A 56,039-nucleotide genomic window follows, 5' to 3' on the forward strand; every position below is an offset into this window, starting at 1 on the left:
TGGCAACTTTGAGGTTCTAACTCAGGTCCGTTATCCGGATCGAGGACAGTGTATGGTGGGTAGTTTGACTGGGGCGGTCTCCTCCTAAAGAGTAACGGAGGAGTACGAAGGTGCGCTCAGACCGGTCGGAAATCGGTCGTAGAGTATAAAGGCAAAAGCGCGCTTGACTGCGAGACAGACACGTCGAGCAGGTACGAAAGTAGGTCTTAGTGATCCGGTGGTTCTGTATGGAAGGGCCATCGCTCAACGGATAAAAGGTACTCCGGGGATAACAGGCTGATACCGCCCAAGAGTTCATATCGACGGCGGTGTTTGGCACCTCGATGTCGGCTCATCACATCCTGGGGCTGAAGCCGGTCCCAAGGGTATGGCTGTTCGCCATTTAAAGTGGTACGCGAGCTGGGTTTAGAACGTCGTGAGACAGTTCGGTCCCTATCTGCCGTGGACGTTTGAGATTTGAGAGGGGCTGCTCCTAGTACGAGAGGACCGGAGTGGACGAACCTCTGGTGTTCCGGTTGTCACGCCAGTGGCATTGCCGGGTAGCTATGTTCGGAATAGATAACCGCTGAAAGCATCTAAGCGGGAAACTAGCCTCAAGATGAGATCTCACTGGGACCTTGAGTCCCCTGAAGGGCCGTCGAAGACTACGACGTTGATAGGTTGGGTGTGTAAGCGCTGTGAGGCGTTGAGCTAACCAATACTAATTGCCCGTGAGGCTTGACCATATAACACCCAAGCAATTTGCTGACCCTTCTTTATAAATAAAAAGGGACGCCAGATTGCGGTGTGTGAAGACGAAACGAACCGAAAGTTTGTGACACTCACGAAACACCAGATCTATCACATACCCATTCGCTGGAGCGTGAGCCGTAAGGCAAACGAGCTGGCTACCGAATTTCTTGACGACCATAGAGCATTGGAACCACCTGATCCCATCCCGAACTCAGCAGTGAAACGATGCATCGCCGATGGTAGTGTGGGGTTTCCCCATGTGAGAGTAGGTCATCGTCAAGATTAAATTCCGAAACCCCTATCTGCGTATGCAGGTAGGGGTTTTTTTTTGTCCGCAGGAAAAGAGCACTCCAGCGACAACACAAAATTGCACAGTTATTTTTGAGTCAGGACACTAGAATAGGTCCAACTTTTTTGGAGCCAGAGCCTTTATGCCAGATCCAGTTGACGCCCCAGGGCTGTCAGATTTACCGCTGGACGACTTGGTAGCGTGTCATGAGTGCGACTTGCTGATGCGCAAGCCTGAGCTTGCTCATGGTGAGAAAGCCATCTGCGTACGCTGCGGTTATGAACTGTATGCCCATCGACACAATGTCGTGCAGCGCAGTCTCGCCTTGGTCATTGCCGCACTGTTGCTGTATGTCCCTGCGAACTTTTTACCCATCATGCAGCTCCATCTACTCGGACAGTCGTCGCACGATACTGTCTGGAGTGGCGTTGTCGGTCTGTTCGATACCGGTATGCGAGGCGTAGCGGCAGTGGTATTTCTTTGCAGCATGGGGATTCCACTGCTCAAGTTGCTTTGCCAGCTAGTCGTGTTGCTGAGTATTCGCTTCGATATCGGACGCAGCTACGGTTTGCTGCTCTACCGCATTTATCACCATCTACGGGACTGGGGGATGCTCGAGGTTTACCTCATGGGCGTACTGGTTGCGATCGTCAAATTGGCCGATATGGCGGCGGTCACCGTAGGTCTTGGTCTGGCGTGCTTTATCAGTTTGTTGTTGGTTCAGGTCTGGCTGGAAGTAGTGATGTCACCGCACCAGATCTGGCAGGCTTTATCAGGAGAAGATGCCCATGCGGGCGATTGATGCAGGCATTCTGATTTGTGCCGAATGCCACGAGTTGAATAAACAGGAAGCCGATACCGACGAGCAGATTTGCACCCGCTGCGGCGCGCTGGTTCACGCCCGCCGCCCAAATAGCCTGATGCGTACCTGGGCGTTGTTAATCACGGGTGCGATTCTCTACATCCCGGCCAATGTGCTACCGATCATGACCGTCAATTCCCTGGGGCAGGGCGATCCGAGCACCATTATGTCCGGCGTGATCCAACTGGTTCAGCACGGCATGATTCCGATCGCCGCCGTGGTTTTTATCGCGAGCATCCTGGTACCCACGTTCAAGCTGGTGGGCATCGCATTGCTGCTGTTTTCGGTGCAGCGCCGCCAGCCGCTCTCGGCACGCCAGCGCATTCTGATGTACCGCTTTATCGAGTTCATCGGCCGCTGGTCGATGCTGGATATCTTTGTGATCGCTATCCTGGTGGCGGTTGTGAATTTTGGACGGCTTGCCAGCATCGAAGCCAATCTTGGCGCCATCGCCTTCGCCAGTGTGGTGATTCTGACGATGCTTGCCGCAGTAACTTTCGATCCCCGACTGATTTGGGATAACACGGAGTCGGACGACGACCATGACTGATTTGCCTAAAGCGAAAACCCGACCGGCCTCGAACTGGTCAGCCATTTGGGTATTGCCCCTGATCGCCTTGATCATCGGCGGCTGGCTCGGCTGGCGTGCCTACAGCGAGACGGGCATCGAGATTCAGGTGCGCTTCGAAAGCGGTGAAGGCATTCAGGCCAACAAGACCGAAGTCGTCTACAAAGGCATGTCGGTCGGTAAGGTGAAAGCCCTCAAGCTCGATGACGAAGGCAGCTCCAAAGGAGTGATCGCTACCATCGAGATGAACAAGGACGTGGAGCAATACCTCAAGACCAGCACGCGTTTCTGGCTGGTCAAACCAAGCGTGAGCCTGGCCGGTATCACGGGCCTGGAGACGCTGGTCTCGGGTAACTATGTGGCCGTCAGCCCAGGTGAAGGCGAGCCGACCCGCAAGTTCAAGGCCCTGGCCCAAGAGCCTCCGCTATCGGACGCCCAACCCGGTTTGCACCTGACCATCAAGGCAGATCGCCTAGGTTCGCTGAATCGCGGCAGCCCGGTGTTCTACAAACAGATTCAAGTCGGTCAGATCAAAAGCTACGTGCTGTCCGCAGATCAGAGCACTGTCGAACTCAAAGTCTTCATCGAGCCGACCTACGCCAGCCTGGTGCGTAAACATACGCGTTTCTGGAATGCCAGCGGCATCAGTATCGACGCCAACCTCTCTGGTGTGAAAGTGCGCAGCGAGTCCCTCGCCAGCATCGTCGCCGGTGGTATTGCGTTCGCCACTCCGGAGAATCGCAAGGACAGCCCGCCCACCGATCCAAGCCTGCCGTTCCGTCTTTATGAGGATTTCGATGCAGCCGCAGCGGGTATTCGGGTCAAGGTCAAACTCAGCGATTTCGAAGGCCTGCAGGCCGGTCGTACACCGGTGATGTACAAAGGCATCCAGGTCGGTAATCTGAAAACGCTCAAAATTGACCCGGACCTGTCCAGTGCTAGTGCTGAGTTGACTCTCGACCCACTGGCGGAGGATTACCTGGTCACTGGCACCCAGTTCTGGGTGGTAAAACCATCGATTTCGCTCGCCGGTATTACCGGCCTGGAAGCGCTGGTCAAGGGTAACTACATCGCCGTGCGCCCTGGCGACAAGGGCGGGGCACCGCAGCGCGAGTTCGAAGCCCGGGCCAAGGCGCCGCCGCTGGACCTGCGTTCGCCGGGCCTGCACTTGGTGCTGTTCACCGAAAACCTCGGTTCACTGGAAGTCGGTAGCCCGATTCTCTACAAGCAGGTCAAGGTCGGTTCGGTTCAGAGCTATCAATTCTCCCGCACCAAAAAGCAGCTGGTGATCGGTGTGCATATCGAGAAGGAATACGAAGGGCTGGTCAACGCCTCGACGCGTTTCTGGAATGCCAGCGGCATTACGCTCACCGGTGGGTTGACCGGCGGCATTCAGGTCAAAAGTGAGTCGTTGCAAAGCCTGATGGCCGGTGGCATCGCCTTCGAAACCCCGGAAGCCAAAGCGCCGCTGCAAAAGCGTATTCCGCGCTTCCGCCTGCATGCCAACCATGATGAGGCAACGCAGAAAGGCACTATGGTGATAATCAAGGTCAATCGCGCCGATGGCCTGCGCAGTGGCACGCCGGTTCGATTCAAAGGCCTGGACGTTGGCAAGATTGAGGACGTCGACCTCAGTGATGACCTGCAATCAGTACTGCTGACCGCGCGGATCACAGAAGTGCCGGAGCGTATCGCTCGGGTCGGCAGTCAGTTCTGGGTGGTCAAACCTGAGCTAGGTCTGATTAAAACTTCGAACCTCGAAACTTTGGTCACCGGGCAATACATTGAAGTGCAACCCGCGCCGAAGAACCTCGGCCCGCAGAAAACCTTCGAAGCCTTGACCAATCCTCCGGAAACCGCCAAGGAAGAGGCTGGTTTAAGCCTGGTGTTGAGCGCTGCTCGTCGAGGTTCGCTGAAGACTGGCGTCCCCGTCACCTATCGCGAAATCACGGTAGGCAAGGTGACCGGCTATGAACTGGGCCAGACGGCTGATCGAGTGTTGGTACACATACTGATCGAGCCGAAGTACGCGCCGCTGGTGCGCAGTGGCACGCGGTTCTGGAACACCAGTGGTTTTGGTTTTGACTATGGCTTGTTCAAAGGCGCGACAATACGCACTGAATCGCTGGAGACGCTGGTTCAGGGCGGTATTGCTTTTGCCACGCCGGATGGCGACCGCATGGGTGTCCCGGCGCGGCCTGAACAAACGTTCCCGCTGTTCGATCAGTTCGAAGATGAGTGGCTGACCTGGGCGCCGAAGATTTCGATCGGCAAGTAGTCTGTCGGCGCCTGTGATACCGCCTTCGCGGGCAAGCCCGCTCCCACAAGGATCGGCGTCGTACACAAATATTGTGTACACCACCAAATACTGTGGGAGCGGGCTTGCCCGCGAAGGGGCCGTCAAGTTCACTGAAAGCTTCAGAATGTACCCATAAATAAAAAAGGCCGCGATCCATTGGATCGTGGCCTTTTTTATTACCTTCGATTCAAGCGTCAGACCGCATCCAGCTCCGGTTCGTCCGCCTGCACGTTAACAGTTGCCTTCACTTCATCATGGCGACGGATGTACTTCCAGTCCGCCTCGTCGATGTAAATGCCGTTCGGGCCGCTGCCGCCTTCCAGGTCGATGGCGACACTGGCGCAAACTTGCGGCTTCACACTCGCCAGAATCGGCACGAAGCCCAGTTGCAGGCTGGTTTCCAGCAGTGCTGCCTGGTTCTTCTCGTCGATGTCCGCCGCCTCGTCGAGGTAGTACGGCAGGCGCACGCGACCGGCCTGGTCGCGGTCCATCAAGTGCAGCAACAAGTACATGTTGGTCAGCGCCTTGATGGTCATGGTGGTGCCGTTGGACGCCGCACCGTCGATGTCGGTGTGGATCACCGGTTGGCCGTTGACCTTGGTGATCTCGAACGCCAGCTCGAACAGATCCTTGAGACCGAGTTGGTTGTGGTTCGCCGCCACCAGCCGCGCCAGGTATTCCTTGGCTTCTTCGTTCTTGTTGTCCTGATCGGCGCTTTGACTCAGATCGAAGACGGAAAGGGTTTCGCCTTCTTCGTACTGACCGGCGCTGTGGATGATCTGGTCAATGTGCTTGAGCGCTTCCTTGTTCGGCGCGAGCACGATACGGAAGCTTTGCAGGTTGGAGACCTGACGCTTGTTGATCTCGCGGTTGAACAGGGCCAGTTGATGTTCGAGGCTGTCATAGTCGCTGCGGATGTTACGCAGGGTCCGGGCAATGTCGGTGACCGCGGCACGGCGCGCCTTGCCGAGGGTCAGGGCTTCGTCGGTACGGTGCGCGTAAGCGTTGATCAGCAGTTGCAGGCGACGCTCCATATCGTCTTCGCTGTCGAACTTGGCCACACCCTTCAGGCGCACCTGCGCATACAGCGCTTCGATCTGACCATCGCTGCGCTGCAAACCCTGCCAGCTGTCCTGATAGTCATTGAGCAATGGCAGCAGGTTGTCCATGGAATCGTCGATCGGGTCCATGAACGGCGTGCCGAATGGCAGGTCCGCCGGCAATAGCTGACGGCGGCGCAGGGCGTCATCGAGGGTGCGTTGCTTGGCTTCCATGTCGCCGATCTGCCGGCCGACCAGTTGCAGCTTGGCCGACAGTTGCTGGACGCGCTCGGTGAAGGCATCGCTGGAACGCTTCAATTCGTCCTGAGCGGCTTCCATCTGCGCCAGTTGTTCCAGCTTGTCGCCTTCTTCGGCGCTCAGGGTTTGCGCGCGGCGGAAGTCTTCCAGGGCTTTCTGCGCATCCAGCACTTGCTGGTACAGCGCTTCAGTCTGGGTCTTGCTGGCCGCACGGTCGGCTGCCACGGCTTGTTGGGTTTTCAGTTGCTTGAGTTCTTTGTCCAGACGCTCTTTCTGATCGCGCAACGCCGCGCGGTCAGCCAGGGCTTGCAGCGCCGGCGGCTCGATGTGCGAGATGTCGATGGACAGGCCCGGCACTTCGAAGCGCTCGCCTTTGAAGCCATCAAGGATCAGTTCCATGGATTTGACCCACTGACCGTCCTCGTCCAGCGTAATGCCATGCTCGCCCAGCGGAAGGCTGAACAATGCGCTGTTGAACAGGCGCATCAGGCGCTCGACGTCCTGCTGCGAAAACTCTTCGCGCAAACGGGCGTAGCTGTTGTTGTCGGCGTGATCGAGTTGTTGCTTGACCGACTTCAGGCGTTTTTCCAGATCCCGCAGACGCTCTTCCAGATCCTCGGCCGAGAACTGGCGCGACTGGGCCAGTGCACCGGCCAGTTCGTCGTGCGCGTCCTTGGCCGCGAGCAGTTGCTGCTCAAGGACTTTGACGTCATCGACCAGGGCGAAGCGATGCTTGAGCACCGACAACTCGCCGAGCCAGCGCTGGATGCCGGTGATTTCCCGCTCCAGACGCATCAGCTCCTGAGTGCCACCACGCTGATCGTTTTGCAGCGCGTCCTGCTCGTTGCGATAGTGCTCGGCCTGAATCGTCAGTTCTTCCTTGCGCGCACTGGCGTAGTCCGACCAGGTGCCGAGCAAGGAATCGAGCAGCGGCGAGATCCGGTGCAGTTTGCCGCGCAGGATATTGCGCTGGGCCACGCCAGCGGCCAGTGCTTCAACCAGCGGGCCAGCGGTGACCAGCGAGTTGTAATCCTGCTCCATACGACGTACATCGCGGAAGGCTTCTTCGCACGCGGCGATGTAATCGACGCTACCGGAACGCAGGCTGTGTTCGAAAGCATCGAGGAACAACTGCTTGAGTTTGGCCGCGGTGATTTCGCGCATGTGCAGCAAGTTGATGAACAGGGCGCGGAAGGTCTTCAGGCTCTGCTCGCTGGTGGAGCGCAGCGGGATGAGCGTCAGGTCCAGCGGAATCGAAGTGTGGCCGCCCACCAGCAAGCGACGCAGTTCATCCGGCTTGAGTTCGTAGGCTTTCAGGCCTTCGCGCTCAAGGTTGGTAAACAGTTCTTTCTGGCGCAGGCAGGTGTCGTTTTTCTGGTAATGCGCCAGATCCAGTTTGCCGGCGTAGGCAAAGAACTGGTGACCGAAACCGCCGCCCGGGCCGCGGCCGACCACGCCGATTACGTGCGGGCCGTGGGGCAGGGAGACTTCCACCAGGATGTAACTGGTGTCCGAGGCGAAGTAGAACCGCCGGGATTGCTCCAGGCTGTACTTGCCGAAGCTCATGTCCGACATGCGCGCCAGAATCGGGAACTGCAAGGCGTTGATCGAAGCGGATTTACCGAGGTTGTTCGCGCCGTAAACCGACAGCGGCTCTTCCAGCGGGAACAGGCCGAGGCTGTAACCGGCGGTGTTCAAAAGGGCAAAGCGGCGAATGCCGTAGCGTTCCTTGCTCATGCGTCGGTCTCCTGTTCTTCGGCAATGGCGCGGGCCATGGCGTCTTCTTCGCTTTCTTCTTCGAAGTCACTGAGGTCCAGCGGATCATCGGTTTGCAGCAGTTTTTCGTCGCTGTCGTCGTCGATCAACACTGGCACCGGCAATGGCAGCACGCTGTGCAGACTGGCTGCCAGATCGCGGTCTTGCTGGACCGACAAGCAAACATCGAGGAAACGGTGCATCGGCGGCAGGAAACGGTAGATGCCGTTTTCTTCACCGGCAAAACCAAGCTGCGTCATCCGGCGCATGATTTTTTCTTCGAGTTCTTCCACGGTCTGCACTTCAGCCTGGATGAACAAGTCGCGGTACTTTTCCAGCAACGAAGGCAGTTCATCGCGACCAAGGCTGCCGCCGTCGAGTACGGCGACCGGGTCACGGCCCTGATCGGCCAGATGCTCGACGAGGATGAAGGTGAAAAGCGCCAGACGCTGGGCAGTCTTGTTCACCGCCGCAGCGGCGAGGTCCGGCACGAAGTAGTAGAAACCACGGGTGTCGCAGACCAGCTCAAAGCCCAGAGCCTTGAATAGCGTGCGGTACTGGTCCTGGAAGTTTGACAGTTGCGCGTACAGCTCCGGATCGCGGCGGCTGACGTGGTAGCCCTTGAACAGCTCGCGAAAGATCGGCGCCAGCTGGGACAGTTCATTTAGATCAAGATGCATGTGGGGTGCTCGCAGAATCCTCGGCGGTGTCGCGGGCCGAGAGCAGGGCGAAGGAGCGCAGGCTGACCTGGTGCTCATGAGTGTGGTAATCGCGGCGTTCCAGACGCTCGCGTTTGAAGCGTTTTTCCCGCGACAGGCGCGAGAACCAGTAAAGCAATTCGTCAGTAGCGCCGTCCGGCTCCTGCTCAAGCAGCCAGGTCATCAGGTCCGGCATCGGCAGGGCGTCTTCGCAGCGTTCGAGCATTTCCCGAACCGTGCGTGGCGCGCGTGGGGCTTCGCCTTTCTGGGTCTTGTGAGCCTTGGGGAAACGCGCAGGTTTTGGCTCGAAACGGGCCAAGGCGTACACGTAGGCTTCGACCTGACTGGCGCTGCCGAGGAAGGTGCTTTGCGGCCGGGTGAACATCGGCATTGCCGCTTGTGGCACCGCATCGATACCTTTACGACGAATGGCCGACAAAGCCAGCGCCGCGCCACGGGTCACGGCGTTGTGCCGGCGCGCTTCTTCACGCAGCGGCAGCAGCAGTTCACGGGCATGACGCAAGGTCAGTTGGGCGCTGGTCTGCATTTCGAGGATGCGCGCGTGGGTGCGCAGCAGCATGTCGTCATCTACCAGATGGCCGAGGCGCTGCTGTTCAGTGAGCATCTTCAGCAGGACGTTTTCGACCTTGCGCACGCCTTGTTCGAAGGCGCCGTCGGCGTTCACCAACTGAATCATCGGTTCGACGTATTCATCCCAGGTCGCCAGTACTTCAGCGTAGCGCTGACGCAGCGGGATCTGCCGGTCGCTGGTCTTGGCCCGCTCGGCGACAGCCACCAGGGCCTGTTCGTCGTTGGCGAGTTTTTTCAGAACGTCCCGCACGCGCATGTCGAGCAGACGCAACTGGCGCGCCAGGTCGTGGCCGTCGCGAATGTCGAAGGCGTCCTGAATGTAACCGGCCAGGCGCTCGAGATGGCGCAAATAGGCTTCGATTTCCAGGCACAGGCCCAGACGGTGCTCGCGGCGCAGGTAAGCGAGGAAGTCGTGGATTTGCGCGTTGAGCTCGAAACGGTTCGGGCTTTTCGCCACGGGAACCAGAATGTCGAGGCGGATCCACACGTCCAGCAGGCTGGTGATGTCCTGCGGTGTACTGTCGAGTTGCTGGGCGGCCAGTTGCGTGCGCAGTTCGTTGAGGCTCAGGGTGCCTTGGTCGAAGTGCTCGCACAGTGGCTCCAGAAGTGCCCAGTGTTCAGCGAGGGCGCGCAAGACGCGCTTGGGTTCGATCATCGGAATGGCCGGCTGGTTGGCGATTAAAAGCCGCGATTGTACTGCATCACAGCCGTGTCGATTCACTCTCGGGATGGGCTGTCGCCATTTTTCGTAGGTGGAAAGACTATCGGTGAAGTCTATCGATCAACAGCGCGGGCGATCTTGAGCGAAGGGCGGTAGAATCACCGCACTTTAGTTATCCACAAGTGGCCGACCTTTGCTTATCGAGTCCCGTCGCCGCGCTTATTTGACCGCCATGCAGGTGGTCAACTGGCTGCCGCGCACCGAATTGCCCTTTGCTGCGCCCTCGCGCCCCGAACTGCTGGAGATGCCCGAGCCATTGGTCGTCGCCCCGGTTGCGCCGGCTCCCATGGCCGAGGCACCGATGGAGCCCGTGGTCAAACCGGCCGAACGGGTGAAGATCGAGGTGCCACGGCCATCGCTGGCCAGCACCCGCACGAACGCCAAGGTCGAAGAAGAGGAGGCTCCGGTCGCGGTCAAGGCGCCGGTCGTTCCTCCACCGCGTTTCGCCCTGCAATTGCTGCGCGCAGGTCGTTGCCTGTTGCTGGTGGAGTTACCCACAGGCGAAAGCTTCCAGACCCGCGATCCGGCCTATCTGTTGCTCAAGGACATGCTGCGCGCCGCCGGCCTGCCAGACAGCCCGCAGATCATCGGCGAGCCGGTGCGCTGGCCGCTGCTGGCTCGCGGCACCATGGATCAAGGGCCGGAAGCGGCTCGGGATTTCGTACAAGGCTTTCTGTCGGCCCGTCTGGAAGATGCTCCATGCGTCTGTCTGTGGCTGATCGGCTTGCCGGCGGTGCGTTTTGCTGGTGAGGCGAACGCCGAATCCTTCAATCGTGAACTTCAGGTCGAAGGCCTGGGTTCGGTCTGGGCCCTGCCGGGTCTGGAATTATTAATGGAAGAGCCACAGCGTAAGGCTGATGTCTGGCAAGCCATGCGTCGGCTGATGGCGCGCTGGAAAGAATCGAATGAGTGACGCTGTATCGTTCCGCCCGATGACCGAGGCGGACCTGGACACTGTACTGAAAATTGAATATGCGGCTTATAGCCATCCCTGGACCCGCGGGATTTTTCTCGATGGCCTGGGCAAGTACCAGATCTGGCTGATGTTCGAAGGGCAGCAGCAGGTCGGTCATGGCGTGGTGCAGATCATTCTCGACGAGGCGCATCTGCTGAACATCACCGTCAAACCGGAAAATCAGGGCCGAGGCCTGGGTTTGACGCTGCTGGAGCATCTGATGTCGATTGCCTACAAGGCAGAGGCGCGGGAATGTTTTCTGGAAGTGCGCGACAGCAACCGGGCGGCGTTTCGGTTGTATGAGCGGTATGGGTTCAACGAAATCGGACGTCGACGGGATTACTACCCGGCCGTTGGCGGGCGCGAAGATGCCGTGGTCATGGCCTGCACGTTAGTGGATTGAGCCTTAAAAGCTTCGCGGGCAAGCCTCGCTCCTACAGGATTTGTGTCGAACACAAAATGTGAACGACTCAGAACCTGTAGGAGCGAGGCTTGCCCGCGAAGGCGCCCTCACTGACGAAAACGATCAACGCTTGCCATCCATTGGATCGCGCCGCGCCATCTCTGCTTCGTCCAGCCCATTGCCTCCGCCGATGTCGTCTTCATCGACAATGCTCAAATCCCAATCCGCCTGGTCGCCTTCACCTTCTTCTCGGGCGTCCCGTGCGCCGTCTTCACGGATCAAGGTTTCCGGGCTCATGTCATCGTCGGTGGATTCATGGTCATCGGTCGAGGCCCCTGTCATGCCTGCTTCACGGACGCGTTCGTCGGGGATCTTCTGCGCACGCTCGCGTTCGGGGATCAAGTCGCCGATTCTGGCGCTCGGTTCTTCTTCGTCGAAATCCAGCTCATGCACTGAGCCCATGCGGTCTTCGTTGTCATCGATGGGCTCGGGTTGTGCCTCATCGAACGGACGTCGTGAATCAGTCATGGCATTCCCTCATACTGTAGGCCTTACTACAGTTGACCCACTGGGCTTGCGAGAATTCCACCGGCAGGGAGCGACGGCTAGCCGTTATACGTATCAGGGCATCAGGGGGTATCTGCATCGCGCGCGTGACCCGGACAGACGGTTGTCTGTCAAAGCAGCGCATCATTATCGAGGCTTCTGCATGAACGACTTACAAGATCTGATTGATAACAACGAGCGCTGGGCCGACGCGATCACTAAAGAAGATCCTGATTTCTTCGCCAAGCTAGCCCGCCAGCAAACCCCGGAATACCTGTGGATCGGCTGTTCCGATGCCCGCGTGCCGGCCAATGAAATTGTCGGCATGCTGCCGGGCGATCTGTTTGTGCATCGCAACGTGGCCAACGTTGTATTGCACACCGACCTCAACTGCCTGTCGGTGATTCAGTACGCGGTCGACGTACTCAAAGTCAAACACATCCTGGTCACTGGCCACTATGGCTGCGGCGGTGTACGCGCCTCGATGCAGGACCGTCAGTTGGGCCTGATCGACGGCTGGCTGCGCTCGATTCGCGATCTCTATTATGAAAAGCGCGACGAACTGGCCAAGTTACCCACTGAAGAAGAACGGGTCGACCGCCTCTGCGAGCTCAACGTGATCCAGCAAGTGGCCAATGTCGGTCATACCAGCATTGTGCAAAACGCCTGGCACCGTGGGCAGAGTCTGTCGATTCACGGCTGCATCTACGGCATCAAGGATGGTCGCTGGAAAAGCCTGAACGCCACGATCAGCGGTTTCGAACAGTTGCCGCCGCAGTACCGTTTGCGTCCGGTCGAGGCGTTGTAAAAGCTTTTCAGCTGGGACTTCGTCGACGCCAGTGTTGAAAAAACTGTTCTCCATTGGCATTCGGCGACTCGTCATAGCCGATGACCCAGCCACGGCAGCAGGGACAACCGCAGCGGCAGGCGAACTGCCGCAGCAGCTTGTCTTCTGTCGCGGCGAAATCCATCGTCAGTCGGTCACCCTTTTTGATGTCTTTGAGCGCCCATAGCCACAGCTCGCTCATGTCGAGAAAGACGTTGGGGTCGCAGGAGTGGCTCAGTAAACCGCAGAAGCGCGGATCGTAGACGTGGATTCCTGGCGCCAGCTGCCGGGTGTGTCGGCAGCGATAGGGCAACAGATGTCCAGAAACCCTGCAGACTCGACTGATGCGGGGGAACTCGCGCAGCGCCGTGACAGCTATTGCCGATCCCTCAGCGTTGCAGATGATTCCAAAATCGTCTTTGGAGGGGAATCCAAGGCGAAGGGGCAACTCTACAAATGGATAGATGCCATTGGATGAGGGCGGGGTTATTCCTTGCTCGGCATGAGCTCTCATAACAATCCTTGTCAGCTGGGTGCTACGACCTCTGTCTGCTGACATCCTGTCAGCTCTGCAGCACATGGGTATGCCCCAAGCCTCTCGCAAATGAAACAATTGATCTACTGTCAGATATGACAGGCGAAAAAAGCTCTTCCCCGCGTCAGCCATGGCTCACGCGGGAAAGACTTTCATCGTTTACAAGTGTGGGGCAGGAGCAGAAGTCGCAAGAGACGGGCTCTTCAGCTGTTTCAGCTGGGATTTGACCGTCGTTGTTGCGCATTTGGCCACGGCCTGTTCGGGCGTCAGGCTGCGGATCGAGGTGTAGAACAGTTCGCAGGTTTTTTCTTTCTGGGTCACTTGCCAGGTCTGAGTACAGCTTTTCAGCTGAACGGTAGGGTCAGTGCCCGGTTTGCTGCCCATCCCGGCCTGCCAGCACGCGGCGCTCAAATCCTGCCCCATGACTTTCAGCCCCGCGGCGTCAGCCTTGGCCTGGGCATCGCTGCCGCTGTAGGCTTCGGGATCTGCGGCGTACCAGATGTAGCTCGGATGGTTGGAACCCAGTACCGGCACCTTCACACCCTCGCTCGGGGTGATGGTTGCCAGGCCCAACACGTCTACGGTCGGCCCGTATTGTTGCTTGATCCAGTTACGCACTGGCGCGCCGAAGGCAACCATTGGCAACGCAGCGCCGCTGGCGTTCTGGCTGACTTCCTTGACCATGGTGGTCTGGTAATCCTTGAAGTAGTCATAGACGCCTTCGAGGTCCTTGCCGGCGCTGGATGGTGCGGCAATCGGTGCGATGTCGATGATGGTCTGATAACCCGGTGTCTGGTCGTCAGGGATGCCGTTGGCGGTCAGCAGCGTGGCCCAACGGTCGGTGGTTTTGGACTCCAGATAGTCCTGGGCCTGGGTCAGCGAATAATCCGGCGGGAAATGCAGCAGTTCGACGCTTTTGCGATTTTCCAACGCCATGCCCAGCGGCAGGAACAGATACCAGCTATAGGTCCATTTACCATCGGCACTCAGCTTGCTGGCGCCGTTGTAAGCCAAATCCCCAGCGTTGAGCAATGCGGTCAATGGCTTGTCATAGCCTTTGGGCACACCGCTGATATTGGCGTAGAGCTGCTTATTGTCGGTTTTGACCACCACTTTTGCGGTTTTGTAGCCATCGCGTTGTACGCTTTGGGTCAGGTAGTGCTCGACTGTCTGTTCCAGCGTCCAGTTGCGATAGCAGATGACGTTGCAGTTGTTGGGGTAGGCGAACAGCCGGGTGACACGTTCGGTACTGCCCAGGTTCAGATCGACATCGGCGTGAGCGGCGGCACTCAGGGTGAGGGCTGCGAGGGTGAGTCCTGTGAGTTTTAACATGCTCAGATCCTTTTCAGCGTGGTCCCGATGATGGGATGCATGCCATATTGGATCAGAGGCGTTACATATAAAAGTGGATTCTCATGGTTTTTTTTACAGGACTGCCCCTGCCTATTTACGGGCCTGACGGGGGAGAGTCCGGCCCCCCAAGTAATTTGTCCGGGACCGGGTGAATATAAAGTATTACAACAAGTGCAATGCCAAATGACTGCCAGCGCGCAGGTATTCTATTTGTGCAACAACAGCATCCTTTACGATGGCTTCGCCTGTATCGGTACTAAAGACATCTGACTTGTTCATCCTTGGGTGGTGTTATTTTTACTTTGAAAAAGTAGGTTGTGAGACGCCGAAGTTTAACCCGCTGATTTATATATTTGAGATAGGAAGTGACTGGGTTTAATGTCAGGCGCAATCGAGTCTGTATGTCGGACCAGTCTTGATCGTTGCCGATTAGGCAGATGACGAGCCCCGTCCGGTTGGTGTCAACAGTCAACCAATCGGTCCGTTGCGGTGACGCTGTTTGTGCGTTTGGGACGATGGTCTAACGGGTTGTCCACAAGCGCATTTGCGTAGACCATGGACGCCTTGGTTTTTTGCCTGCCAGAGTTTTTTCCGTGACTACCAATAACGATGCGCGTCCGGCGCCCTTCACCCGCTCGGACTACAAGACACTGGGGCTTGCAGCCCTTGGCGGCGCGCTGGAAATCTACGACTTCATCATTTTCGTATTTTTCGCGCTGACCCTCAGCCAACTGTTCTTTCCGCCAGAAATGCCCGAGTGGCTGCGTCTGCTGCAAAGCTTCGGGATCTTCGTCACCGGCTACCTTGCGCGGCCTCTGGGCGGGATCCTGATGGCGCATTTCGCCGATAAATTGGGACGCAAGAAGGTTTTCAGCCTGAGCATCCTGATGATGGCGTTGCCATGCCTGCTGATCGGGATCATGCCAACCTACGCCCAGATCGGTTATTTCGCTCCAATGCTGTTGTTGGCCCTGAGGGTCCTGCAAGGCGCGGCGGTGGGCGGTGAAGTGCCAAGTGCCTGGGTGTTCGTCGCCGAGCACGCGCCGGTAGGACATCGCGGTTATGCCCTCGGTTTCTTGCAGGCCGGGCTGACCTTCGGTTACCTCATCGGCGCCTTGATCGCGACTTTTCTGGCGCAGGTGTTCACTCCGGCGGAAATCCTTGATTACGCCTGGCGCTACCCGTTTCTCCTGGGCGGTGTGTTTGGCGTCATCGGTGTCTGGCTGCGTCGCTGGCTCAGTGAAACCCCGGTATTCATGGCCATGCAGGCCCAGCGCGAGGCTACTGTCGAACTGCCGCTGTGCACGGTCCTGCGCGAGCACCGCCTGGCTATGCTGCCGGCGATGATTCTCACCTGCGTGCTGACCTCGGCCGTGGTGGTATTCGTGGTCATTACCCCGACCATGATGCAAAAAACCTTCGGCATGACCGCCAGTCATACCTTCGCCCTGAGTGCCTTGGGCATCGTGTTTCTGAACATCGGTTGTGTACTCGCGGGGCTGCTTGTCGATCGCATCGGCGCCTGGCGCACGGTGATGCTGTATAGCCTGCTGCTACCTTTGGGTATCGGCGTGCTCTACACCTGCCTGATCATTGAAGGCCAGTGGATCGGGTTGGCCTATGCAGTGGCAGGCCTCTCTTGCGGGGTAGTCGGCGCGGTGCCGTCGGTGATGGTCAGCCTGTTTCCGGCGCGAATTCGTGTCTCGGGGATTTCCTTTACCTACAACATTGCCTACGCCGCCTGGGCCAGTATCACGCCGCTGTTGTTGATCGGTCTGATGCCGTGGAGTCCATGGATTTGTGTGATTTTCTGCGCAGTGATGGGGGCGGTAGGCGTCAGCAGCGCAGCGTATTTCGGTGCGCGAGTACCGCGAATTGGGCGCCGTTCGGTAGCTGGCGCGGTATAAAGGTGATCGTGTTGCCACTATTTTTGTAGGACAACCCCGAAACACTCTTCAGAAAATATCCCCAAGGCCGATGGTTAGGCGGTATGCAGCTTTTTATCCCTGTCCATCGGTGCTTTCCATGTTCAACAAACGCTTGAAGCAGGAGCTGTCGGCTCTTCGCGAAGAACTCTCCAGCCTTCAGCAAGTCAAGGAGAGCCTGGACAGCGAGATGCTGGCCCTGACTCTTGATTCCGATGGCAAGATTCAATCGGCCAACCAGAACTTCATGAGTGAAATGCTCTACAAGAGCAACGATCTGGTCGGCCGAAACATCGAAGACATCGTCGCGGTTCATGTGAAGTCGGACGAATTTCACCGCCGCTTCAAGACTGCATTGACCCGTGGCGAGCACTTTGCAGGCACGGTTCGTTTACTGCGGGGCAACGGTGCCGAAGCCTGGCTGCGGTCGATCATGCAGCCGGTGCGGTCCTCGGATGGCCGGATCAAAAACTTCTCGATTTACTCCAGCGACCTGACACGCACCATCGAGGCGTCCCGTGAACATGAGAACCTGATCGGCGCACTGGTGCGTTCGACCGCGGTCATCGAGTTCGACCTCAATGGCAATGTGCTGGCGGCTAACGAGCGGTTTCTCAATGGCATGGGTTACAGCCTGGCGCAGATCCAGGGCAAACATCACCGCACCTTCTGTGCGCCAGAGGATTACAACAGCGCCGAGTATCAGAACTTCTGGCGCCGCCTGAACGCTGGCGAGTTCGTGGCTGGTCGCTTCAAGCGCATCGACAGCCACGGTCGCGTGGTCTGGCTGGAGGCTTCCTACAATCCGGTGGTCGATGCCAACAACAAGCTCTACAAAGTGGTGAAATTCGCCACGGTGATTACCGATCAGGTAAATCAGGAGCAGGCCGTCGCCGAAGCGGCCAACATCGCCTACAGCACCTCGTTGCAAACCGACAACAGCGCCCAGCGCGGTACCACGGTTGTGACTCAAGCGGTGGACGTCATGCGAGACTTGGCCAAACACATGCAGACCGCTGGCGAAGGTATCGAAGCGCTGAACGAGCAATCGCTGGTGATCGGCACCATCGTCAAAACCATCAGTGGCATCGCCGAACAAACTAACCTGTTGGCGCTCAACGCGGCCATCGAAGCTGCTCGCGCGGGTGAACAAGGTCGAGGTTTTGCCGTGGTGGCTGATGAAGTCCGGCAACTGGCCTCGCGCACCAGCCAGGCGACCGACGAAATTGTCGGCGTCGTACGCCAGAACCAGGATATGGCGCGCAATGCCGTGGCCCTGATGACCGATGGCAAACTCCAGGCCGAACAGGGGCTGGCGCTGGCGGCGGAGGCGGGCACGGTGATCGTCGAGATCCAGGACGGGGCGCAGAAAGTGGTGAACGCGGTCGGGCAGTTTGCCAATCAGTTATCGACTTGATGCTATCTGTGCGGCATGAATACCCCTAAAAAGGTCAGGCCTGCTTTTGTGGCTTGATCAGACTAGGATTCTTCGCTAACAAAAAAAGGCCTACCTCCCGGTAAGCCTTTTCTTATGCCTGCGTACGACTCAATCCCCCAACGCTTCCCCCTCGCGCCGCGGATCAGCCCCGCCGGCCAACGCCGCTTTGCCCTGCGCATCCTTTACCCGAACAATCGCCTGAGTCCCGCTGGTCATGTCGATCTCGTTCACGTTGTGCCCTTTGTCCTTCAGTGCCTGAATCAGCGCCGGGCTGAATTGCCCCTGTTCCAGTTCGGTCGGGCCGTTGCGGCTGCCGAAGTTGGGCAGGTTGATGGCCGCTTGCGGGTCGAGGTTCCAGTCGAGCAGGCCGATGGTGGATTTGGCCACGTATTCGATGATCTGCGAGCCGCCGGGGGAGCCGACGGTGGCCAGGAACTCGCCGTTCTGACGGTCGAAGATCAGCGTTGGCGCCATGGACGAACGCGGGCGTTTACCCGGTTCAACGCGGTTGGCGACTTTCTGTCCATTCTCTTCGGGGATGAACGAGAAGTCGGTCATCTGGTTGTTGAGCAGAAAACCCTGGACCATCAGGTGCGAGCCAAACGCTGCTTCCACGGTGGTGGTCATGGACACGGCGCCCCCTTCGTCATCGACCGCCACCACTTGCGAGGTAGAGATGCGCAGTGGCGAGCGGTCCGGCGCATAGGCAACCTGAATCCCCGGCGGGGTGCCGGGTTTGGCCAGCCCCATGCTGCGGTCGCCAATCAAGGTGGCGCGGCGGGCCAGATAAGTCGGGTCGATCAGACCTTTTACCGGCACGGGTACGAAGTCGGTGTCAGCGACATACTGCGCTCGGTCGGCGTAAGCCAGGCGCTCGGCTTCGGCGATCAGGTGCACAGCTTCTGGGGCTGGTTCCATGCCCGCCGGTTTGCTGGTCTTGACCGGTTTGAGTGGTGCCAGGGCAAAACGCGGGTCGCGGGATTCCAGCGCCTGCAAGGTGCCGAGAATTTGCGCCACGGCGATCCCGCCCGACGACGGTGGCGGCATGCCGCAGACCTGCCAGCGTTTGTAGTCGGTGCACAGCGGCCCGCGCTCCTTGGCCTTGTAGCCTTGGAGATCGTTCAGCGACAGGCTGCCGGGGTTGGTGTGGCCCTGAACCTTGGCGACGATTTCTTTCGCGATCGCACCTTTGTACAGCGCGTCGGGACCTTCCTTGGCGATGCGCTTGAACACTGCGGCGAGTGCCGGGTTTTTCAGTTGTGTGCCGATGGCTTTCGGGCTGCCATCGGCGTTCAGGAAGTAGGCGGCCATGTCGGGTGAGCGCGGTATGAACGTGTCTGCCGTGATCAATTGATGCAGTCGTGGCGAGATGGCGAAGCCTTGTTCCGCCAGTTTGATGGCGGGCTCGAACAACTTCGCCCACGGCAGGCGACCATGCTTTTGATGGGCCAGCTCCAGTGCCCGCAACACACCCGGCGTCCCCACTGAGCGTCCGCCGATCTGTGCCTGGGTGAACGGCATCGGTTTGCCGTCGGCTTGCAGGAACAGTTTCTCGGTAGCACCGGCCGGAGCGGTTTCGCGACCATCATAGGTGCGCACAGCCTTGCCATCCCACAGGACAATCAACGCTCCACCGCCGATACCCGACGATTGTGGCTCGACCAGTGTCAACACCGCTTGCATGGCAATGGCCGCATCAATCGCCGAGCCGCCCTCGCGCAGCATCTCCCGTCCGGCTTCGGCTGCCAGCGGGTTGGCGGCTGCAGCCATGTGTTTGGAGGCGTGTCGGGTCTGCAGTTCGGTGCGATAACCAGAGGCGATTTCTGGCGCGACCGGCTGGGTTGAGACGGGTGGCGAAGAGGGCGGGGTATTACACGCGACGAGGGTTAAAGCGGTGGCGATCAGCGAAAAGGCTGACAGGCGATAGCGACTCAAGTGGAAGGCTGAGAACACGCGGAGCACTCCGTCCATGGGATAAAAGGTCCGGGGACTTTATCGAGCGAGGGCATGGTGTGCAAATCAGGGTTCTCTCGCCACATTTCTCATGGCATAAAAAAACGGCCTACCTTTAGGTAAGCCGTTTCAAGCATTGGGTGGTACACCGTCATTTGAGCTCGACCGTTAATCTAAAGACTTGCAAGCGCTTTATTTTTTTGAACAATCCAAGTCATACACGTGGGCATTGAGATCATCCAAATGTATCTGGGGGATAATGTCGGCTGGAATTCTTGAGGAATTGGAAAGGTTGTAGACGTGGAATTGATCACTGATTACTTTTCTCGCCACTATTTTGAATGACGGTAAAATCCTGGTGTGAAAATGTTGATCCAGTCCGCAAGGCGAAACTACGGTGTTTTTCTCCTCATAAAATCGACTGACAGCCTGATTCAGGTCAACCCCCACCATCACCACCTTATTGAAACCAGCGTGATAAGCGATTTGCAGAGCCACATAGGCGACAGTGCGTGCGTCGAAAAAACCGCGTTTCAGATTTTTGCTGAAGCCGATACGCCGATTGCGACGCTTAAGAAAATTACGATTTCTTATCAGGTCTTTATCTACACCAATAAGTTCGCCCCAAGAAAGCTTCGGCGCCTTGCTCAGCAAAAACACTTCCCCTTTTGGCGCAACTGATAGTTGCTGAACCTGGTCCTCCCATAAGGCAACTCGCTCACTAAGAAGCAAGGCTTGGGAGAACAGTTCCGGCTGCTGCTCGGAAAAGTTTTTATCGGTACAGGCATAGAAAAAAGGCTTAACGCCAGTTCCGATAAACTTTGAGATTGCCCCATTCATTGTGATCATGGGGACATCTGCGAATTGTTCAGGATGAAAGTCTTTGGCAGACGCTCCCGAGGCTACAATAAAAACAGCGCCTTTATGAATATTGCGACACTCGTCAAAGTCACGAATATTAATCCTAGCGCTCATTCTTGATTAGTCCTGTTGGATCATTTGATGCGATATCGGCACCAAACAATATTTCTGAAACGTGATTTGTGAAGCGTTAAATTGTATCAAGTTATGTCTTGGGCATTTTGCGAATGAGGTTTCATGCTACCGGTGCAAGGTTCAGTGTGCCATTACGGCTTTTCATATGGCAAAAAATCATCCTGATACCGTCGAAACTCCGCGGTGGGAGGATGGTGGTGGATGTCCTGAATTTCGCCTGAAAAAAAACGACATATCTGCGACGAATCTTCATGCGTTCGGGCCATGGGGGGGGGAAGCAAAACGAATGCCCCAGACACAAGAAAGCCCGCACTAGGCGGGCTTCTTGTGTGGTTTATAGACTTCAGTAGATGTCTGTAAACCGGTACTTGGTGGCTACACAGGGACTTGAACCCCGGACCCCAGCATTATGAATGCTATGCTCTAACCAACTGAGCTATGTAGCCAAGTGGCGCGCATTATTCACCTGGAACGAAGATGCGTCAAGCGTAAATTTAAAATATTTCTCCACACTTTCAACCGCTTATCCCGCTGACCCGAAAAATCGGGTCAGGAGAGGGCGTCAACCGAGCTGAAATCTCCCGGTATTCTCACTCAAGGCCTTGCTGCCTTGGCTCAAGGTGTCTGCGGCCAGGTTCACCGCCCGTGCGCCTTCAAGTAAGCGTACCGCGGCCTGATCGACTTGCTGGATGTTGCCGCTGACTTCATCAGCGGTGCTCGCTTGCTCTTCGACAGCGGTGGCGATCTGCGCCAGGGTGTCGGTGACACTCTGTACCGCGCTGGCGATTTCCCCCAGGCGCTCGCCAAGACCGGTGACGGCTTGCGCATCCGATTGGGCCTGGCCGCAGGCGGCTTCCATCAGGCTTACCGCTTCATTCACGGTGCTGCGCAAGCTGTCGACGGTGCCGGCGATTTGCGCGGTGGAGGACTGCGTGCGTTGCGACAGACTGCGCACTTCATCGGCCACCACGGCAAAGCCACGACCTTGCTCGCCGGCCCGTGCGGCCTCGATGGCGGCGTTGAGGGCCAGCAGGTTGGTCTGCTCGGCGACGCCGCGAATGGTATCGACCACCAATTGAATCTGCTGCCCCTGCTCGCTGACCCGTCCCAGTGCCGCCGCAGTGTCGTTCAAACGCTGATTGAGCTGCTGAATACTCGCTGTTGTGCGTTGGCTGTCACGGCTGCTGTCGGCGGCGATGCGCTGGGTGTGCTGCGCGCTGCCTGAGGCCTGTTCGCAACTCTGGGCGACCCCTTGAGAGGTCGCGGCTAATTGCGTGGCCGCAGCGGCGATCTGGCTGATTTGCAACTGCTGAGCTTCGACTTCCCCAAGGGCGCCACTCGAGTGATGGTTGAGGGTGCGCACCGCGTTGCTCAGCTGCAAGGTCTCATGATCGACCCCCAGCAGGCTGTTACGCAGTTGCACCACTGCGACATTCAAGGCGGTGCTGATAGCAGCCAGTTCGTCGCGGCCCTGCACCGGTACTTGCAGGCTCAGGTTGCCGTCACGCAACGCTTCGGCCAGTAGCGTGATGCCGCTGGCGCTGCGACGGATCGAGGCCTGCAAGCAGATGAACAGGTACAACGCAGCCAGTAGCAGGCAGCCAAAAACTGTCGCCACCAGGATGAATTGGCGGATGGCCGAGCCGTGGTAATAATCCAGCCGCTGATCCAGCGAAACCAACGATTGCTGGCGCAGCGAGGCGAGGTCGCCGAGGAGGGCGTCGAGACTGCGTTCAAAGTCTTGCGGCTTGAGGTTGATGCTGCCGCCGAAGACACCCTCGTCCAGCACTTTCAAACCGGCGTCCAGGTGCTTGAGACTGTCGTGGTATTGCCCGGCCCAGGTTTTCAGGGCGCTGGGCAGGCGTGCTTCCAGCAGGCCTGCCGTTTTAACAAGCTGCTCCCGGGCATCGCCGATGCGACTGCGCAAGTCCCGCAGTTGCAGGCGGCTTTGCAGGGTGAACTGCCCGGATACTACTGAGGCCTGACCGACGGCGGCGAGACGCCCGACCCGTTCGATCAGATCTGGCGCGTGTTGAGTGGAGATTTGCGTCAGCAGCCAGGTTTCCAGCCACGGGGCGAGGGTCAGGCGACTGTCCATGGCGATTTGTTCGCGCAAGGCTTGCAGAGCACTCAAGGCATTGGTGAAGCGATCGTAACCGTCCGGCCACCAACCGACGCTGCTCAGGCTTTTCGAGTCCAGGCCGGTGAGGGCGCTTTGCAGGGCTTGATAGCGGGTGAGGGTTTGACCCTCGGCGCCTTCGGTTTTCAGGGAATTGCCCAGGTCCGTGGTGGCTTGGGCGACAGCCGGCTGAACTGCGTCGAACGCTGCCATCGCCGCGATGGTTGCGGGTGTCGGCTGGCGATTGGTTTCGGTGGCGCGCCAACGAGCGGCGCGGTCACGTTGGGCGGTGAGCAGATTGTCGAGCGCATCCAGGGCGAGCAATTGACGAACCCCGGCGCGTTCGCCGGAGATCAGGTTCAACTTGTCACGATAATCCTGACCGGTCATCCACAGACTGCCCGCCAGTGGCAGGATAAACAGCAGAAACAGCAGCTGAAATTTGCGCGCGAAGCCGAAGCGCCCCAGTAGCCCGATCCCCGGTGATAAAAAAGCCTGCATGCCCCATGACTCCTCTGGACACCACGCACCATTGGCGTGCGTCGAAGTCATTGCGACCGCGACTCGTGCCCTTCTAAAAGGCCTCGAAAGTTCACCCTTGGTCCGCTCTGTAGGCCGACTCTGTAGCGAAACTTCCCATTCTCGGTTCCCTTTGTAAGGGGCCGCGTTGAAGCGGATAAACAAGGCAAGATTCAGACCATGGCTTTGCGCTATCACCTTATTTTTTGAAGTCGTTAGCAGGCTAAGGGGATGGCGCACCTGCACCGAAAAATGGCACATTGACCGGCCTGCCAGTGCGCACCCATCCGCAGTACGGAAACTCTCATGGCTATCAGCAACGCTCAGTCCGCCGCCACGTCGGCGCCCGCCACTTCACAAAGCAGCCCGCTGGTCATGCGCATCATCGGCGCGGTGGCGCTGGCGCATTTGATCAACGACCTGATTCAGGCGGTATTGCCGTCGATCTATCCGATGCTCAAGGCCAGCTATGGCCTGACCTTCACCCAGATCGGTCTGATCACCCTGACCTTTCAACTGACGGCCTCGCTGTTGCAGCCATGGGTCGGTTATCACACTGATCGTCACCCCAAACCCTGGCTGTTGCCGGCCGGTACCGTCTGTACATTGATCGGCATTCTGATGATGTCTGTGGTCGGAAGTTTTCCGATGATTCTGCTGGCGGCGGGGTTGATCGGTGTCGGCTCATCGACCTTTCACCCGGAAGCTTCTCGTGTGGCGCGACTGGCCTCGGGGGGGCGTTTCGGCTTGGCACAGTCGACGTTTCAGGTCGGCGGTAATGCGGGTTCGGCTTTCGGGCCGTTGCTGGCGGCGGCGATCATCATTCCCTACGGTCAGGGTCATGTGGCCTGGTTCGGATTGTTCGCGCTGTTTGCGCTGTTCGTGCTGTACCGGATCAGTCGTTGGTACGCCAACCACCTGAACCTGTTCAAGCTCAAACAAGGTCAGGCAGCGACTCACGGCTTGTCGAAACGACGGGTGATCAGCGCACTGGTGGTACTCGGGTTGCTGGTGTTCTCCAAGTATTTCTACATGGCCAGCCTCACCAGTTACTTCACGTTCTACCTGATTGAAAAATTCGACCTGTCGGTGGCCAGTTCGCAGTTGCACCTGTTCCTGTTTCTAGGTGCGGTAGCGGCGGGGACCTTCTTCGGCGGGCCGATCGGCGACAAGATCGGGCGCAAGGCGGTGATCTGGTTCTCGATCCTGGGCGTCGCACCGTTCACCCTGATGCTGCCCCACGTCGATCTGTTCTGGACCAGTGTGTTGAGCGTAGTGATCGGTTTCATCCTCGCCTCGGCGTTCTCGGCCATCGTGGTATATGCGCAAGAGCTGGTGCCGGGGAATGTCGGGATGATTGCTGGCGTGTTCTTCGGCCTGATGTTCGGCTTCGGCGGGATTGGCGCGGCGTTGCTCGGGTATCTGGCGGATGTCCACGGCATTGAGTACGTGTACTTCCTGTGTTCGTTCCTGCCGTTGCTTGGTGTGCTGGCGATCTTCCTGCCGCGAACCAAAAAAGTCTGACCCGTACCGAACGGTATAGAGATTTGTAGTATTAAAGCGCGCCTGCAGCCGTGATTGCCGTTTGCGCAAATCACTATCCTGATGGAAACTTCGCGCCTTTCTGGACTCGATAAGGATGCGAGCAGTGGAGTTTGACAGGAATCAATTTATCGCCAATCACGGCATTGTCTTCAGCGTCACCCGTTTCAGCGTCACCCCCAGTGACCGGGGTGGCCTCAGGACGCTCCATTTCGGGGAAGCGAAATCGGCCCATTTTGAGGTCAGCAGTTTGCTGGTCGAGCTGTATGACAAGATGCTCGCCAAAGATCTGCCCTGCGTGATGATGGTAGGTATCTCCAACCCGCTGACCCGCAAGCAGGGTGACCTGCTCAACGACCAGCGCATGAGTATTGCCAACATGACCGCCGGGATCTTTACGGCGGCTGGCTCTAAAGTGCCGGTTATTGGTCTCGCTGCCGGACCGGCGGCAGGCTATTTTGGCCGAGAGTTGGTGAAGAGCAAGTTACCGGCCTATCACGCTGGCGATGTCATCGTCAGTCTGGACGCTCAAGTCAGCGGCGGTATCGGACCGCAGCGCTCGGTGTCTTCCATGATCATCAAGTCCCAAGGGGCATAGGCCCATGAGTCTCTACAGTCAGTATGCGTTGGCCGGTCTGGGGATTGTGCTGCTGTACACTTGCATAAGGAGCTACGTACTCAGGAAATGGCTGGGTGTTGCTCTGGTCGGTTTGGGCTTTGGTGTGATATTTGTGCTGCCGCCCTACATTGGCAGCATCGATGTCGGGATCTTTGCAATCGCGATAGTGGGGGCGGGGGCTTCGATGTTCTTCAATCGGAGTAAGTACCGAGTGTGAACATAACGGTGGCAGCGCCTGAAAAAGGAGCCGCCGTAGCCTTTGTTGTGCTGGTTTTATACGCGAAAAAAGAGGCACAAAAAAGCCGCGTCTAAACGCGGCTTTTTCTTGAGCGGGTGTTTTACACGTTGAAACGGAAGTGCATCACGTCACCGTCTTTAACGATGTAGTCCTTGCCTTCCAGGCGCCATTTACCAGCTTCTTTGGCGCCGGCTTCGCCCTTGTACTGAATGAAGTCTTCGTAGGCGATGACTTCGGCGCGGATGAAGCCTTTTTCGAAGTCGGTGTGGATCACGCCGGCGGCTTGTGGCGCGGTAGCACCGACGCGGACGGTCCAGGCGCGGACTTCTTCGACACCGGCGGTGAAGTAGGTCTGCAGATGCAGCATTTCGTAGCCGGCGCGGATTACGCGGTTCAGGCCAGGTTCTTCGAGGCCCAGGGCTTCGAGGAACATGTCTTTCTCTTCACCGTCTTCCAGTTCGGCGATTTCGGCTTCGATCTTGTTGCAGACCGGAACCACCATGGCGCCTTCTTCTTCGGCGATGGCTTTGACGATGTCCAGCAGCGGGTTGTTCTCGAAACCGTCTTCAGCGACGTTGGCGATGTACATGACCGGCTTGGTGGTCAACAGGTGGAAGCCCTTGATCACCGCTTTGTCGTCGGCGCCCATGTTCTTCATCAGCGTGCGCGCAGGCTTGCCGAGGGTGAAGTGGGCGATCAGTTGCTCAAGCAGGGCTTTCTGGACGACGGCGTCCTTGTCACCACCCTTGGCGTTACGAGCGACTTTCTGCAGTTGCTTCTCGCAGCTGTCGAGGTCGGCGAAGATCAGTTCCAGGTCGATGATCTCGATGTCGCGTTTCGGGTCAACGCTGTTGGAGACGTGAATCACGTTCTCGTCTTCGAAGCAGCGGACCACGTGAGCGATGGCATCGGTCTCGCGGATGTTGGCGAGGAATTTGTTGCCCAGGCCTTCACCTTTCGAGGCGCCGGCAACCAGGCCAGCGATGTCGACGAATTCCATGGTGGTCGGCAGGATGCGCTTTGGATTGACGATGGCTGCCAGGGCTTCCAGACGCGGATCCGGCATCGGCACGATACCGGTGTTCGGCTCGATGGTGCAGAAGGGGAAGTTCTCGGCCGCGATCCCGGATTTGGTCAGGGCGTTGAACAGGGTGGACTTGCCGACGTTAGGCAGGCCGACGATGCCGCAATTGAATCCCATGGTGTTTTCCCCGAGGAGTAGAGTCAGGCCTTCTGGCTGTGCAGGTTTTTCATCGCGCGGTTCCATTCACCGGCGAGGATATCCGGCAGCACGCCGAGGGCAAAGTCGATGCTGGCATCGAGTTTTTCCTGTTCGGCGCGTGGCGCACGACCCAGGACGAAATTTGAAACCATACTGGCAACGCCCGGGTGGCCAATGCCAAGCCGCAAGCGGTGAAAGGTATTCTGATTGCCCAGTTGCGCGATGATGTCGCGCAACCCGTTGTGACCGCCATGGCCGCCGCCCTGTTTGAGCTTGGCAACGCCCGGAGGCAGATCGAGTTCGTCATGCGCCACCAGGATTTCTTCAGGCTTGATGCGGAAGAAGCCGGCAAGTGCCGCGACGGCTTGGCCGCTGCGGTTCATGTAGGTGGTGGGAATCAGCAGACGGACATCCTGACCCTGATGCGAATAGCGCCCGGTCAGGCCGAAATACTTGCGATCGGCCACAAGGTTGACACCTTGCGCGTGCGCGATGCGCTCAACAAAAAGGGCCCCTGCGTTATGCCGGGTCTGTTCGTATTCAGCGCCTGGATTTCCCAGGCCAACGATCAGTTTGATGGCGGTCACGATAGGGGCCCTTCCTTGGAGTGGTGGATAACATCGCCGCAATCAGGGTGTGCGGCGAAAGTGGACGACAAGTGCTCATTTACCATTATGTAAACTCCGCGTTCTCGCCCGCTTTCTCGCTACGCTCTAGTCCGCGATGTTTCCGGTCACTCCGGCGAACAGAGTGAAATTACTCTGCTGCGCCTTCAGTAGCTTCTGGAGCAACACGTGGAGCGTGAACGTTGGCAACAGCCAGGTCGTTACCGTGAGCCAGAGCAACAAACTCAACGCCTTTAGGGGCTTTGAGGTCGGACAGGTGAATGATCGAGCCGACTTCGGCGTTAGCCAGGTCAACTTCGATGAATTCAGGCAGGTCTTTCGGCAGGCACGAAACTTCGATTTCAGAAACAACGTGCGAGATTTCGCCGCCTTTCTTGATCGGAGCAGCTTCGCCAACGAAGTGTACAGGCACGATAGCGGTCAGTTTCTGGCCAGCTACTACGCGTACGAAGTCAGCGTGCAGCACGTGGCCTTTGGCCGGGTGACGCTGCAGAGCCTTGATGATTACGTTTTGCTTGGTGCCGCCAACGTTCAGCTCGATGATGTGGCTGTAAGCCGCTTCGTTTTCGAGCAGTTTGGCAACTTCTTTAGCCAGCATGCTGATGGATTCAGGGGCTTTTTCGCCACCGTAAACTACAGCTGGAACCAAGCTTGCGAGACGACGCAGGCGGCGGCTCGCACCTTTCCCCAGGTCGGAACGCACTTCAGCATTCAGAGTAAAATCGTTCATGTTGTATCTCCAAAATAACCACATTCGCCCCAGCGTTTGCGACCAGCGCTAAAGGCGATATGGGCAAAAAAGCCCCGCCCCGACAGGAATGCCGGGGCGGGGCGCTTTTCGTCAACGAGATGTAATGAAAAGGGCAGGGCCCTTAACGGAACATCGCGCTGATCGATTCTTCATTGCTGATGCGGCGAACCGCCTCGGCAACTACCGGTGCGATATCCAGTTGGCGGATGCGCGCACAGGCTTGTGCTGCAGCGGACAGCGGGATGGTATTTGTTACCACCAGCTCGTCCAGCACGGAATTTTCAATGTTTTCGATCGCCCGACCCGACAGCACAGGGTGCGTGCAGTAGGCGAAAACCTTGGCAGCGCCATGCTCTTTCAGGGCCTTGGCCGCGTGGCACAGAGTGCCGGCGGTATCGACCATGTCATCGACCAGAATACAGGTACGCCCTTCGACATCACCGATGATATGCATCACTTCAGAGTGATTGGCTTTCTCACGGCGTTTGTCGATGATCCCGAGATCCACGCCCAAGGATTTGGCAACAGCCCGTGCACGCACGACGCCACCAATGTCCGGGGACACGATCATCAGGTTTTCGAAGCGCTGATCTTCAATATCATCCACCAGTACCGGGGAGCCGTAGATGTTATCTACCGGAATATCGAAGAAACCCTGAATCTGGTCAGCATGCAGATCAACCGTGAGAACACGGTCGATGCCGACTACGGTAAGCATGTCAGCAACGACTTTCGCGCTGATAGCCACACGTGCGGAACGCGGACGGCGATCCTGACGGGCATAACCAAAGTAAGGAATAACAGCAGTGATACGAGTAGCCGAGGAGCGGCGGAAGGCATCAGCCATCACTACCAGTTCCATCAGGTTATCGTTGGTCGGAGCGCAAGTCGGCTGAATAATGAAGACGTCTTTACCGCGAACGTTTTCATTGATCTCGGCGGTAATTTCGCCGTCGGAGAACTTACCGACAGAGATGTCACCGAGAGGGATATGCAGCTGACGTACAACACGCCGAGCCAGATCGGGGTTAGCGTTCCCCGTAAAGACCATCATCTTGGACACGCGCAGTACCTGAAGGCTGAGGGTAACCTGGATGAGTATAGGAAAATGGCAGGGGCGGCTGGATTCGAACCAACGCATGGCAGGATCAAAACCTGCTGCCTTACCGCTTGGCGACGCCCCTGTATCTGTTGCAACGAGTACCCAGTACTCGATTCCTTTTAGAGCAGACTTTGCAGCTTGCGATGCAACATCGAAACGTTGCTTCCTTTTGCTACAAACCCTGTAAGGGTCTCTGTCAGAAGGGCCGAGACTTTATCAGCTTCAGCTTTGCTTGGGAAGCCCCCAAACACACAACTTCCAGTTCCGGTGAGTTTTGCTTCGGTAAATTTACCTAACAAATTCAATGCGTTACGTACATCTGGATAACGCCTTGCTACCACCGGCAAGCAGTCATTTCGACTGTTTCCCTTGGGAACGGGGCGCACTTTAATGGGAGGAGTGTTACGTGTCAACAGTGGATCTGAAAAAATTTCTGCTGTACTTACAGATACTTGCGGCACCAGCACGAGATACCACGGTTCTTCGGGCTCTACAGGGGTGAGTTTCTCCCCTACGCCCTCGGCGAAAGCCGCGTGGCCACGAACGAAAACCGGGACGTCGGCGCCAAGCGTAAGGCCCAGTGCGGCCAGCCGATCTTCATCCCAACCCAGTTGCCAAAGATGATTGAGGCCCAGCAATGTGGTCGCCGCATTCGAACTGCCGCCACCGATTCCACCGCCCATGGGCAGGATTTTTTCGATCCAGATGTCGACACCCAGCGAACAGCCGGATTGCTCCTGAAGTTTTTTTGCGGCTTTGACGATCAGGTTACTGTCGTGAGGGACGTCGGCGAATTCGGTGTGCAACCGAATCACGCCATCGTCGCGAACGGCGAAGGTGATTTCATCGCCGTAATCGAGGAACTGAAAAATCGTCTGCAACTCGTGGTAGCCGTCTTCACGGCGACCGAGGATGTGCAGCATCAGGTTGAGCTTGGCGGGCGAGGGCAATGTCAGGCGCGGTGCAGTCATGTTCACTGCCCCAGTTTGCGTGGTTGCCATTCCTTGATCACCAGCGTGACATCAAGGTCGGTGCCGTGCAGTTTGATCCGCTCGGGCAGCCAGTAGCCGTTTTGCTCGGCATAACTGAGGTATTCGACCTGCCAGCCATCCTGTTCGAGATTGGCCAGGCGGCTGTCGACGTCGAGGGTCAGGCGACTTTTGCTGTCCGGGGCCGGGAGCCCGCGAACCCACCAAGCCAGATGGGATACCGGCAATTTCCAGCCCAGTTGTTCTTCAACCAGGGCTTCCGGTGTCTGTGCGTCATAGCGGCCCTGATTGGCCACTTCCAGCGAGACTTTGCCCGGGCGACCGGTCAAGCGTGCTGCACCACGACCCAGCGGGCCGGAGAGACGGATGTCGTAGTAATCCTGGCGTTGCAGCCAGAACAGCGTGCCGCTACCCGAATCTTTTGGCGCGCGGATGCCGATTTTGCCGTTGATCTGCCAGCCGTCGAGGCCGGTCAGTTGCTGTTTGTGCTCGCGCCATTGGGCCTTGTTGCCTTGACCCTGGACCGATTCGCGGGCAACGAAGCCCGCGCAACCGGCGAGCAGGGCGATGAAGCTGAAAACGATGATGTGGCGCAAAAACATAACTTAAAGAGTCTCTGATCCGGTCAGGCGCTTGATGGTGCCGCGCAGGGTAGGGCTGTCGGGCTGTTCCTTGAGGAACTTGCTCCAGATTTGCTTGGCTTCGCGTTGTTTACCGTTGGCCCACAGCACTTCGCCCAGGTGAGCGGCGACTTCCTGATCGGGGAAGCGCTCCAGCGCCTGGCGCAAATACCGCTCGGCTTCATCGAGGTTACCCAGGCGGAAATTGACCCATCCGAGGCTGTCGAGGACTGCCGGGTCTTCCGGGTTGATCTGGTGCGCCTGTTCGATCAAGGCCTTGGCTTCGGCGTAGCGTGTGGTGCGGTCGGACAGGGTGTAGCCGAGGGCGTTCAACGCCATCGCATTGTTCGGGTCGCGCTTGATGATCAGTCGCAGATCTTTTTCCATCTGCGCCAGGTCATTGCGTTTTTCTGCCAGCATGGCCCGGGTATACAGCAGATTCAGATCATCGGGGTATTGCTGCAGCGCCTGCTGCAAGACTTTCCAGGCCTTGTCGCCCTGTTTGTTGGCAGACAAGGTTTCGGCTTCGATCAGGTACAACTGGATCGCGTAATCGGGTTGCTCGCCGCGTTCGGCTGCCAGACGGCTTTGGGCTTCGGCGGTCTTGCCGTTGCTCATCAGAATATCGGCCTGACGCAATTGCGCCGGCAGGTAATCGTTGCCCGCCCCGACCTGAGCGTATTCGATCAATGCGCCCTGCGGGTCGTTACGCTCTTCAGCAATGCGCCCCAGGTTCAGGTGTGCCGAGTCGACATGGCTTTCCCGAGCGATCAAATCTTCCAGGTAGCCTTTGGCCTCGTTCCACGCCTTGGCTTCCAGGCAGACCAGGGCCAGGGAATAACGCAGTTCGTCGTCTTCGGGGTATTGCTGCACCAGGCTCGAAAACTCGGCCTTGGCATCTTCCATGCGGTCCTGCTCAACCAGCATGCGCGCGTAAGTCAGGCGCAGGCGTTTGTCGTCCGGGTATTTCTTGATGCTTTTTTGCAGCAGTGGCAGGGCTTCATCGCCACGGTTGAGCCCTTGCAGCAGGCGCGCGCGCAGGAGGATCGGGGCTATTTCGCCCTCGTCCGGCGGGTTGTCTTCGAGCAGGGTCAGGGCGCCCTTGGTATCGCCGTCCTGTTGCAGCAGCAAGGCCTTGCCGAAAATCAGCTGGTTATTGTGCGGATGGCGCTGCAACAGGCGATCAAAACCCTTCATCAGACCGTTGCGGGTTTCCTGGTCGGTATCGGCCGCGGACAGGGCGAGGAAGTCGAAATGTGTGTCGCCTTTGCCTTGCAGGACCTTCTCCATATAGACCATGGAGTCGTCGTAACGCCCGGCGCGGGCAAGTTGCACGGCAGCCGCCCGTTGCGCTTCGAGATCGTCCGGGGCGTTTTTGGCCCAGACCAGTGCGGTGTCGAGGGCGGCCTGATCGGCACCCAGATACTCGGCAATGCGAAATGCCCGCTCGGAGATGCCCGGATCCTGGGTGTTGATGGCTTGGGTCACGTAGTTGTCCAGGGCAATGTCGTAACGATTGCGCTGGCCAGCCAGTTCGGCGCTCAACAGGCTGAAGACGGTTTCTTCACTGAACGAGCTGTAAACCTTGGGCTTTTCAGGAGCCGGAGTGCTGTCTTCGACCGGCGGCGTACCGTCCGACGAAACGGGTGCCAAGGCCTGGCAGCCGCTGAGGAAGACAAAAGCGAGGAGCAACGCGGAAGATCTATTCATATAGGAAAAGGACGACTAACCTGCGGTCGGATCATCATGACACAAGCCTTCAGCCAAACATAACCGCCCGGCCAATTTACCCGCGCGGGCAATCCCCGTCGGCCCGGCGCCCTTGTAAACGAGAACGGATCGCAGCCTTCGGCACCTCTTGCATGAGCGATAGATATCGAGTGGTTGTTCTGGCTCTGTCGAAGTAGGACAATTGTCGGCTTCACGTCACCATCAGCGACCTTGAATGGCCTTCCTTGCACTCGGTATTAACCACAAGACTGCTTCAGTAGACGTCCGCGAGCGCGTGGCCTTTACCCCTGAGCAGCTGGTTGAGGCCTTGCAGCAGCTCTGCCGACTCACCGACAGCCGCGAAGCTGCGATCCTCTCCACCTGCAATCGCAGTGAACTGTATATAGAACAGGATCACCTTTCGGCTGACGTCATATTGCGCTGGCTGGCCGATTATCATCATTTGAGCCTCGATGAGCTGCGCGCGAGCGCTTATGTGCATGAGGATGATGCGGCAGTTCGTCACATGATGCGGGTTGCCTCCGGGCTCGATTCGCTGGTGTTGGGTGAACCGCAGATTCTTGGTCAGATGAAGTCGGCCTACGCTGTGGCTCGCGAGGCTGGCACCATCGGTCCGCTGCTCGGGCGGCTGTTCCAGGCCACGTTCAATGCGGCCAAACAGGTGCGAACCGACACCGCCATCGGCGAAAACCCGGTATCCGTGGCGTTTGCCGCGGTCAGCCTGGCGAAACAGATTTTCAGTGATTTGCAACGCAGCCAAGCTTTGTTGATTGGCGCCGGCGAGACCATCACCCTGGTCGCCCGCCATCTGCATGAGCTGGGTGTGAAGCGAATCGTGGTCGCCAACCGCACCCTGGAGCGTGCGAGCATTCTGGCTGAACAGTTCGGCGCCCACGCCGTGCTGCTCTCGGACATCCCGGCAGAACTGGTGCGCAGCGACATCGTCATCAGTTCCACCGCCAGCCAGTTGCCGATTCTCGGTAAAGGCGCGGTGGAAAGTGCCTTGAAATTGCGCAAGCACAAGCCGATTTTCATGGTGGATATCGCCGTTCCTCGGGATATCGAACCGGAAGTCGGCGAGTTGGACGACGTATACCTATATAGCGTCGACGATCTCCACGAAGTGGTCGCCGAAAACCTCAAGAGCCGTCAGGGCGCAGCTCAAGCCGCCGAAGAGATGGTGTCGATCGGTGCCGAAGATTTCATGGTTCGCCTGCGCGAACTGGCGGCGGTGGATGTGCTCAAGGCCTATCGTCAACAAAGCGAGCGCATGCGCGACGAAGAATTGCAGAAAGCCCAGCGCATGCTCGCCAATGGCAGCAGCGCCGAAGACGTGCTGGTGCAACTGGCCCGCGGGCTGACCAACAAACTCTTGCATGCCCCAAGCGTGCAATTGAAAAAGCTCTCTGCCGAAGGCCGCCTCGATGCGCTGGCCATGGCCCAGGAACTCTTTGCCCTCGGTGAGGGCTCATCGGATAGCTTTTCGGATAAGAAACCGCAATGAAAGCGTCACTGCTCAATAAGCTGGACATCCTCCAGGACCGTTTCGAGGAATTGACCGCCCTGCTTGGCGACGGCGAGGTCATTTCCGATCAAAACAAGTTCCGCACCTATTCCAAGGAATACGCGGAAGTCGAGCCGATCGTGGGCACCTATAAACAGCTGCTTAAAGTGCAGGGTGACCTCGAAGGCGCTCAGGCGCTGCTCAAGGACAGCGACCCGGACATGCGCGAAATGGCCGTGGAAGAGGTCCGCGAAGCCAAAGAGCAGCTGATCGAAATCGAAGCCCAACTGCAACGTATGCTGCTGCCCAAAGATCCCAACGACGGGCGCAACGTATTCCTCGAAATCCGTGCCGGCACTGGCGGTGACGAAGCAGCGATTTTCTCCGGCGATCTATTCCGCATGTATTCGCGTTACGCCGAGCGGCGTGGCTGGCGGGTAGAGATTCTCTCGGAGAACGAAGGTGAACACGGCGGCTATAAAGAAGTCATTGCCCGGGTCGAAGGCGAGAACGTTTACGGCAAGCTGAAGTTCGAGTCCGGTGCGCACCGCGTACAGCGGGTTCCGGCCACTGAATCCCAGGGCCGCATCCACACGTCAGCCTGCACCGTGGCCGTGTTGCCCGAGCCGGACGAGCAGGAAGCGATCGAGATCAACCCGGCGGATCTGCGGGTCGACACCTATCGCTCCTCCGGTGCCGGTGGTCAGCACGTCAACAAGACCGATTCGGCGATTCGTATCACACACTTGCCGTCCGGTATTGTCGTCGAGTGCCAGGAAGAACGTTCCCAGCACAAGAACCGTGCCCGGGCGATGTCCTGGCTGTCGGCCAAGCTTAACGATCAGCAGACCAGCGCCGCCGCGAACGCAATCGCTAGCGAGCGTAAATTGCTGGTAGGTTCCGGTGACCGTTCCGAGCGTATTCGCACCTATAACTTTGCCCAGGGCCGGGTCACCGACCACCGGGTCAACCTGACGCTGTATTCGCTCGACGAAATCCTCGCCGGTGGCGTGGATGCGGTGATCGAACCGCTGCTGGCCGAGTACCAGGCCGACCAATTGGCAGCGATAGGTGAGTAAATGACGATCATTGCCAGTTTGTTGCGCGCCGCTGATTTGCCCGACTCGCCCACCGCGCGTCTGGATGCCGAATTGCTGCTGGCGGCTGCCTTGGGCAAGTCCCGCAGTTTTCTGCACACCTGGCCTGAACGTATCGTCCCGAGCGAAGCAGCACTGAAGTTTGCCGAGTATCTGCAGCGCCGCCGTAGCGGTGAGCCGGTGGCCTACATTCTGGGGCAGCAAGGCTTCTGGAAACTCGACCTGGAAGTCGCGCCCCACACGCTGATTCCGCGTCCCGACACCGAATTGCTGGTAGAGACCGCGCTGGAACTGTTGCCGGCCACACAGGCCTTGGTGCTCGATTTGGGCACCGGCAGTGGCGCCATCGCCCTGGCCTTGGCCAGCGAACGTCCGGCCTGGAAAGTCACCGCCGTGGATCGCGTGCTGGAAGCCGTGGCCCTGGCCGAGCGCAATCGCCAGCGGCTGCACCTGAACAACGCCACAGTGCTGAGTAGCCATTGGTTCAGCGCTTTGGAAGGCCAACGTTTTCAATTGATCATCAGCAATCCGCCCTACATTGCTTCGACCGATCCGCATCTGGCGGAGGGCGACGTGCGCTTCGAACCGGCCAGTGCCCTGGTGGCCGGCGTCGATGGGCTCGACGATTTGCGTCTGATCGTCGATCAGGCACCGGATCATCTTGAGGCGGGTGGCTGGTTGATGCTCGAACATGGTTATGATCAAGCCGAGGCCGTGCGCGATTTGCTGCTGACCCGCGGCTTTGAAGAGGTCCATAGCCGCACCGATCTGGGCGGTCACGAACGCATCAGTCTGGGGCGCTTGCCGTGCTGAATGATCAGGAATTACTACGCTATAGCCGGCAGATTCTGCTGCAACACGTCGACATCGACGGCCAGTTACGGCTCAAAGAAAGCCGCGTGCTGATTGTCGGCCTCGGCGGTCTCGGCTCACCGGTTGCGCTGTACCTGGCGGCGGCCGGTGTCGGTGAGTTGCATCTGGCGGACTTCGACACGGTTGACCTGACCAATCTGCAACGCCAGATCGTTCACGACACCGACAGCGTAGGCCTGAGCAAGGTCGATTCGACGATCCGTCGCCTGACCGCAATCAATCCTGAGATTCAGCTGATTGCCCATCGTACAGCCCTGGATGAAGATTCCCTGGCGGCGGCCGTTGCGGCGGTGGATCTGGTGCTGGACTGTTCCGATAATTTTTCCACCCGCGAAGCGGTCAACGCCGCGTGTGTGGCTGCGCGTAAACCGCTGGTCAGCGGTGCGGCGATTCGGCTGGAAGGGCAATTGTCGGTCTTCGACTCCCGTCGTCTGGAAAGCCCGTGCTACCACTGTTTGTACGGGCACGGCAGCGAAGCCGAGCTGACCTGCAGCGAGGCCGGCGTACTCGGTCCGCTGGTGGGCCTGGTCGGCAGTCTGCAAGCCCTCGAAGCGCTGAAATTGCTGGTGGGGTTCGGCGAACCGCTGGTGGGGCGCCTGTTATTGATCGATGCCTTGGGCACGCGCTTCCGTGAATTGCGGGTCAAGCGTGATCCGGGCTGCAGCGTCTGCGGGTCAAGCCATGCGTGAAGCGCCGATTGCTGTATTCGATTCCGGCGTCGGTGGACTCTCCGTTCTGGCCGAGATCCAGCAGTTGCTGCCCAACGAGTCTCTTTTGTACCTCGGCGATTGCGGGAATATTCCCTACGGTGAGAAATCACCGGCATTCATCAGTCAGCGTTGCAGTGTCATGGCGCAGTTCTTTCAGCAGCAGGGCGCCAAGGCGCTGGTGCTCGCTTGCAACACCGCGACCGTTGCAGGTGTTGCGGATTTGCGGCGCGATTTCCCCGAGTGGCCCATCGTCGGCATGGAGCCGGCGGTCAAACCGGCTGCAGCGGCGACGCGCAGCGGTGTGGTTGGCGTACTCGCCACCACCGGCACTTTACAGAGTGCCAAGTTCGCCGCCTTGCTCGACCGTTTCGCCGCCGATGTGCGAGTCATCACTCAGCCATGCCCCGGGTTGGTGGAGCTGATTGAAAATGGCGATTTGCACAGCGAGACATTGCGTCAGTTGCTGCAAGGGTATGTCGATCCGCTGCTGGCTGAAGGTGCAGACACGATCATTCTTGGCTGCACGCATTATCCCTTTCTAAAGCCGCTGCTTAAACAGATGATCCCCCAGAACATCAGCCTGATCGATACCGGTGCCGCTGTGGCACGGCAGCTTCAACGATTGTTGGCCGAGCGTGAGTTGCTGGCCGAGGGACCTGCTGGTGCAACCCGGTTTTGGACAAGTGCGGACCCTGAGCATTTCAGAAATATCTTGCCGGTTTTGTGGCATTCGACCGGTGTTGTGCAAAGCTTCGACTTGTAGATAAAAAATGTGAAGAAACGAATAATTGGGCTGAACTTCTGATCAAGCGTCTACTTCTATAGCTTTGTCTGTTGGGCAGTATAAAAACCATACGAAATTGTTCGGAAAAGGATGTTTCTAATGAAGCGACTATTCTGCTTGGCCGCGATTGCGACCGCATTGATGGGGCACAGTTTTACCGCACAGGCGGCAGGTGTGGAGTTCGGGGTCGGCCAGACCAGCGATTCGACCATGACCTACCGATTGGGGATGCAATTCGACTGGGACAAGAGCTGGTTGCAGAGTGACATCGGTCGCTTGACCGGCTACTGGAGCGGTGCTTACACCTATTGGGATGGCGATGAAACGTCGAGCAATCACAGTTTGTCGTTCTCGCCGGTGCTGGTGTACGAGTTTGCCGGTCAGACCATCAAACCCTACATTGAAGCGGGTATCGGTATCGCGGTGTTTGCCAACACCGAAGTCGAAGACAACAAACTGGGCAGTGCCTTTCAGTTCGAAGACCGTTTCGGGTTTGGTCTGCGCTTTACCGGCGGACATGAAGTAGGGATTCGCGCCACGCACTATTCCAATGCCGGGATCAGCAGCCCGAACGATGGCGTAGAGAGTTACTCGCTGCATTACACGATGCCGTTGTAACTTCAAAAGCTTCGCGGGCAAGCCACGCTCCTACAGGTTAGTGACTTCCTGTGGGAGCGTGGCTTGCCCGCGATGGCGTCAGTTCTGATGATACATCTCTAAATTACCGATACGCCGTCGCAATCCCCTGGCGTTCGGTGATGCATTCCGGTGCGCCCATTTCGAACTCCCGGCAGATCAGCGGACGTTTTTCGTAGATGGTGCACATCATGCTGTTGCGATCCAGCGCGGCGCACCAGCCGTCATCCAGTCGCAGCATGACTTCCCCGCCCCAATCATCGGTATCGATAAAACGCTCGGGCACACCGGTGTCGGTGATCAACATGACTTCAAGCTGGCAGCAGCAGGCCGCGCAGGTCGAGCAGGTGACCGCAGGTTCGGCGATTTGCGTGTGGGGAATGGTTTTCATGGCGCGCAGTGTAAGGCAGTGGGCCCACGCTGTGTGAAAGGCCTGACGGACGCTCAGGCTTCACGGCAGATCCTCGACCGGCGGATTGTTTCGCTCCATGCGCTTGTCGATTTCCAGTCCCGTCTGGCCGGGCTTTTGCGGCAGAGGCCAAAGGACAGGCATGAGCAGTTCCGGTAAGGAGAGCTCCAGTGGGCGATGCTTGAGCATGTCGAAAAGGTATCGCGCAGCGTTGTCCGCCGACCAGTCGAGGTGTTGTGGAACGTCATTGCTCAGGGGGATATCGATAAGTCCTGGGCTGACTATGGTCATTTCGATGTTTTCCGGCTCCACGTCGGTGCGCAAGGACTCGAAAAGATGACGCAATCCGGGCTTTGAATCGCCAAAGGCTTCGGCCCGTGGCAGGGGCAACCAGGTCACCGAGCTGGCCATGCCCACCAGATGCGGCGCAGTGCCCGCCTGCAGCAGGGGCCGGGCTGCTTCGATGCAATAGCTGCTGGCCAGCAGGTTGGTACGCACGATGTGCTCGATGATTGACGAGTCGAACTGGCTGACATCGACATATTCGCAGGTACCTGCGTTGAGGATCATGGTGTCCAGAGAACCCCATTCATTGGCAATCTGCTCGCCGATTTCACGCACCCGTTGGCCATTGGTCAAATCACCCTCGACCACCAGCACTTGTCCGGGATAACGCTGAGACAGGGCTTCCAATGGCGCCAATGAGCGGGAGCTGACAGCCAGGTGGGCACCGGCTTTCAGTATTTCTTCGGCCAAAGCGGCACCAATACCGTTGCTGGCGCCGGTCAACCAGTATCGTCTTGGAGGTGTGCGACTCATCCCAATTCCTTTTTTTTAAACCAGATAATTTCCCGGCTGTGTTCATCACGCAATGCTGCGGCTTCAAATTAATTCCGGTGGTGATAACCCCTGTCGCGACGGCAGGTTCTTGAACGCGGCCAGGGCCCGTTCGCGGGAAGTGCTCAGGTTAACGATCGGCGATGGGTAATCTGTCACACCGAATAATCCGTCGAGTCTCGCGCGATTATGCAGGTCTTTTTTGTTCATTTCATTGATCTGCGGCAACCAATGCTTGATGAAAACCCCTTCGGCATCGAACTTTTCCGACTGGCTCAGGGGGTTGAAAATCCGGAAGTAGGGTGCCGAATCGGTGCCGGTGGACGAACTCCACTGCCAGCCACCGTTGTTCGCCGCCAGATCGCCGTCAATCAGATGCCGCATGAAGAAACGCTCGCCTTCACGCCAGTCGATCAGCAGGTTTTTGGTCAGGAACATTGCCACGACCATGCGCAAACGGTTGTGCATCCAGCCGGTCTCCAGCAATTGGCGCATGGCAGCATCAATGATCGGCAGGCCGGTACGGCCTTGTTGCCAGGCCTTGAGATCTTCCGGGGCGTCACGCCAGGCCAGGGCTTCGGTTTCCGGGCGAAAGGCGCGGTGCCGAGAGACCCGTGGGTAGCCCACCAGAATGTGTTTGTAGAATTCGCGCCACAACAACTCGTTGATCCAGGTGACCGCGCCGACCTTGCCGCTTTCAAACTCCCCCTGATTGCTTCGCAACGCAGCGTGCAGACACTGACGAGGGGAGATGACCCCAGCGGTGAGATAGGCCGAGAGCCGGCTGGTGCCGGGTTTTGCCGGGAAATCGCGCTCGCTGTGGTAATAGTCGATCTGCGCGTCGGTAAAGGTCTCGAGGCGGCGTCGGGCCTCGGCTTCACCGGCCGGCCAGAGAGCACGCAAACTGTCGCTGGGCGTGTCGAAACCCTCGACACGAGAGGGCGGTTCGTCGCTGGCGATACCCAGCGGCGCCTGAATGGCGGGGGCGCTAACCAATCTCGGCAATGATGCATGCAAGCGTTCGTAGCAGACTTTGCGGAACTGGCTGAAGACCTGGAAATAGGTGCCGGTTCTGGTCAGCACGGTGCCAGGCTTGAACAACAGTTGATCGAGGTAGCGGTAAAAGTCGATGCCTTGGGCTTTCAGGGCTTGGGCCACCGCGGCATCACGACGGGTTTCATGAATGCCGTATTCCTCGTTGACGTGCACTGCGTCGATCCTCAATTGCTGGCACAACTCGAGCAGGACCTTCGGTGCCTCATCCCATCGGGACGCCGTGCGAATCAGCAGCGGGATGTTCAGGGCGTCCAGTGCGTGGCGTAATTCGTTCAGGTTGCGCAGCCAGAAATCCACTTTGCACGGCGCATCGTCATGCGCCAGCCATTGCTGCGGACTCAGCAAATACACCGCCACACTCGGACCGCGGGCTGCGGCGGCCGAGAGGGCGGTGTTGTCATGTAGACGCAAGTCGCTGCGCAGCCAGATCAATTGCATGGTGGTATCCGCACGATCCATTAAAAAAGCGTCATTAAATGAGCCCACGCTGAATCAGGCCCTGATGGGCCGACAACGGGTCTTCGGCCAGGGACAAATCAGCAATGGCGGTGGTTTTTGCGGATAACTCGGTGTGGTGAATGCGCACCGTTGATCCGGCAATCATTTTTGGGCAGCTGACGCCACTCAATAGTTTCATCAAATGCGAAAGATTCATGGCTTTGCTGGAATACAGCAGTACGCCGCGGGCTTGCAGGTGATCGACCGCCAGCGCAAGTTCGCCAGCGGGGAGCGGCCAGTCGAAGACTTCCACCGGGCAATCGACGCTGCTGATCAGCCAGGCCGTGAGCCACAGATAAGGCTCCAGTGGCAGGTCCGAATGATTGATCAGCAGCAGCGGCGCGGTGCGTAACTGACGGTTGTTATGGTAGATCCTTGCGCCGAATTTGCTGCGCAACCAGGAATAAACAAATACCCGCTCCATCTGCGCGCCGAACTGGCCTTGCCAGCGTTGTTCCAGTTCCGCCAGCAACGGCATCAACAATCTTTCACACAAGGTGCGTGGCGGATACAGCGCCATCGCCTGATTCACCGTGTCATCGAGGGTACGTTCGGCTAGCTGAGTGACCGCTTGCAGCAATGTCTGGCGCAGCACCAGCCAATCGTTCCCGATGGGGTCGGTAAGCCCTTGAGGCGTGTCGAGCAGTTGTTTGACCTGGCTGACAGCCACGCCGCGATTGAGCCAGGTGAGGATCGTCAGGATCCGTTGAACGTGTTCGGCACAGAACAGCCGATGCCCCTTGGGCGTACGCTGGGGCACGATCAGCCCATAGCGCCGTTCCCAGGCGCGTAAGGTGACGGCATTGACCCCGGTTTGCCGGGCCACTTCACGAATGGGCAGCCAACCAGCGTCCAGGGCCTTCTTGAAGTCACTGCCAAGGTCTTCGCTGGCGCGGGTGTCCGGTGGATTTTTCATTAAATCGCGTTTCGCAGGCTGAGGTTTTCCGGGTGCGGTTGCAGGTAAACCTGTTGCGCAATGTATGGATTCGGGTGTTGGCGAAAGTAGTGTTTGAGCAGCGTCAATGGCACCACCAACGGCACGATTCCCTGGCGATACTGGCTGATGACGTGCCGCACTTTCTGTTTGTCTTCAGGGCTGATGGCTTGTTTGAGATAGCCGCTGAGATGCTGCAGCACGTTGGTGTGGGTGCGGCGTGTGGCGCATTTTTTCAGGGCCGCCATCAGCTCGCTGAAATAGCGCGGGCCGAGTACTTCGAGATCAGTCTGGCCCATGTTGCCCAACAAGTTGCCCAGGGTTTTGTATTGCACCGGGTTGTGGGCCATCAGCAGGTATTTGTAGCGCGAGTGGAAGTCAGTGAGGCCGCGTCGGGTCAGGCCTGTTTGCAGTAACTGCTGCCAGGCGTTGTAGGCGAACACGCGGGTGAGGAAGTTGTCCCGCAGCACCGGGTCGTTGAGGCGGCCTTCTTCTTCCACCGGTAAATCAGGATGCAATGCACAGAAGGCTTGGGTGTAGATACCACGGCCGTTGTAGCGCACCTCGGCCCCCATCAGGCAGGCGCTGATGGTGATTTTCGGTTTCATGGTTGTAGGGGGCATAGGAACGCCTCGAATCCAGATCTGTACAGATTATTAGGTCTGTACAACATGACTTCATCATAGATTCAAAGGTGTACAAGTCAAATTTTTTGTATAAGTTTTTGCGGGGCTGCTGTCCATGTTGACAGCAGCGATGGGCTGGGCTTGATTCAATTCACTGCAGGTGTTCGTGCAGCCTGCGGGCTGCTTCCTGACCACTGAGCCAGGCACCTTCGACACGGCCAGACAGGCACCAGTCGCCGCATACATACAGACCCAGATCGGCATCGGCCAGAACACCCCATTCATGACTGCTGGCCGGCCGGGCATACAGCCAGCGGTGAGCGAGGCTGAAGGTTGGAGCAGGCATGGCGTCGTGCAGCAGTTCGGCAAAGGCACCGTGCAATTGCTCGATCACGGCTTCCTTGGGCAGATCGATATGCTGCCGGCTCCAGGCACTGGTGGCGTGCAGCACCCAGGTATCGAGGGTGGTGTCGCGTCCCGGTTTGCTGCGGTTGCGTGCCAGCCAGTCGAGAGGACTGTCCTGCACGAAGCAACCTTCGATGGCGGTATCCAGTGGCGTGTCGAACGCCAGGGCGACGGCCCAGGTGGGTTCCATTTTTACCCCGGCAGCGGCCCCGGCGAGCTTCGGTGCGGCCGCCAGCAGCGCGGTAGCCTGAGGGGCTGGCGTGGCAATAACCACATGGCTGAACGGGCCGTGAGTGAAGCCGTCGGCGTCTTGCAGATGCCAATGTTCTTCACCGCGATAGACCTCGGTGATGCGGCAGGCGAAATGCACTTCCAGATCCCCGAGCAGGCCGCGTGTGATCGCGCTCATGCGTGGTGTGCCGACCCAGCGTGTCTGTTCATCCGGCGAGGGGCTGAGCTGGCCGCCATGGAAGGTATAGAGCTGTGGCGTCCACACGGCGACCCAGCCGTTGGCTTGCCAGCGCTGGACTTCGGTGACAAAGCGACGGTCGCGGGCAGTGAAATATTGCGCGCCCATGTCCAGAGCACCCGCATCGCTGCGCTTGCTCGACATGCGTCCGCCACTGCCGCGGCTTTTATCGAAAAGTTGAACGACATGCCCGGCCTCCGTAAGGGCCTGGGCGGCTGAGAGTCCGGCGATGCCGGTGCCGATGATTGCGATAGGTACAGTCATAGGGGCCTCGTTTACCTTTCTGTACAGACTACGCCGTGGTTCAAACCTGTACAATATTGTTTTTTGGTATAACTTTTAGCGTCCTCGTTCTGACAGCTTGGCCTATTGTTAAGCTCAGAGCCTGCCCAATACCAAAGATCCCTGCTTATAAAAATAGACTAGTGATCAGGGTTAAACGCCACGCGAGGAAGATGTCATGCACATATTGCTGACCGGCGGTACTGGTTTGATAGGACGTCAGCTCTGCCAGCACTGGTTGAGCCAGGGACATCGCCTGACGGTCTGGAGTCGCACGCCTGCAAAAGTCGCCAAAGTCTGTGGCACTCAGGTTCGTGGAATCGCACGCCTTGAGGACCTGGGTCAAGAACCGGTGGATGCCATTATCAACCTCGCGGGCGCACCGATTGCCGATCGGCTCTGGACGCACAAACGCAAGGCGTTGTTGTGGAGCAGCCGGATCACCCTGACCGAAACCCTGCTGGCCTGGCTCGAAAGCCGCGAGCAGAAACCGCAGGTGCTGATCTCCGGCTCGGCAATCGGTTGGTACGGCGACGGTGGCGAACGGGAGTTGACTGAAGAATCGCCACCGGTCATCGATGATTTCGCCAGCCAGTTGTGCGTCGCCTGGGAGGAAACCGCGCAGCGCGCCGAAGCCTTGGGCATTCGCGTGATCCTCATTCGCACCGGGTTGGTGCTGTCCGCCGAGGGCGGCTTTTTGTCGCGGCTGTTGTTGCCGTTCAAACTGGGGCTGGGCGGGCCGATCGGCAGTGGTCGGCAGTGGATGTCGTGGATTCATATCAAGGATCAAATCGCCCTGATTGATTTTCTTCTGAACCGCAATGAGGCCAGCGGTCCATATAATGCCTGCGCGCCCAAGCCGGTACGCAATCGTGAATTCGCCCAAACGTTGGGTAGCGTGTTGCATCGTCCGGCGTTCATGCCGATGCCAACTCTCGTGTTGAAGGTGGGCCTGGGCGAGTTGTCATTGTTGTTGCTGGGTGGCCAGAAGGCCATGCCGGCTCGCTTGCTGGAAGCGGGCTTCACTTTCCAGTTCACCGATTTGCGCGCGGCGTTGGACGATCTGTCCAGCCGCCTTAAGAAATAGGACGTTGCATGACCGATCACGCGTTGCTTCTGGTCAACCTGGGTTCACCTGCTTCCACCTCGGTGGCGGATGTGCGCAGCTACCTCAATCAATTTCTGATGGACCCGTATGTGATCGACCTGCCGTGGCCGGTGCGGCGTTTGCTGGTGTCGTTGATTCTGATCAAGCGCCCAGAGCAATCGGCCCACGCTTATGCGTCGATCTGGTGGGCGGACGGCTCGCCACTGGTGGTGCTCAGCCGTCGTCTGCAACGGGCCATGACCGCGCAGTGGACCCACGGGCCGGTGGAACTGGCGATGCGCTACGGCGAGCCATCCATTGAGTCGACGCTGGTTCGTCTGGCGGCTCAGGGTCACAAAAAAATCACCCTGGCGCCGCTCTATCCGCAGTTCGCCGACAGCACCGTGACCACGGTGATCGAAGAAGCCAAGCGAGTGGTGCGGGAGAAGAAACTCGACGTGCAGTTCTCGATTCTCCAGCCGTTCTACGATCAGCCGGAATACCTCGATGCCCTGGTGGCCAGCGCTACGCCATATTTGCAGCAGGATTACGATCACCTGCTACTGAGCTTTCATGGTTTGCCGGAGCGGCATCTGACCAAGATCGACCCCACCGGTCACCATTGCTTTAAAAGCGAAAATTGCTGTCAGAACGCTTCACCGGAAGTATTAGCCACTTGCTACCGCGCTCAGTGCCTGCGCACTGCGTCAGAGTTTGCCAAGCGCATGGGCCTGCCGGACGGCAAGTGGTCGGTGTCGTTCCAGTCGCGTCTGGGCCGGGCCAAGTGGATCGAACCCTACACCGAAGCGCGCCTCGATGAGTTGGCCAAAAGCGGCGTGAAGAAAGTCCTGGTGATGTGCCCGGCGTTCGTCGCCGATTGCATCGAAACCCTGGAAGAGATCGGTGATCGCGGCAATGAGCAATTCCGCGAAGCGGGCGGGGAGGAGTTGGTGTTGGTGCCGTGTCTCAACGATGATCCGCAGTGGGCCAGGGCGTTGAACGCATTGTGTGAACGGGCGCCGTTGGCGCTTTAAAAGCATCGCGGGCAAGCCCGCTCCCACAAGGTCAGCGCAATACCTGTGGGAGCGGGCTTGCCCGCGATGGCGTTCTTGAGACCTGCTTAGATCAGCGGCTCTTCCGCCTGCTTGTGCTTCCAGCTGTCATGGCCCGGCAGCAACAGGTTCAGCGCAATCGCCACCACCGCGCACAGCGCGATGCCTTTGAGGCCGAAATCGTCCGGGCCGGTGCCGGTGCCGACCAGCACACCGCCAATCCCGAACACCAGCGTCACCGAGACAATCACCAGATTGCGTGCTTCACCCAGGTCGATCTTGTGGCGAATCATTGTGTTCATCCCCACCGCAGCGATCGAACCGAACAACAGGCAGAGAATCCCGCCCATCACTGGCACAGGGATGCTTTGCAGCAGGGCACCGAACTTGCCGATGAACGCCAGGCTGATCGCAAAGATCGCCGCCCAGGTCATGATTTTCGGGTTGTAGTTTTTGGTCAGCATCACCGCGCCAGTCACTTCAGCGTAGGTGGTGTTGGGTGGGCCGCCGAACAGACCGGCCGCGGTGGTGGCAATGCCATCGCCGAGCAAGGTGCGATGCAGGCCGGGCTTCTTCAAATAATCGCGACCAGTCACGCTACCCACTGCAATCACGCCGCCGATGTGCTCAATGGCCGGGGCCAGGGCTACCGGAACGATGAACAGAATCGCCTGCCAGTTGAATTCCGGCGCCGTGAACTGTGGAATCGCGAACCACGGTGCAGCAGCAATCTTCGCGGTGTCGACCACCCCGAAATAGAACGCCATGGCGAAACCCACCAACACGCCGGAGATGATCGGCACCAGGCGGAAAATACCTTTGCCGAACACCGCGACAATCAAAGTGGTCAGCAGCGCCGGCATCGAGATCAACATCGCCGTCTGGTAAGGAATCAGCTCGGTACCGTCGCCGGCCTTGCCCATCGCCATGTTGGCGGCGATCGGCGCCATGGCCAGGCCGATGGAGATGATCACCGGACCAATCACCACTGGTGGCAACAGGCGATCGATGAACCCGGTGCCTTTGATCTTCACGGCAAGGCCGAGGAAGGTGTAGACGAAACCCGCCGCCATCACACCGCCCATGGTCGCCGCGAGGCCAAACTGGCCCTTGGCGAGAATGATCGGCGTGATGAAGGCAAAGCTCGAGGCGAGGAACACCGGCACCTGACGCCCGGTGACGATCTGGAACAGAATCGTCCCCAAACCCGCGGTGAACAGCGCCACGTTCGGGTCGAGGCCGGTAATCAACGGCATCAACACCAGGGCACCAAAGGCCACGAACAGCATCTGTGCACCCGACAGCACTGTGCGCCAGAGCGGATCGTTGAACTCTTGCTGCATGCTCAAGCGTCCTTCTGCTTGGTGCCGAAGATCTTGTCACCGGCATCGCCCAAGCCTGGGATGATGTAACCGTGTTCGTTGAGTTTTTCGTCAATGGAAGCGGTGTAGATCATCACGTCCGGGTGAGCTTTTCCTACAGCGGCAATACCTTCAGGAGCAGCCACCAGGACCATCGCACGGATGTCCTTGCAGCCGGCCTTTTTCAGCAAATCAATGGTGGCGACCATGGAACTGCCGGTGGCGAGCATCGGGTCGATGATCATCGCCAGGCGTTCGTCGATTTCCGGTACCAGTTTTTCCAGGTAGGTGTGGGCCTGCAGGGTTTGTTCGTTGCGGGCCACGCCCACGGCGCTGACTTTGGCGCCCGGGATCAGGCTCAGCACGCCTTCGAGCATGCCGATACCGGCACGCAGGATCGGCACCACGGTAATTTTCTTGCCGGCGATTTTCTCCACCGATACCGTGCCGCACCAGCCTTCGATGTCGTAGCTTTCCAGCGGCAGGTCTTTGGTGGCTTCATAGGTCAGCAAGGCACCGACTTCCTGAGCGAGCTCACGGAAATTCTTCGTGCTAATGTCGGCGCGGCGCATAAGGCCAAGTTTATGGCGGATCAGCGGATGGCGGATCTCGAGGATGGGCATGGGAAAGGCTCCGGGGGCGGGCAAAAAAAACCGGCCCAGATTAATCTATCCGAGGGTGTTGTCCTATAGACATATAGAACGTTAGTCCACAAACGCTTGATCTGGCCGTGCGGGATGCGTACCTTTGCCCGCTTTTCCTTTGTCCGTCCCCCCTTGGAGAGCGCCATGTCCGCTGATCTCGAGCATATCCGTCAAATCATGCGAGAGGCTGACTGCCTGTACACCGAAGCTGAAGTCGAGGCGGCCATCGCCCGCGTCGGTGCACACATCAACGATCAGCTGGCTGAAAGCAATCCGGTAGTGTTTTGCGTGATGAACGGTGGGCTGATTTTCTCCGGCAAGCTGCTGACCCATCTGAGCTTTCCGCTGGAAGCGTCCTACCTGCACGCCACCCGCTATCGCAACGAAACCAGCGGCGGCGACCTGTTCTGGAAAGCCAAGCCGGAAGTCTCGTTCATCGACCGTGACGTGCTGATCATCGACGACATCCTCGATGAAGGTCACACCCTGGGCGCGATCATCGACTTCTGCAAACACGCTGGCGCCCGCGCCGTGCACACCGCCGTGCTGATCGACAAGGACCACGACCGCAAGGCTCGCCCGGACCTGAAAGCCGATTTCGTCGGTCTGCCGTGCATCGACCGTTACATCTTCGGTTATGGCATGGACTACAAAGGCTACTGGCGTAACGCTAACGGGATTTTTGCTGTTAAAGGCATGTAACTCCCGACGCGAATTCCTGTTGGAGCGGGCTTGCCCGCGATGGCGTCAGTGCATTAAGCATTAATGTGTCAGACAGATCGCTATCGCGGGCAAGCCACGCTCCCACAGGGATCTGTGTCCATAGAAATATCTTCGTACACCCATGCTAGAGTGCTCGGCCCCGCCCCCGGAGCCTGTCATGAGCCTTTTGATCCGCAGCTGCGCCACCCTGTTGCTGACCCTCAGCCTGCCCTTGGCCGCCGCCCCGTCGCCGATGCATGCGCAGTTTTTACCCCCGGACGACCTGACCCTGCGTGACGCTGAACCCGAGCAGCAGCAACTGTTGCAGGTCACCGAGTATTCGGTGGTGATCGGCAGCCAGCGACAGTCCAACCAACAGCCGATCCCGGTCACATCGCCATTGCTGATCCGCCTCAAGGGCAAATCCTTGAACAAGGGCGCGACCATCAGCCAGGTGCTAGTCAACTTCGATGGCGAAAGCAAAAGCCTGAAAAAGCCGATCTACGACGAGAAGCGCAAGACTCTGACGCTGTTCTACCCAATGGCCCAATACCGGGTGGTGATCGATTTGTTGCGCAATGACACGGTGTATTGCCAGTTCCTCAGCTACGCCAACGGCCATGTCTGGGCCGATTTGCACACAGGCAGCGTTCGTCCGCGTTGAGCCCGGCGCTAAGGCAGGGGTAAACTGCCCGCCCCGTGAAATGTCTGCGAGCTGGAGTCGGCAATGCGTAAAGATAAGAAGCAAGTGATTGGTGACGAGATCGGCGATGAGCAGATCAAGCTGTTCCTCGATTTTGAGCCGGTCGATGCCACTTCACCGTCGCTGCACAAACTGATCAAGGCGTACCGTGGCCTGCGCATCGATGACTTCGAGCGTTTTCTGACGTTCTTTGTTGAAGCCGGCCTGGACCTGGATGGCAAGGATGAGCACGGCAATGACTTCGTCGCCCTGATCAAGGATCAGCGCAACGCCGCCGAGTACATCGAGCTGATCAGCAAGGCTCGCGGTTAACCTCAGGCACACTGGTTGTTGCCCTGAATTGGTTAGTGCTTGTGCTGGCCCCTTCGCGAGCAAGCCCGCTCCCACATTTGATTTGTGTACGCCGATCATTGTGGGAGCGGGCTTGCTCGCGAAGGCGGTGTAACTAACACCGAGGATCTTAAGGCCATCTGTTGCACAGCCCATAAAAAAACGCCCCGCCCTCAATGAGGACGGGGCGTTTTTTATGCGGCCGAATCAAGCGTAGCTTTCGGTCTCGTTACTGGCTTCAACCAGTTCCAGCGCGACATTGTTGTGCGCATTGATCTTGCGATACAGCGTAGCGTCGGTTTCCAGAACCTTTTCCCGAGCCGGGAAAATTTCCGCCAGTTTGGCAGCCCATTCGCCTTTGGCTTTGTTCGGGAAGCATTTCTCGATCAGTTCCAGCATGATCGAAACAGTCACCGAAGCGCCTGGCGAAGCGCCAAGCAGGGCGGCAAGGGAACCGTCCTTGGCCGCGACCAGTTCGGTACCGAACTGCAGAACGCCGCCTTTCTTCGGGTCTTTCTTGATGATCTGTACCCGTTGGCCGGCCACTTCCAGGCGCCAGTCTTCGGCTTTCGCTTCAGGGTAGAAACGACGCAGGGATTCCAGGCGCTGTTCCATCGACTGCATCACTTCACTGACCAGGTACTTGGTCAGGTCCATGTTGTTTTTGGCCACCGCCAGCATCGGGCCGATGTTGCCGGCGCGAACCGACATCGGCAGGTCCATGAACGAACCGTGCTTGAGGAACTTGGTGGTGAAACCGGCGTAAGGTCCGAACAGCAGGGACTTCTTGCCATCGACCACGCGGGTGTCCAGATGCGGCACGGACATCGGTGGCGAACCTACCGCAGCCTGGCTGTAAACCTTGGCCTGGTGGTGCTTGACCACTTCCGGGTTGTCGCAACGCAGCCATTGGCCGCTGATCGGGAAACCGCCGAAGCCTTTGCTTTCTTCGATGCCCGAAGCTTGCAACAGTGGCAGTGCCGCACCGCCGGCGCCAAGGAACACGAACTTCGCATCGACCTCACGGGTATTGCCGCTGTTGACGTCCTTGATGCTGACAGTCCAGCCACCGTTGTTGCGCTTCAGGCCAGTCACACGCTTGCAGTACTTGACCTGGGCATCGGGTGCGCTGGTCAGGTGCTGGAGCAGTTGGTTGGTCAGGGCGCCGAAGTTGACGTCGGTGCCGTTCATCACGCGGGTGGCGGCGACAACTTCGTCAGCCGGGCGGCCCGGCATCATCAACGGCATCCACTCGGCCATGGTGGCCTTGTCTTCGGTGTATTCCATGTCCGAGAAGGCGTGGTGTTTGCTCAGTGTCTTGAAACGTTCCTTGAGGAAGGAGACGCCGTCGTCGCCTTGCACGAAGCTCAGGTGCGGCACCGGGCTGATGAACGACTTGCACGAGCCGAACGTGCCTTTCTTGGTCAGGTAGGACCAGAACTGCTTCGACACCTCGAACTGGGTGTTGATGTGCACGGCTTTCTTGATGTCGACGGTGCCGTCGGCGGCCTGTGGCGTGTAGTTCAGCTCACACAGCCCGGCGTGACCGGTACCGGCGTTGTTCCACGGATTGGAACTCTCCGCGGCACCGGAATCCATCAGCTCGACGACTTCCAGCTTGATCGCGGGGTCGAGCTCTTTGAGCAGTACAGCAAGGGTGGCACTCATGATGCCGGCCCCAACCAGTACTACGTCGACTGCTTCGTTATGCGCCATTTAACGCGTCTCCAAAATCTGCAGCACCAAATTGTCGGCATAGCTGCCAGGAGTGACGGGGCGTGTCAGTGATGCCCCAGGTACCCATGGCCAGGATCGCCATGTCCGAATCTTCGCAATTTTTTGCAACTTCGACGGATGCATGCGGCCTGGCCTCAAGAGTCACATGAACTCATTTCGGCACGCGGCTGGCAATTCGACTTATGGTCGAGACATCCGTTTGTGCAACCAAATCCGTAGCGGACAGGCTTCAGGCTCCGGTGTTCGAGGAATACTCGGTCCTGTGTCGTTGGGCTGTTGTAGACGCTAATGGTGCATGTTCAGACGCAAAACTATTCATTGCTCGCCACACTCTTGTGAAGTTGTGAAAACCCGTTTTTTTCACGCTCTTTTGAAGACGTGAACCTCAAAAAAGGGCTGTCCCAGCCTGGCACCGTGCCCGGATGGATTGCCGCCATGGGATACATGACAAGCAAAACGGGCAAACAGCTCAGTGACCGAGCGTAATGACAGCTCTGCAGATTCGCGAAAAGTGGTGTTTTTGCTTAGGGAACAGCAAGCGCGCCAGCTTCACTCGATCTGTGTGGGCGGCTCTCTGTGGGCGGTGCGGGGGTGTCAATACCGAGGCATTAACGATGCTGCGAGGCCCGATCAGGAGACGTCCTTATAATCGGGGGGAGATTGTAACGAAGAAACGCAGGGAAATGGTCGTGTTTAATGACTTTTATTAGGCGTCCGGTCAGGTGGTCAACAGTTGTTGCGCACGCACACGTGGCTGGCGCTGGCTGACACGGGCGCTGGCGGGCAGGGGATGGTGCAGCCAGTTGAGGCGGATTTCTTCGATTTCGACCCAGCCATCGCCCATGGGCTGCAGGCTGCACTGTTTGAACGCCTGGCAGCGACCATTGCGGTCGAGCAGGGCAAAGCAGCGATGCAGTGGGCGTGGCGCGAACATTGAGATGAGAAAACGCATGGCAAAGTACCTTGTGGGGTGACTGCTGTGAAGGTTGCCAGTGAGCCATGACGTGCATGTGTAAGGTCGGTGACAGATGTGTGACAGGAACCGTGCTGTGCCGGGTTTGTCAGAGATTTCAGTAATCGTTGCTGGACGCTAGTTCGCCGCAGTGGCGCACCGCTATACTGCGGGCCTGTTTGTGCCTGATTCTGGAGAGAAGAGCATGTTGCAACGCCTGTTGTTCGGTTTGATCACTGTGACCAGTTTGACCCTCGTCGGCTGCGCCCACAGCCCGCAACAACTGAACCCGGAACCCAAGCTGACGGCTCAGTTGGCGCCGGTCGGCCGTGGTCAGCCGGTGGTGGTGCGTGTGGTGGACGGTCGTCCGTCGCCAACGCTGGGAACTCGTGGTGGTCTGTATCCGGAGACCAGTGCGATCACCGTGCAGGGCGCGCAGATTCTGCCGAAGTTGCAAGCTCAGGCTGAAGCGGCCGTGCGCTTGCTGGGCTTTACCCCCACGGCCAATGCGCTGAATGCACCGCAATTGACGGTGACCCTGGCCGAGCTGAAGTATCAGTCGCCCAAAGAAGGCATGTACGTGACTGAGGCAACGATTGGCGCGACATTCCGTTCGGATGTGCAGAATGCCAACCGTCGTTACAGCGGTCGTTACGGTGCGTCGCTGGATCAGCGTTTTGGCATGGCGCCGAATCAGGAAACCAATACCAAGCTGGTCAGTGATGTGTTGAGTGATGCGTTGACCCGCTTGTTCAAGGACCCGACGATTGGTCAGGTGCTTGCCGAGTAACGTTTGCGGCTTGTTTAAAGAACCCGGTGTCAGTGATGGCACCGGGTTTTTTTGTGCCCGCAGATCCATTGTGGGAGCAAACCTGCTCACGATGCACCTGTAGGAGCGAGGCTTGCCCGCGAAGACGGCCTGACAACCGGCCAATCCCTCGCAGATGCACACGATTCAATTATGTGATTCTGCTCGCAATGGTGGTGTGTCAGGCAACATCCACGTTGAATGTGAGAAAGCCTTCGCGGGCAAGCCTCGCTCCTACAGGGCACGACGCTCAAGCCGCCTCCGAATAAAAATCCAGAACACTCACCCCCGTCAGCAAATCCGTCTCCGGCAAGTCCGCATGTTGATGCCCACCCAGCGCGCAATACACCAGCCAATGCCGGTCTTGTACGTTGAAGGCGAGGCTGCCGACTAAGGTTTGTTGTTCGTCGCTTGGGGCAATGAGGTAGAGGCGGTCCTGGTTTTCGGCGTGGAGCATGACGGGGTCCGTGTCGGTTTCGAGGGGCGACAGACTGGCGGATTCAGATGACGGCGCCGTGACACAGGACAGTAATCGGCTAAATGGTTTCGTTATTTGTCGGAAAGCCGGGGCAGGTCGGAGCGCTTTCGGTAGAATCCGCGCCGTGGTCGTCGGTCCGGCGTCTGCTACACCGGTTAGCCTGAGGTTTGTGATGTCGCTGCAATTGATTTCGCTTCTTACTTCTCATCCCGCCAAATTGATCAACTTGCTGGCCTTGCTGTTCGCCTTCCCGGGCGGCTGGTTGCTGCACGCCACCCGTCGTCGCGAACAGCGCGCCATGGCCAGTATCGAGGCGCAGCGCCAAAGTCGTCCCAGTGAAGAGCCAACGCTGGATTGGGCGACCCTGCGCATGAACCGGTTTTTCTACCGCTTCGGTTTCGCCTGCCTCGGGATGGCGTTGCTGGTGTCGTGGATCAGCACTCGCGTCTGAAAATCAAAAGATCGCAGCCTGCGGCAGCTCCTACGGGGGATTGTGCATACAGGTGGGATATCGGGTGTACTCGGTCAATGTAGGAGCTGCCGAAGGCTGCGATCTTTTGATCTTGCATAAAAGAAACGGCGCCCGAAGGCGCCGTTGTCATTTCCAGCCATTGCCTTACAGCGGCAACCCGGCCTTCACCCGATACTGATTGCGCACCGGCGTCGCATATTGCAGCACCAGGAACGGACGATGCTCCTCAGGGCAGGCATCCAGGCGACGCTGCCATTCTTCCTGAGCCTTGGCCAGTTCATCAGCCGCAAACACCTCGGCCGCTTTCGGCACCTGCAGTTGCGGGTCGGCGTCTTTCCACTGCGCATAGGCCAGGTAGTGCACCGGGAACAACCGGTAACCACCAAGAATCTGCTTGTCCATCTCGATCGCCAACTGCTTGGTGTCTTCGAACAGCTCGGTGATCGGCGCGGCGAAGTTCACGTGGACCCGGCCTTTGTAACCGGTGATGCCTTTGGCGATGCTCACGTCATCCTCGCCCGGCACCTTGGTGTAGCTGCCGGTGGTGGCGCGGATGTACAGCTCGCGGGCCTTGGCCTGGTCGCACGGGTCGTATTCGTAGCTGATCGACACCGGAGTGAGGTTCAGCGAGCGGATGACTTCGCCGAACGGCTCGTCCTTGCGGCTCATGTGGAACATCTTGAGGATCGCCGACTCGGTACGGTCGTCGCCATCCTTGGCCCGGCCTTCGGCCTGGGCGATCCAGATCGAGGCGCAGTCGTTGCGGATCGAGTGGTTGATGTACGCCGACAACAGCTGATACGCCGCCATTTTTTCCCGGCGGCCGGTGATCGAACGGTGCACGATGAAACTCTTGTTCAGACGCATCAAATCGCTGACAAAAGGCTTTTGCAGCAAGTTGTCACCAATGGCAATGCGCGGGGTCGGCAGGCCGGCGTGGTACACGGCGTAGTTGACGAAGGCCGGGTCCATCACGATGTCGCGGTGGTTGGCGATGAACAGGTAGGCGCTGCCGGACTTGAACTGCTCGACGCCGGTGTAGGTGACACCGTCGGTGGCGCGCTCGATGGTGTGGTCGACGTAAACCTCGACCTTGTCTTGCAATGTGGCCACCGAATTGACGCTGGCGAACTCACGGCGCAGCCGATGAGCTATAAGAGGTTTGAGCATCCAGCCGAAGGCACCGGCATAACGCGGGAAGCGGAAGTGGATGAGGATATCTAGAAGCGCCTTGTCGCCGAGCAGCCGTGCCAGCACCGCTGGGACTTCGCTGTCGTCGTAAGGTCGGATGGCATCGAATTCGCCCATCATGCTCTCTTGTTAGAAACGGCTAGGGTAAGTAAAGGTTTTGATCGAAAACCAACGGGGCACGGTCTGAAAAGTTAGCCAGACGAAAATAGCCCTGCAAATAGACCGGCGATTATACGCACAAGTCACCTGGGAGACCGCGATGCTGGAAACCGAGCGCTATGAATGCCCGTATTGCGGTGAAGAGTCTGAGGCTGTTCTGGACTTGTCCGGCGGCGATCAGACCTATATCGAAGATTGTCCTGTGTGTTGCCGTCCCATTACTTTTGTTTTGCAGACTGACGGTCATGAATGGTTGCTCGAAGTTCACAGCGAAAACGAGTGAGGGTCTATGCAGCGCATCTACGAACCGGAAAACCTGATGGAAGGCGAGTTGCTGCAAGGCATGCTCGCCAGCGAGGGCATCGAGGCGCATCTGGTTGGGCGTGATTTGGTCGGCGGCACCGGGGAGTTGCCGATGTTCG

Annotated in this window: 52 protein-coding genes, 2 tRNA genes, 2 rRNA genes and 3 pseudogenes (1 of these 59 running past the window's edge); 29 read left to right on the forward strand and 30 right to left on the reverse strand. The window is 58.2% G+C overall.

Translation table 11 applies throughout. The annotated features are described in order from the left end of the window. The 5 genes from F6R97_RS19270 to F6R97_RS19290 form a co-directional block, all read left to right on the forward strand. Nucleotides 1-725 (forward strand): 23S ribosomal RNA (locus F6R97_RS19270); the annotation flags it as partial. A gap of 173 nt (nt 726-898) precedes the next feature. Beyond that, a 5S ribosomal RNA gene (rrf, locus tag F6R97_RS19275) occupies nt 899-1,014 on the forward strand. 149 nt (nt 1,015-1,163) lie between these two features. Next, the gene (locus F6R97_RS19280) at nt 1,164-1,823 is read left to right on the forward strand and encodes a paraquat-inducible protein A (protein WP_038981549.1); all 660 of its coding nucleotides are present in this window, start codon (nt 1,164-1,166) and stop codon (nt 1,821-1,823) included. Further along, nucleotides 1,810-2,433 carry a paraquat-inducible protein A gene (locus F6R97_RS19285; protein WP_038981550.1) on the forward strand — a complete coding sequence of 208 codons (624 nt, stop codon included), beginning with the start codon at nt 1,810-1,812 and terminating at the stop codon, nt 2,431-2,433. The genes F6R97_RS19280 and F6R97_RS19285 overlap by 14 nt, the downstream gene beginning before the upstream one ends. Next, nucleotides 2,426-4,729 (forward strand): PqiB family protein, encoded by a 2,304-nt coding sequence (locus tag F6R97_RS19290; protein WP_315866943.1) that lies wholly within the window; start codon nt 2,426-2,428, stop codon nt 4,727-4,729. Before F6R97_RS19285 ends, F6R97_RS19290 begins: the two co-directional genes overlap by 8 nt. Nucleotides 4,730-4,944: 215 nt before the next feature. Here the strand turns inward: F6R97_RS19290 and mksF are convergent, their stop codons facing one another. From mksF to mksB, 3 genes are read right to left on the reverse strand one after another with little or no spacing between them, the layout of a single operon-like run. After that, nucleotides 4,945-7,785 carry an Mks condensin complex protein MksF gene (gene mksF / locus F6R97_RS19295; RefSeq protein WP_050682988.1) on the reverse strand — a complete coding sequence of 947 codons (2,841 nt, stop codon included), beginning with the start codon at nt 7,783-7,785 and terminating at the stop codon, nt 4,945-4,947. Further along, a complete protein-coding gene (gene mksE, locus F6R97_RS19300; protein WP_038981553.1) occupies nt 7,782-8,483 on the reverse strand; it encodes an Mks condensin complex protein MksE in 702 nt (233 codons plus the stop codon). Before mksE ends, mksF begins: the two co-directional genes overlap by 4 nt. Further along, complete coding sequence (gene mksB, locus F6R97_RS19305) at nt 8,473-9,747, reverse strand: Mks condensin complex protein MksB (RefSeq protein ID WP_038981554.1); 1,275 nt, start codon at nt 9,745-9,747, stop codon at nt 8,473-8,475. The genes mksE and mksB overlap by 11 nt, the downstream gene beginning before the upstream one ends. Before the next feature lie 238 nt (nt 9,748-9,985). On the opposite strand from mksB, the gene F6R97_RS19310 reads away from it, so the two are divergent. Together F6R97_RS19310 and rimI are read left to right on the forward strand one after the other, a co-directional pair. Next, nucleotides 9,986-10,726 (forward strand): hypothetical protein, encoded by a 741-nt coding sequence (locus F6R97_RS19310; RefSeq protein ID WP_038981555.1) that lies wholly within the window; start codon nt 9,986-9,988, stop codon nt 10,724-10,726. Then, nucleotides 10,719-11,171, forward strand: coding sequence for a ribosomal protein S18-alanine N-acetyltransferase (rimI, locus tag F6R97_RS19315; RefSeq protein ID WP_007896888.1), 453 nt, complete (start codon nt 10,719-10,721; stop codon nt 11,169-11,171). Before F6R97_RS19310 ends, rimI begins: the two co-directional genes overlap by 8 nt. A gap of 123 nt (nt 11,172-11,294) precedes the next feature. On the opposite strand, the gene F6R97_RS19320 is transcribed toward rimI, so the two are convergent. Then, on the reverse strand, nt 11,295-11,699 hold the full coding sequence (locus F6R97_RS19320) for a hypothetical protein (RefSeq protein WP_038981556.1): 405 nt from the start codon (nt 11,697-11,699) through the stop codon (nt 11,295-11,297). Between the two features lie 181 nt (nt 11,700-11,880). Between F6R97_RS19320 and can the strand changes: the two genes are divergently transcribed. Beyond that, a complete protein-coding gene (gene can / locus F6R97_RS19325) occupies nt 11,881-12,525 on the forward strand; it encodes a carbonate dehydratase (RefSeq protein WP_038981557.1) in 645 nt (214 codons plus the stop codon). A gap of 7 nt (nt 12,526-12,532) precedes the next feature. On the opposite strand, the gene F6R97_RS19330 is transcribed toward can, so the two are convergent. After that, entirely contained in the window at nt 12,533-13,057 is a 525-nt protein-coding gene (locus F6R97_RS19330; protein WP_038981558.1) for an SET domain-containing protein, read from the reverse strand. 180 nt (nt 13,058-13,237) lie between these two features. Further along, nucleotides 13,238-14,410 carry a hypothetical protein gene (locus F6R97_RS19335; protein ID WP_315866944.1) on the reverse strand — a complete coding sequence of 391 codons (1,173 nt, stop codon included), beginning with the start codon at nt 14,408-14,410 and terminating at the stop codon, nt 13,238-13,240. Between the two features lie 614 nt (nt 14,411-15,024). On the opposite strand from F6R97_RS19335, the gene F6R97_RS19340 reads away from it, so the two are divergent. The 3 genes and pseudogenes from F6R97_RS19340 to F6R97_RS29650 form a co-directional block, all read left to right on the forward strand. Continuing rightward, nucleotides 15,025-16,338, forward strand: a complete 1,314-nt coding sequence (locus F6R97_RS19340; RefSeq protein ID WP_038981560.1) for an MFS transporter — start codon at nt 15,025-15,027, stop codon at nt 16,336-16,338. A gap of 208 nt (nt 16,339-16,546) precedes the next feature. Continuing rightward, nucleotides 16,547-17,233: pseudogene (locus F6R97_RS29645) on the forward strand (PAS domain-containing protein); the annotation flags it as partial. Nucleotides 17,234-17,341: 108 nt separating this feature from the next. Beyond that, nucleotides 17,342-17,773 (forward strand): annotated as a pseudogene (locus tag F6R97_RS29650) (methyl-accepting chemotaxis protein); the annotation flags it as partial. 129 nt (nt 17,774-17,902) lie between these two features. On the opposite strand, the gene ggt reads toward F6R97_RS29650, so the two are convergent. The 4 genes from ggt to F6R97_RS19365 all read right to left on the reverse strand — a co-directional run bounded on the left by ggt (nt 17,903) and on the right by F6R97_RS19365 (nt 23,363). Next, nucleotides 17,903-19,747, reverse strand: coding sequence for a gamma-glutamyltransferase (gene ggt / locus F6R97_RS19350; protein WP_315866945.1), 1,845 nt, complete (start codon nt 19,745-19,747; stop codon nt 17,903-17,905). A gap of 192 nt (nt 19,748-19,939) precedes the next feature. After that, nucleotides 19,940-20,722, reverse strand: a complete 783-nt coding sequence (locus tag F6R97_RS19355) for an LPS biosynthesis protein (protein ID WP_038981563.1) — start codon at nt 20,720-20,722, stop codon at nt 19,940-19,942. Nucleotides 20,723-21,112: 390 nt separating this feature from the next. Beyond that, nucleotides 21,113-21,189, reverse strand: a tRNA-Met gene (locus tag F6R97_RS19360). Between the two features lie 116 nt (nt 21,190-21,305). Then, nucleotides 21,306-23,363 carry a methyl-accepting chemotaxis protein gene (locus F6R97_RS19365; protein WP_315866946.1) on the reverse strand — a complete coding sequence of 686 codons (2,058 nt, stop codon included), beginning with the start codon at nt 23,361-23,363 and terminating at the stop codon, nt 21,306-21,308. Nucleotides 23,364-23,687: 324 nt separating this feature from the next. Between F6R97_RS19365 and F6R97_RS19370 the strand changes: the two genes are divergently transcribed. From F6R97_RS19370 to F6R97_RS19380, 3 genes are all read left to right on the forward strand, one after another. After that, nucleotides 23,688-24,905 carry an MFS transporter gene (locus tag F6R97_RS19370; protein ID WP_038981565.1) on the forward strand — a complete coding sequence of 406 codons (1,218 nt, stop codon included), beginning with the start codon at nt 23,688-23,690 and terminating at the stop codon, nt 24,903-24,905. A gap of 124 nt (nt 24,906-25,029) precedes the next feature. Beyond that, a complete protein-coding gene (locus F6R97_RS19375) occupies nt 25,030-25,521 on the forward strand; it encodes a hypothetical protein (protein ID WP_038981566.1) in 492 nt (163 codons plus the stop codon). Between the two features lie 4 nt (nt 25,522-25,525). Continuing rightward, nucleotides 25,526-25,759: a hypothetical protein gene (locus tag F6R97_RS19380; protein ID WP_038981567.1), complete on the forward strand. Its 234-nt coding sequence runs from the start codon at nt 25,526-25,528 to the stop codon at nt 25,757-25,759. Nucleotides 25,760-25,880: 121 nt separating this feature from the next. Here F6R97_RS19380 and ychF read toward each other — a convergent pair whose 3' ends face one another. From ychF to F6R97_RS19420, 8 genes are all read right to left on the reverse strand, one after another. After that, nucleotides 25,881-26,981 carry a redox-regulated ATPase YchF gene (gene ychF / locus F6R97_RS19385; RefSeq protein ID WP_315866947.1) on the reverse strand — a complete coding sequence of 367 codons (1,101 nt, stop codon included), beginning with the start codon at nt 26,979-26,981 and terminating at the stop codon, nt 25,881-25,883. A 23-nt stretch (nt 26,982-27,004) separates the two neighbouring features. Next, nucleotides 27,005-27,589 (reverse strand): aminoacyl-tRNA hydrolase, encoded by a 585-nt coding sequence (gene pth, locus F6R97_RS19390; protein WP_007905795.1) that lies wholly within the window; start codon nt 27,587-27,589, stop codon nt 27,005-27,007. Between the two features lie 169 nt (nt 27,590-27,758). Beyond that, nucleotides 27,759-28,358 (reverse strand): 50S ribosomal protein L25/general stress protein Ctc, encoded by a 600-nt coding sequence (locus tag F6R97_RS19395; protein WP_038978385.1) that lies wholly within the window; start codon nt 28,356-28,358, stop codon nt 27,759-27,761. A gap of 142 nt (nt 28,359-28,500) precedes the next feature. Further along, nucleotides 28,501-29,442, reverse strand: a complete 942-nt coding sequence (locus F6R97_RS19400; RefSeq protein WP_003171603.1) for a ribose-phosphate pyrophosphokinase — start codon at nt 29,440-29,442, stop codon at nt 28,501-28,503. Nucleotides 29,443-29,488: 46 nt separating this feature from the next. Beyond that, nucleotides 29,489-29,563, reverse strand: a tRNA-Gln gene (locus tag F6R97_RS19405). Between the two features lie 37 nt (nt 29,564-29,600). Beyond that, nucleotides 29,601-30,452 (reverse strand): 4-(cytidine 5'-diphospho)-2-C-methyl-D-erythritol kinase, encoded by an 852-nt coding sequence (gene ispE / locus F6R97_RS19410; protein WP_038981569.1) that lies wholly within the window; start codon nt 30,450-30,452, stop codon nt 29,601-29,603. 2 nt (nt 30,453-30,454) lie between these two features. Beyond that, on the reverse strand, nt 30,455-31,072 hold the full coding sequence (gene lolB / locus F6R97_RS19415; RefSeq protein WP_217858851.1) for a lipoprotein insertase outer membrane protein LolB: 618 nt from the start codon (nt 31,070-31,072) through the stop codon (nt 30,455-30,457). Nucleotides 31,073-31,075: 3 nt separating this feature from the next. After that, nucleotides 31,076-32,800, reverse strand: coding sequence for a tetratricopeptide repeat protein (locus F6R97_RS19420; protein ID WP_315866948.1), 1,725 nt, complete (start codon nt 32,798-32,800; stop codon nt 31,076-31,078). 235 nt (nt 32,801-33,035) lie between these two features. Between F6R97_RS19420 and hemA the strand changes: the two genes are divergently transcribed. The 6 genes from hemA to F6R97_RS19450 all read left to right on the forward strand — a co-directional run bounded on the left by hemA (nt 33,036) and on the right by F6R97_RS19450 (nt 38,407). Further along, nucleotides 33,036-34,325: a glutamyl-tRNA reductase gene (hemA, locus tag F6R97_RS19425; protein WP_052965803.1), complete on the forward strand. Its 1,290-nt coding sequence runs from the start codon at nt 33,036-33,038 to the stop codon at nt 34,323-34,325. After that, complete coding sequence (prfA, locus tag F6R97_RS19430; RefSeq protein WP_095051167.1) at nt 34,322-35,404, forward strand: peptide chain release factor 1; 1,083 nt, start codon at nt 34,322-34,324, stop codon at nt 35,402-35,404. The genes hemA and prfA overlap by 4 nt, the downstream gene beginning before the upstream one ends. After that, nucleotides 35,405-36,235, forward strand: coding sequence for a peptide chain release factor N(5)-glutamine methyltransferase (prmC, locus tag F6R97_RS19435; RefSeq protein WP_038981578.1), 831 nt, complete (start codon nt 35,405-35,407; stop codon nt 36,233-36,235). It begins immediately after the preceding gene. Continuing rightward, the gene (locus F6R97_RS19440; RefSeq protein WP_315866949.1) at nt 36,229-36,984 is read left to right on the forward strand and encodes a molybdopterin-synthase adenylyltransferase MoeB; all 756 of its coding nucleotides are present in this window, start codon (nt 36,229-36,231) and stop codon (nt 36,982-36,984) included. Before prmC ends, F6R97_RS19440 begins: the two co-directional genes overlap by 7 nt. Next, nucleotides 36,977-37,768 (forward strand): glutamate racemase, encoded by a 792-nt coding sequence (gene murI, locus F6R97_RS19445; RefSeq protein ID WP_038981581.1) that lies wholly within the window; start codon nt 36,977-36,979, stop codon nt 37,766-37,768. The genes F6R97_RS19440 and murI overlap by 8 nt, the downstream gene beginning before the upstream one ends. A gap of 120 nt (nt 37,769-37,888) precedes the next feature. Continuing rightward, nucleotides 37,889-38,407 (forward strand): acyloxyacyl hydrolase, encoded by a 519-nt coding sequence (locus F6R97_RS19450; protein ID WP_038981583.1) that lies wholly within the window; start codon nt 37,889-37,891, stop codon nt 38,405-38,407. A 103-nt stretch (nt 38,408-38,510) separates the two neighbouring features. Here the strand turns inward: F6R97_RS19450 and F6R97_RS19455 are convergent, their stop codons facing one another. From F6R97_RS19455 to F6R97_RS19480, 6 genes and pseudogenes are all read right to left on the reverse strand, one after another. Further along, complete coding sequence (locus F6R97_RS19455; RefSeq protein WP_007905822.1) at nt 38,511-38,816, reverse strand: YkgJ family cysteine cluster protein; 306 nt, start codon at nt 38,814-38,816, stop codon at nt 38,511-38,513. Between the two features lie 60 nt (nt 38,817-38,876). Beyond that, nucleotides 38,877-39,653, reverse strand: coding sequence for an SDR family oxidoreductase (locus F6R97_RS19460; RefSeq protein WP_315866950.1), 777 nt, complete (start codon nt 39,651-39,653; stop codon nt 38,877-38,879). Nucleotides 39,654-39,716: 63 nt separating this feature from the next. After that, on the reverse strand, nt 39,717-41,165 hold the full coding sequence (phrB, locus tag F6R97_RS19465) for a deoxyribodipyrimidine photo-lyase (RefSeq protein ID WP_048397790.1): 1,449 nt from the start codon (nt 41,163-41,165) through the stop codon (nt 39,717-39,719). A gap of 34 nt (nt 41,166-41,199) precedes the next feature. Beyond that, nucleotides 41,200-42,141 carry a MerR family transcriptional regulator gene (locus F6R97_RS19470; protein WP_038981585.1) on the reverse strand — a complete coding sequence of 314 codons (942 nt, stop codon included), beginning with the start codon at nt 42,139-42,141 and terminating at the stop codon, nt 41,200-41,202. Further along, nucleotides 42,141-42,713: pseudogene (locus tag F6R97_RS19475) on the reverse strand (YbgA family protein); the annotation flags it as partial. The gene F6R97_RS19470 and the pseudogene F6R97_RS19475, both read right to left, overlap by 1 nt. Before the next feature lie 223 nt (nt 42,714-42,936). Next, entirely contained in the window at nt 42,937-43,923 is a 987-nt protein-coding gene (locus F6R97_RS19480; RefSeq protein ID WP_315866952.1) for an NAD(P)/FAD-dependent oxidoreductase, read from the reverse strand. A 196-nt stretch (nt 43,924-44,119) separates the two neighbouring features. On the opposite strand from F6R97_RS19480, the gene F6R97_RS19485 reads away from it, so the two are divergent. Both F6R97_RS19485 and hemH read left to right on the forward strand, forming a co-directional pair. Next, nucleotides 44,120-45,028: a TIGR01777 family oxidoreductase gene (locus tag F6R97_RS19485; RefSeq protein WP_038981588.1), complete on the forward strand. Its 909-nt coding sequence runs from the start codon at nt 44,120-44,122 to the stop codon at nt 45,026-45,028. Nucleotides 45,029-45,036: 8 nt separating this feature from the next. Next, entirely contained in the window at nt 45,037-46,062 is a 1,026-nt protein-coding gene (gene hemH / locus F6R97_RS19490; RefSeq protein ID WP_050682681.1) for a ferrochelatase, read from the forward strand. A gap of 86 nt (nt 46,063-46,148) precedes the next feature. Here the strand turns inward: hemH and F6R97_RS19495 are convergent, their stop codons facing one another. Both F6R97_RS19495 and upp read right to left on the reverse strand, forming a co-directional pair. Then, on the reverse strand, nt 46,149-47,423 hold the full coding sequence (locus F6R97_RS19495; RefSeq protein ID WP_038981590.1) for a uracil-xanthine permease family protein: 1,275 nt from the start codon (nt 47,421-47,423) through the stop codon (nt 46,149-46,151). A gap of 2 nt (nt 47,424-47,425) precedes the next feature. Next, nucleotides 47,426-48,064 (reverse strand): uracil phosphoribosyltransferase, encoded by a 639-nt coding sequence (gene upp, locus F6R97_RS19500; RefSeq protein WP_008011992.1) that lies wholly within the window; start codon nt 48,062-48,064, stop codon nt 47,426-47,428. Nucleotides 48,065-48,229: 165 nt separating this feature from the next. On the opposite strand from upp, the gene F6R97_RS19505 reads away from it, so the two are divergent. The 3 genes from F6R97_RS19505 (at nt 48,230) to F6R97_RS19515 (ending at nt 49,802) form a co-directional block, all read left to right on the forward strand. Then, nucleotides 48,230-48,787: a hypoxanthine-guanine phosphoribosyltransferase gene (locus F6R97_RS19505; RefSeq protein ID WP_315866953.1), complete on the forward strand. Its 558-nt coding sequence runs from the start codon at nt 48,230-48,232 to the stop codon at nt 48,785-48,787. A 178-nt stretch (nt 48,788-48,965) separates the two neighbouring features. Then, nucleotides 48,966-49,451 carry a hypothetical protein gene (locus F6R97_RS19510; RefSeq protein ID WP_050682682.1) on the forward strand — a complete coding sequence of 162 codons (486 nt, stop codon included), beginning with the start codon at nt 48,966-48,968 and terminating at the stop codon, nt 49,449-49,451. A 63-nt stretch (nt 49,452-49,514) separates the two neighbouring features. Then, nucleotides 49,515-49,802 carry a PA4642 family protein gene (locus tag F6R97_RS19515; protein WP_038981593.1) on the forward strand — a complete coding sequence of 96 codons (288 nt, stop codon included), beginning with the start codon at nt 49,515-49,517 and terminating at the stop codon, nt 49,800-49,802. A gap of 225 nt (nt 49,803-50,027) precedes the next feature. On the opposite strand, the gene mqo is transcribed toward F6R97_RS19515, so the two are convergent. After that, on the reverse strand, nt 50,028-51,536 hold the full coding sequence (gene mqo / locus F6R97_RS19520) for a malate dehydrogenase (quinone) (protein WP_315866954.1): 1,509 nt from the start codon (nt 51,534-51,536) through the stop codon (nt 50,028-50,030). A gap of 739 nt (nt 51,537-52,275) precedes the next feature. Further along, nucleotides 52,276-52,509 carry a hypothetical protein gene (locus F6R97_RS19525; protein WP_038981595.1) on the reverse strand — a complete coding sequence of 78 codons (234 nt, stop codon included), beginning with the start codon at nt 52,507-52,509 and terminating at the stop codon, nt 52,276-52,278. Between the two features lie 205 nt (nt 52,510-52,714). Here F6R97_RS19525 and F6R97_RS19530 point away from each other — a divergent pair, with 205 nt between their 5' ends. Further along, complete coding sequence (locus F6R97_RS19530; RefSeq protein ID WP_038981596.1) at nt 52,715-53,299, forward strand: YajG family lipoprotein; 585 nt, start codon at nt 52,715-52,717, stop codon at nt 53,297-53,299. Nucleotides 53,300-53,567: 268 nt separating this feature from the next. On the opposite strand, the gene F6R97_RS19535 is transcribed toward F6R97_RS19530, so the two are convergent. Beyond that, nucleotides 53,568-53,774, reverse strand: coding sequence for a hypothetical protein (locus F6R97_RS19535; protein ID WP_038981597.1), 207 nt, complete (start codon nt 53,772-53,774; stop codon nt 53,568-53,570). A gap of 193 nt (nt 53,775-53,967) precedes the next feature. On the opposite strand from F6R97_RS19535, the gene F6R97_RS19540 reads away from it, so the two are divergent. Continuing rightward, nucleotides 53,968-54,246 (forward strand): hypothetical protein, encoded by a 279-nt coding sequence (locus F6R97_RS19540; protein ID WP_038981598.1) that lies wholly within the window; start codon nt 53,968-53,970, stop codon nt 54,244-54,246. Between the two features lie 165 nt (nt 54,247-54,411). On the opposite strand, the gene F6R97_RS19545 is transcribed toward F6R97_RS19540, so the two are convergent. Further along, complete coding sequence (locus tag F6R97_RS19545; RefSeq protein ID WP_173667516.1) at nt 54,412-55,575, reverse strand: 1-acyl-sn-glycerol-3-phosphate acyltransferase; 1,164 nt, start codon at nt 55,573-55,575, stop codon at nt 54,412-54,414. A gap of 142 nt (nt 55,576-55,717) precedes the next feature. Here F6R97_RS19545 and F6R97_RS19550 point away from each other — a divergent pair, with 142 nt between their 5' ends. Both F6R97_RS19550 and F6R97_RS19555 read left to right on the forward strand, forming a co-directional pair. Then, the gene (locus F6R97_RS19550; protein WP_007905243.1) at nt 55,718-55,900 is read left to right on the forward strand and encodes a CPXCG motif-containing cysteine-rich protein; all 183 of its coding nucleotides are present in this window, start codon (nt 55,718-55,720) and stop codon (nt 55,898-55,900) included. A gap of 6 nt (nt 55,901-55,906) precedes the next feature. Continuing rightward, a protein-coding gene (locus tag F6R97_RS19555; protein WP_038981600.1) for a putative signal transducing protein crosses the window boundary here: on the forward strand, nt 55,907-56,039 show its 5' portion. It continues 128 nt past the right edge of the window; only the first 133 of its 261 coding nucleotides appear in the window; its start codon is at nt 55,907-55,909; its stop codon lies off the right edge, out of view.

Origin of the sequence: Pseudomonas sp. JV414, assembly GCF_032424305.1 — a bacterium.
Taxonomy (GTDB): domain Bacteria; phylum Pseudomonadota; class Gammaproteobacteria; order Pseudomonadales; family Pseudomonadaceae; genus Aquipseudomonas; species Aquipseudomonas lini.

Excerpts from the sequence above, each read along its gene's own strand:
- F6R97_RS19285 (WP_038981550.1), top strand. The coding sequence starts at position 1,810 with ATGCGGGCGATTGATGCAGGCATTCTGATTTGTGCCGAATGCCACGAG.
- F6R97_RS19545 (WP_173667516.1), bottom strand. The coding sequence starts at position 55,575 with ATGGGCGAATTCGATGCCATCCGACCTTACGACGACAGCGAAGTCCCA.
- F6R97_RS19370 (WP_038981565.1), top strand. The coding sequence starts at position 23,688 with ATGGCTATCAGCAACGCTCAGTCCGCCGCCACGTCGGCGCCCGCCACT.
- F6R97_RS19395 (WP_038978385.1), bottom strand. The coding sequence starts at position 28,358 with ATGAACGATTTTACTCTGAATGCTGAAGTGCGTTCCGACCTGGGGAAA.
- F6R97_RS19420 (WP_315866948.1), bottom strand. The coding sequence starts at position 32,800 with ATGAATAGATCTTCCGCGTTGCTCCTCGCTTTTGTCTTCCTCAGCGGC.
- F6R97_RS19320 (WP_038981556.1), bottom strand. The coding sequence starts at position 11,699 with ATGACTGATTCACGACGTCCGTTCGATGAGGCACAACCCGAGCCCATC.
- F6R97_RS19335 (WP_315866944.1), bottom strand. The coding sequence starts at position 14,410 with ATGTTAAAACTCACAGGACTCACCCTCGCAGCCCTCACCCTGAGTGCC.
- F6R97_RS19510 (WP_050682682.1), top strand. The coding sequence starts at position 48,966 with ATGAGCCTTTTGATCCGCAGCTGCGCCACCCTGTTGCTGACCCTCAGC.
- F6R97_RS19470 (WP_038981585.1), bottom strand. The coding sequence starts at position 42,141 with ATGAAAAATCCACCGGACACCCGCGCCAGCGAAGACCTTGGCAGTGAC.
- mksF (WP_050682988.1), bottom strand. The coding sequence starts at position 7,785 with ATGAGCAAGGAACGCTACGGCATTCGCCGCTTTGCCCTTTTGAACACC.
- murI (WP_038981581.1), top strand. The coding sequence starts at position 36,977 with ATGCGTGAAGCGCCGATTGCTGTATTCGATTCCGGCGTCGGTGGACTC.
- F6R97_RS19310 (WP_038981555.1), top strand. The coding sequence starts at position 9,986 with ATGCAGGTGGTCAACTGGCTGCCGCGCACCGAATTGCCCTTTGCTGCG.
- ychF (WP_315866947.1), bottom strand. The coding sequence starts at position 26,981 with ATGGGATTCAATTGCGGCATCGTCGGCCTGCCTAACGTCGGCAAGTCC.
- hemA (WP_052965803.1), top strand. The coding sequence starts at position 33,036 with ATGGCCTTCCTTGCACTCGGTATTAACCACAAGACTGCTTCAGTAGAC.
- F6R97_RS19280 (WP_038981549.1), top strand. The coding sequence starts at position 1,164 with ATGCCAGATCCAGTTGACGCCCCAGGGCTGTCAGATTTACCGCTGGAC.
- mksE (WP_038981553.1), bottom strand. The coding sequence starts at position 8,483 with ATGCATCTTGATCTAAATGAACTGTCCCAGCTGGCGCCGATCTTTCGC.
- prmC (WP_038981578.1), top strand. The coding sequence starts at position 35,405 with ATGACGATCATTGCCAGTTTGTTGCGCGCCGCTGATTTGCCCGACTCG.
- F6R97_RS19485 (WP_038981588.1), top strand. The coding sequence starts at position 44,120 with ATGCACATATTGCTGACCGGCGGTACTGGTTTGATAGGACGTCAGCTC.
- lolB (WP_217858851.1), bottom strand. The coding sequence starts at position 31,072 with ATGTTTTTGCGCCACATCATCGTTTTCAGCTTCATCGCCCTGCTCGCC.
- F6R97_RS19540 (WP_038981598.1), top strand. The coding sequence starts at position 53,968 with ATGTCGCTGCAATTGATTTCGCTTCTTACTTCTCATCCCGCCAAATTG.
- F6R97_RS19380 (WP_038981567.1), top strand. The coding sequence starts at position 25,526 with ATGAGTCTCTACAGTCAGTATGCGTTGGCCGGTCTGGGGATTGTGCTG.
- F6R97_RS19460 (WP_315866950.1), bottom strand. The coding sequence starts at position 39,653 with ATGAGTCGCACACCTCCAAGACGATACTGGTTGACCGGCGCCAGCAAC.
- mqo (WP_315866954.1), bottom strand. The coding sequence starts at position 51,536 with ATGGCGCATAACGAAGCAGTCGACGTAGTACTGGTTGGGGCCGGCATC.
- F6R97_RS19355 (WP_038981563.1), bottom strand. The coding sequence starts at position 20,722 with ATGAGCGCTAGGATTAATATTCGTGACTTTGACGAGTGTCGCAATATT.
- F6R97_RS19505 (WP_315866953.1), top strand. The coding sequence starts at position 48,230 with ATGTCCGCTGATCTCGAGCATATCCGTCAAATCATGCGAGAGGCTGAC.
- rimI (WP_007896888.1), top strand. The coding sequence starts at position 10,719 with ATGAGTGACGCTGTATCGTTCCGCCCGATGACCGAGGCGGACCTGGAC.
- F6R97_RS19550 (WP_007905243.1), top strand. The coding sequence starts at position 55,718 with ATGCTGGAAACCGAGCGCTATGAATGCCCGTATTGCGGTGAAGAGTCT.
- mksB (WP_038981554.1), bottom strand. The coding sequence starts at position 9,747 with ATGATCGAACCCAAGCGCGTCTTGCGCGCCCTCGCTGAACACTGGGCA.
- F6R97_RS19535 (WP_038981597.1), bottom strand. The coding sequence starts at position 53,774 with ATGCTCCACGCCGAAAACCAGGACCGCCTCTACCTCATTGCCCCAAGC.
- prfA (WP_095051167.1), top strand. The coding sequence starts at position 34,322 with ATGAAAGCGTCACTGCTCAATAAGCTGGACATCCTCCAGGACCGTTTC.
- hemH (WP_050682681.1), top strand. The coding sequence starts at position 45,037 with ATGACCGATCACGCGTTGCTTCTGGTCAACCTGGGTTCACCTGCTTCC.
- F6R97_RS19530 (WP_038981596.1), top strand. The coding sequence starts at position 52,715 with ATGTTGCAACGCCTGTTGTTCGGTTTGATCACTGTGACCAGTTTGACC.
- can (WP_038981557.1), top strand. The coding sequence starts at position 11,881 with ATGAACGACTTACAAGATCTGATTGATAACAACGAGCGCTGGGCCGAC.
- ispE (WP_038981569.1), bottom strand. The coding sequence starts at position 30,452 with ATGACTGCACCGCGCCTGACATTGCCCTCGCCCGCCAAGCTCAACCTG.
- F6R97_RS19450 (WP_038981583.1), top strand. The coding sequence starts at position 37,889 with ATGAAGCGACTATTCTGCTTGGCCGCGATTGCGACCGCATTGATGGGG.
- upp (WP_008011992.1), bottom strand. The coding sequence starts at position 48,064 with ATGCCCATCCTCGAGATCCGCCATCCGCTGATCCGCCATAAACTTGGC.
- F6R97_RS19455 (WP_007905822.1), bottom strand. The coding sequence starts at position 38,816 with ATGAAAACCATTCCCCACACGCAAATCGCCGAACCTGCGGTCACCTGC.
- F6R97_RS19365 (WP_315866946.1), bottom strand. The coding sequence starts at position 23,363 with ATGCAGGCTTTTTTATCACCGGGGATCGGGCTACTGGGGCGCTTCGGC.
- F6R97_RS19495 (WP_038981590.1), bottom strand. The coding sequence starts at position 47,423 with ATGCAGCAAGAGTTCAACGATCCGCTCTGGCGCACAGTGCTGTCGGGT.
- F6R97_RS19525 (WP_038981595.1), bottom strand. The coding sequence starts at position 52,509 with ATGCGTTTTCTCATCTCAATGTTCGCGCCACGCCCACTGCATCGCTGC.
- F6R97_RS19480 (WP_315866952.1), bottom strand. The coding sequence starts at position 43,923 with ATGACTGTACCTATCGCAATCATCGGCACCGGCATCGCCGGACTCTCA.
- F6R97_RS19515 (WP_038981593.1), top strand. The coding sequence starts at position 49,515 with ATGCGTAAAGATAAGAAGCAAGTGATTGGTGACGAGATCGGCGATGAG.
- phrB (WP_048397790.1), bottom strand. The coding sequence starts at position 41,165 with ATGCAATTGATCTGGCTGCGCAGCGACTTGCGTCTACATGACAACACC.
- F6R97_RS19330 (WP_038981558.1), bottom strand. The coding sequence starts at position 13,057 with ATGAGAGCTCATGCCGAGCAAGGAATAACCCCGCCCTCATCCAATGGC.
- F6R97_RS19290 (WP_315866943.1), top strand. The coding sequence starts at position 2,426 with ATGACTGATTTGCCTAAAGCGAAAACCCGACCGGCCTCGAACTGGTCA.